Origin of the sequence: Streptococcus hillyeri, from assembly GCF_041081565.1 — a bacterium.
GTDB lineage: Bacteria > Bacillota > Bacilli > Lactobacillales > Streptococcaceae > Streptococcus > Streptococcus hillyeri.
The window spans coordinates 1434999-1492669 of record NZ_CP163513.1; the positions used below are offsets into that span (position 1 = coordinate 1434999).

Genomic DNA, 57671 nt, shown 5'->3' on the forward strand with positions numbered 1-57671 from the left:
GATTAGTATAACATAGTTCCTTGTCAAAATCAAGTCATATATTTAATTTTTTTAATGATTTAAATTGTAATTTTCAATAATTTTTTCAATGGCTTGGTCTAATGTCTTATAAAAACTATCAACTTTGCTATCTTTTACAAGGGCAAAGCGGTCATCAAGCTCTGCGATTTCACCAATCATTTTTTTTGAAATATTAAGTTGATAACCATCAACTTTGGTCCCATTCACATCAATTTTGGCATCTGCAATTTGAATTTCAATTTTTTTATCTTTTTTACTCATAATAACAATTATTTAGGCATCAAACAGTGTAGCAAGCTAATGTTACAATGTTTTGAACTCCTTTTTCTCCTTACTTATTTTTCATGCAACAGTACTATTTTACCGAAAACCAAAAAAGCTTGCAAGCGCAAGCCTTTACTTTTCTACAAATCTACTGGAACAATCCATCCTTCTGGTGCTTCTTTGTCACCAAATTGGATTCCTGTCAATTCATCATATAATTTTTTCGTGACTGGGCCGACTTCTGTTTCACTGTAAAAGACGTGAAAGTCGTCGCCATGTTGTACGCCCCCAATAGGTGAGATAACCGCTGCTGTTCCACAAGCTCCTGCTTCTGTAAATTTATCTAATTCGTCCACAAAAACATCTCCTTCAATGGCTTTCATACCAAAGCGGTGCTCAGCAAGGTATAACAACGAATACTTTGTAATAGACGGTAAGATAGATGGACTAATCGGTGTGATAAATTCATTTTCAGCTGTGATACCGAAGAAATTGGCTGAACCGACTTCTTCAATTTTAGTGTGAGTCGCTGGGTCAAGATAAATCACATCTGAGAAACCAGCAGCTTTAGCTTTTTTACCTGGTAAAAGACTAGCTGCATAGTTCCCTCCCACCTTAGCTGCACCCGTTCCATTTGGAGCTGCACGGTCGTAATCATCTTGAATGAGGAAGTTTGTCGGAGCAAGTCCACCTTTAAAGTAATTTCCTACAGGCATTGCAAAAACGGTGAAAAGATATTCTTCTGCTGGTTTTACGCCGATAATGTCACCAACGCCAATCAGCAAGGGACGAAGATATAGCGTTCCTCCTGTTCCATATGGCGGAACAAAGTCTGCATTCGCTTTGACAACTTGCTTACAGGCATCAATAAATTTCTCTGTCGGCACAGGTTCCATCAAAAGACGATCTGCTGTGCGTTGTAGACGCTTGGCATTTTCATCAGGACGGAATAACTGGATTGAACCCTCTTTCGTCCGATAAGCTTTTAATCCCTCAAACGCCTGTTGTCCATAGTGCAGGGCAGGTGAGCTTTCTGAGATATGAAGTTGAGCATCTTCAACTAAAGTACCCTCATCCCATTTCCCATCCTTAAAGTAAGAAATATAGCGCAGTGGCAATTTGCGGTATTCAAATCCTAAATTTTCCCAATCTAATTGAACTGTCATGGTATTATCCTCACTCTTTCAATAATAATTGCTATTAAGTATAGCGCTTTTGGGACAGAAAATCAATAAATTTTCAGATAATTCTGTATTTTTATGGATAAAATATTAAAACCCTCTAGTCATTCAACTAGAGAGCCGCAATTTCTTATTTCAGTCTCGCAGATAGAACTTCCTGATCAGAGATACTATCATTGATAAACGTTCCGTTGCTTGTGCGTTCAGAGAGTGTTAAATTCGCAAGATTTTTCTCAGTCACTTGACCTGTAGTTGAGGTGACTAACAGAATTTGCTCATCTGTCTGTTCAACTTCTGTCGCAAATAAATCCAGTTCAGCTCCGCTATTTTCCGAAAGAACCGGACCAGCCATAAAGACACGGTGAGGTTTAGACTTCAATTCACGAAGAACCTGTAAACCCCGTCCAGCGCGCTTGGTTTGCGGGATATCAGATATAGCAACACGCTTCAAGCTACCACGCTGAGTTAAGAGGTAAAAACTGTCGGTATTTGCAATAAAGGCAGAGCGGAGAACATCATCTCCTTTGAGGTTGATTGCCTTAACGCCAGCTGCTTTTGCCCCTACAATAGGAACTTCTTCGATATTGAAACGAAGGGCATAACCGTTGTAAGTGACTAGCATCACATCGTCCAATAAGATTGGATTCACAGTTATCACTCTGTCAGTGTCATCTTTCAATTTGGCAAATTTAAGTGATTTAGACTTGTAGGTACGCCATGGCGTAAATTCCTTGCGCTCCACCCGTTTAACTTGACCAAACTTAGTGACAGCGAAGTAGACACCCGTTTCAAAATCATCTACGATTTCAACATAGAGCACTTCTTCGTCATTTCCAAAGTTAGTAATCGTCTGTGACAGGTGCTCTCCGATATCCTTCCAACGGATATCTGTCAATTCATGTATCGGACGATAAATGACATTTCCAAGCGTGGTGAAAATGAGCAACTGTTGCGTTGTCTTAGCTTGACTGTAAAAGACCAGTTCATCTTCATCACGTTTTCCAATTTCATCGATATGTGACGCATTGAAAGAACGTGGACTTGTGCGTTTGATGTAACCGCCACGCGTCACGCTGACAAATGTTTCTTCTTCAACGATGAGACTAGCGGTATCAATTTCAATAGTCTCTGCCTCCACTTGCAACTCCGATCGGCGAGGATTTCCGAAGAGTTTTTTGATGTCACGCAATTCGCGTTTCATAACATTGTACATGGTGCGTTCATCGCCGATAATAGCTGCCAAGGTAGCAATACGTTCACGCAGCTCTGCCTCTTCGTTTTCCAAGGTAACAATATCGGTATTGGTCAAGCGATAAAGTTGCAAGGTCACGATGGCCTCTGCTTGTTCTTCTGAAAAATCATAACTAACTTTTAAGTTTTCTTTAGCGTCAGCTTTATTTTCTGAAGCACGGATAAGGGCAATCACTTCATCTAAAATCGAGATGACACGAATCAAGCCCTCAACGATGTGGAGACGACGCTCTGCTTTTTCTTTATCGAAAATCGAACGCGCCACAATCACTTCACGGCGGTGCGCAATGTAGCTAGAGAGGATTTTTTGAAGACCAACTTGACGAGGAGTGAAATTGTCAATCGCCACCATGTTGAAGTTGTAGTTCACTTGAAGGTCTGTGTATTTGAGAAGGTAGTTAAGGATAGTCTGACTATCCGCATCCTTTTTGAGCTCGATAGCAATGCGCAATCCTGTACGGTCAGACTCATCACGGACTTCTGCAATGCCTGGGACCTTATTATTGACGCGAACATCATCAATACGTTTGACGAGAACAGCCTTGTTGACCTCATAAGGAATTTCAGTCACAACAATCTGCTGTTTGCCACCCTTGAGGTTTTCAATTTCGGTGCGTGAACGAACAACGACACGTCCTTTACCTGTCTCATAGGCCTTCTTAATTTCATCCGCTCCTTGGATAATACCTCCTGTTGGGAAATCTGGTCCAGGTAGAAATTCCATCAACTTCTCTAATTTAGCAGATGGATGGTCAATCATATAGACGACAGCATCAATAACCTCTGCTAAATTATGAGGAGGAATATCGGTCGCATAACCTGCTGAAATACCTGTTGCACCATTGACCAATAGATTTGGAAAGGCTGCTGGTAAAACCGTCGGCTCTTTTTCCGTATCATCAAAGTTCCAAGCCCATGGGACAGTTTTCTTTTCGATGTCTTGAAGGAGATAGCCTGCAATTTCAGATAAGCGTGCCTCAGTATAACGCATAGCAGCTGGCGGATCGCCATCCATAGAACCATTGTTTCCGTGCATTTCCACTAAAATTTCACGGTTTTTCCAATCCTGAGACATACGAACCATGGCATCATAAATCGAACTGTCACCGTGTGGGTGGAAATTACCCATGATATTACCAACAGACTTGGCAGACTTACGGTAGCCCTTATCATGAGTATTGCCATCTTTATTCATCGAATAAAGAATACGACGCTGAACGGGTTTTAAACCGTCACGAATATCAGGAAGCGCACGCTCCTGAATGATGTATTTGGAGTAGCGACCAAAGCGCTCTCCCATAATGTCCTCAAGGGACATATTTTGAATGTTTGACATAAGATACAAAGGGACCTTTCACTTGCGAAAAATTTCCTAGAAATTTAGTCCCGTGTTCAGTTAGAAAAGTAACTGAACATTCCTTTCTTTGTTTCTATAATGTTAAAGGAACTAGTCCTTTTTATTATTTTTTAATACATTTCTGATGTAATAATATCGTCCCACTTAATTTGATAACTTTAATTTTAAAAAATGATTGCTACATAGCCACTAAGTTGAAAGAATTAGCGTGCCTTACTAGAAATCTTATATAAAACATGCTTCTGAAGTGGATGTCCGTCATCGACATGTTCGCTCAAAAATTCTCTAATAAACGTCATTCCTAATTTTTCCATCACTTTTCTTGAAGGAGTATTCAACTCAGCTGTGAAACTATAAATTTCGGAGAGTTCTAAATCGTTAAAAGCATATTCTAGACAAGCTTTTGCAGCTTCAGTTGCATAACCTCGACCCCAAAATTCCTTTTTCAATCGCCAGCCTATTTCAACTATCTCTTCTGTCATAAAAGAAAGTTGCGTGTGATGTAAACCAACATAGCCAATAAAGTTTCCACTCATTTTTTCATCAACAGCCATCAGACTATAGCCACGCTTTTGAAATTCCTCTTCAATGAGTCCAAACACTTCACAGGCACGACTTGGGGTATACGGGTTGGGAAGATAGTTTCTCACTTCTGGATCTTGATTCAACTCAACAAATTGTTCTAAATCTTCTGTCTTCCACCGCCTCAACTGTAACCGTTCCGTTCCTAAGATAATCTCCGACATCTCATATCTCCTCAGTCTTGTATAGGGTATATCCCTCATAATAATAGAAGGCATCCACACCTTTAAAAAAGGTTGCTTTGCTTAAATCATCTGTTAGAGCATTCAACAGCAAGTATTTCAGTTCACCTGTCGAAACATGGATACGTTTCATGGCATTGAGATAGTCATCTTTATCAATGCTATTCCAGTCAACAACTTTCCCCAGTTTATCCATTAGCATGTTATCAAGCCAAATGCGCATAGCTCTGCCATTACCTTCACGGAAAGGGTGGGCAATGTTCATATCACAATATTTGTCAACAATGCTATCAAAATCATCATGAGGTAACTTGTCAATGTACACCAATGACTGCTCTAAGAAAATACGTGGGGCAAACTGAAAATTATCCTTAGTAATATTCACGCCACGAATTTTTCCAGCAAAATCGTAAATATCAGAGAATAACCTTTGGCGAATGTCTGCTAAATCTTTAAATGTACCGATTTCAATCTCAAATAGTACCAGTATCAAATAAGGTTTTAGCTTGTCGCTTTGTCATTTCTTCTTCTACTCTTGCTAACTCAGTAGAGTTTGTAATGCCTAACTTATTCTCTAATACCATCTTTTCTCCTACTTACTAAAAGCAGTCGCTTCTTCCAATGTAAACTTGACATTGTCTTCGATCCATTGACGGCGTGGAGCTGGTTTGTCTCCCATGAGGACTGAGACGCGGCGCTCAGCACGCGCAAGGTCATCAATGGTCACACGGATGAGGGTACGGGTGTCGGGATTCATGGTTGTTTCCCAGAGTTGGTCCGCATTCATTTCACCAAGTCCTTTATAGCGTTGTAACATAGCGCCTTTTCCAAAATCACGACGCAACTCTTCCAACTCACCATCTGTCCAAGCATAGGCAATTTTCTCTGTTTTTCCTTTGCCTTTTGACATCTTATAAAGCGGTGGCAAAGCGATATAGACATGCCCTGCTTCAACCAAAGGTCTCATGTAACGGTAGAAGAAGGTCAACAAAAGGGTCTGAATGTGGGCACCATCGGTATCCGCATCGGTCATGATGATAATCTTGTCATAGTTAATATCATCTAGCGAAAAATCAGCTCCGACACCAGCACCAATCGTGTAAATCATGGTGTTGATTTCCTCATTTTTAAGAATATCGCTCATCTTCGCCTTCTCAGTATTAAGCACCTTACCACGCAACGGAAGAATTGCTTGGAATTTACGGTCACGGCCTTGCTTAGCTGAACCACCGGCAGAATCTCCTTCGACCAGATATAATTCATTTTTAGCGGCGTTTTTAGATTGAGCTGGCGTTAATTTACCAGACAGAAGTCCCTTGTCCTTCTTATTTTTCTTACCATTACGGCTTTCATCACGCGCTTTTCGAGCCGCCTCACGGGCATCTCTTGCTTTAATGGCTTTACGGACAAGATTGGTTGCCAGTTCACCATTTTCCAAAAGAAAGAAGGTCAATTTTTCAGAAACAATGCCATCGACAACTGGACGTGCTAGAGGCGATCCTAACTTGTCTTTTGTCTGCCCTTCAAATTGCAAATGTTCTTCTGGTACAAGAATAGACAAGACAGCTGACAAGCCCTCACGGTAATCAGACCCCTCAAGATTTTTATCCTTCTCCTTGAGTAAGCCTGTTTTGCGAGCATAGTCATTCATCGCCTTAGTGATAGCTGTCTTCAAACCTGTCTCATGGGTACCACCATCTTTAGTACGAACATTATTAACAAAAGATAGGATATTATCCGAGTAACCATCATTGTACTGCATGGCAATATCAACTTGGAATCCTTGGTCTTGCCCCTCAATCGAAATGACTGGCGTCAAGGTTTCCTTGTCTTCATTCAGATAAGCGACAAAATCCTGAACCCCATTTTCATAATGGAAAGCTTCTGAAACCGGCTCTTCTCCGCGCAAATCAGTAAGCGTCATGGTCACATTTTTCAAGAGAAAGGCTGATTCTTTCAAACGTTCTGAGATGGTATTAAATTTAAAATCAGTCGTTGAAAAAATGCGATCATCTGGCATAAAGGTAACCTTAGTACCCGTTTTAGACTTAGGAGCTGTGCCAATCTTTTTCAAAGTCGTTACAGGTTTACCACCATCTTCAAAGCGTTGCTTATAAACAGCACCCTCACGAGTAATTTCAACCTCAAGCCAACTTGAAAGGGCATTGACGACAGAAGAACCCACCCCGTGAAGACCTCCTGACGTTTTATAGCCGCCTTGCCCAAATTTACCACCAGCATGGAGAACCGTGAAAATAACCTCAACAGTTGGTTTCCCAGTGGCGTGTATCCCTACAGGCATCCCACGACCGCTATCAGAAACGCTGACTGAGCCATCAGCATTCAAAGTAACGTCAATCTTATCTCCAAATCCTGAAAGAGCTTCGTCAACGGCATTGTCGACAATCTCCCAAACCAAGTGATGGAGCCCAGTTCCGTCTGTCGAGCCAATGTACATCCCAGGACGCTTACGAACCGCATCCAGCCCTTCCAAGACCTGAATAGCATCATCATTATAATTAGTTACAGTAATTTCTTTTTTAGCCAAAATAGCCTCCGAAAATTTTCATCTGTACCATTTTACCGATTTTTATCCGATTTTGCAAAATAAAATTGCTTTTATTGACTTTTTTTCAACGAACTTGATTTTTTTTCAATTATGTGATAAACTTTACTAAACTAAGATAAGGAGAATGATGATGTCTTTGGAAATAGCAGAGCGCTTAAAACAATTACGATTAAAAGCTGGATTTGAACAGGCAGAATTAGCAAGCCAGTTAGGATATAAATCAGATAGTACCATTTCCAAATGGGAATCTGGCAAAACCCTTCCTACAGGACGACGTCTAAGCCGATTAGCAGAGCTTTTAAATACAAGCACCGATTACATTCTTTATGGGCAAGAAAATCAATCCCCTCAATTAAATACTATTTTTTCTCAATTAGAAAAGGACCGCAAAGAAAAGGTCATAGACTTTGCTCAGTCAGAACTAGACGAACAAATTCGCCTTTCTAAACCACGTTTTGAATACAAGGTTTATGAAAAATTGTCAGCTGGTGGGGGCTTTTCTTATTATAACGATGGGAACTATGATAGCGTGTTTTACGAAGAAGAACTGGACCACGACTTCGCCTCTTGGATTTTTGGTGATAGCATGAATCCTGTCTATCTCAATGGCGAAGTAGCTCTTATCAAACAAACTGGTTTTGATTACGATGGTGCTGTCTATGCTGTAGACTGGGATGGACAAACCTATATCAAAAAGGTGTACCGAGAAGAAGACGGCCTCCGCTTAGTATCCCTAAACCCTAAATACAAGGACAAATTTGCTCCCTATGATGAAGATCCTCGTATCATCGGAATCATCGTCGGCCATTTTATGCCAATGGAAGTCTAACAGGGGGTCTTGAACTATGTCATAACATCTCATTCCACTTGTCATAAACTCAAAAAGCTTAGAAATACATGCTGTACTTCTAAGCTTTTTCTTATAAACAATCTAGGATTGTATCCCAGGCTTCATCATAGCCCTGACGTGTTTCTGATGAGAAGATAATGAAGTTATCATTCTTATCAAAATTTAATTTTTTCTTGATGATTGATTCGTGTTTATTCCACTTTCCACGTGGAATTTTGTCTGCTTTAGTCGCAACCACAATAACAGGAATCTCATAGTATTTCAGAAATTCATACATTTGCACATCGTCAGCTGACGGTTCATGTCTCATGTCAACCAGACTGACAACCGCTCGCAAGTTATCTCGACTAGTCAGATATTCTTCAATCATCTTGCCCCATTTGGCACGTTCTGTTTTAGAAACTTTGGCATAGCCATAACCAGGAACGTCAACAAAGCGAAGCTTGTCATCAATGTTAAAGAAGTTGAGTAATTGCGTTTTACCCGGTTTACTTGATGTTCTCGCTAGATTTTTCCTGCCTAAAAGACAATTGATAAAACTCGATTTTCCAACATTTGAGCGACCTGCCAAGGCAACCTCAGGGAGATCATCTTGTGGGTAATGCGATTTGTTGGCAGCACTCAAGAGAATTGAAGCGTTGTGGGCATTTAAAACCTGTTCTTCCATGATTCCTCCTTATGCTGTTTCTAAAATCGGTTCTGCCTTGCCTTCGACAGCTTCCTTCGTAATACGCACACCTGTCACATCTTCATGGCTTGGAATTTCAAACATGATATCTAGCATGGTCTCTTCAATAATAGAACGGAGACCACGTGCTCCTGTCTTACGTTCAATAGCTTTCGCAGCAATTGTTTGTAAGGCTTCTTCATCAAATTCCAATTCAACACCATCATAAGAAAATAGCGTTTTATATTGTTTTACCAAGGCATTTTTAGGCTCAGTCAAAATTTTAACCAAATCATCGACAGTTAATTGTTCCAAAGCTGCTACTACTGGTAAACGTCCAATGAACTCTGGAATCAAACCAAATTTTTGGATGTCCTCTGAGATGATTTCCTGCATGTAAGAAGCATCATCGGCAATTTTTTTATTATTTTGTCCAAAACCGATGATTTTCTCGCCCATACGTTGCTTGACAATGTCTTCAATACCATCAAAAGCACCACCAACGATGAACAAGATGTTTTTCGTATCAATTTGAATCATCTCTTGGTTTGGATGTTTACGTCCGCCTTGAGGTGGTACGCTAGCTACGGTACCCTCGATAATTTTTAGAAGGGCTTGTTGCACGCCTTCACCAGAAACATCTCGAGTGATAGAGACATTTTCACCTTTTTTGGCAATTTTATCAATCTCATCTACGTAGATAATCCCACGCTCTGCACGTTCAATATTATAGTCAGCAGCTTGGATGAGTTTGAGTAGAATATTTTCAACATCCTCACCCACATAACCTGCTTCAGTCAAAGAAGTGGCATCGGCAATGGCAAATGGTACATTGAGACTTTTAGCCAATGTTTGAGCTAAAAAGGTCTTTCCAGAACCTGTTGGGCCAATCATAAGGATATTTGATTTTTGCAAATCAACATCGTCATCGTTACGGCTTTCTGTGAAACTGACACGCTTATAATGATTGTAAACCGCCACAGCAAGGGCACGCTTAGCCCTGTCTTGTCCGACCACGTATTGATTTAAAATTTCTAATAGTTCTTTTGGTTTTGGCACTTCTGACAAATCAGCCAAGACTTCTTCTGCTAATTCTTCTCGAATAATTTCTTGAGACAGTTCGACACATTCGTTACAGATAAAAACGCCATTCCCAGCGATAATTTTACGAACTTCTTCTTGATTTTTTCCACAGAAAGAACAATAAACTTTGTGATCCATTTTTCTGTTTGAGGCCATTTTCTCCACTTTCTAATGATTTAAAATAGATTGCCATAAAAGGCTTGAATCGTCGCTACAAGGTTGCTAATCGCATTAAGCAGGAAAAAGATTGCTAACCCATAGCGCTTTTTTTTTAATGCTGGTCCAACAGCAAGTACGCAAATCGCGCAGAGGCAAACCGTAAAAACACCAAAAAGACTGCGTTGCACTAGTTTTCCTCCTTTTTATCAAAAATCGAGATGGTAAAAGCATAAGGATTTTTATCATCTCTTTGAATCGTTTGTTCTGAGACCTGAGTCATGTGATCATCAGCCAAGGTTGGAAAATAAGTATCTCCCTCAAGTTCTGCATGAATTGTCGTCTTAATCAGACGATCGTAGTGACCTTCGAAGGCTTTATAAATCACAGAACCTCCAGCAATATAGAGATCTTTTTCTTGTTGGTCAAACCAAGCTAGTGCTTCTTCAACCGTATGAACGACTGTCACACCTTCAGCACTATAAGTCATATCACGTGTTAAAACAAGCGTCTCACGTCCCGGTAACGTACGGCGTTTCATACCGTCAAAAGTCACACGTCCCATCAAAAGCGCCTGTCCCATTGTCGTGTCTTTAAAATGTTTTAATTCTGCTGGCAAATGCCAAGGCATGGTTTGATTTTTTCCAATAATCCCATTTTCAGTCTGTGCCCAAATCGCAATAATTTTTTTATCTCTTGTCATAACTCTAGTTTACCAAAAATGTGTCAAAATTGCTTGATTTTAACCAATTCTTTCCGCAATTCTTAACAGCGGTTCAAGTGATTAAGCTTAAATCCTTATTAAGAATTAGCTATTGTCATTAGATGGCTAAGTCAAATTTTAGTTGGGGTTTGACAGGCTCATAGTCAACCAATTCAAAATCTTCTGCTCTGATATCAAAAAAATTGGTGCCATCTGGGACATTAAGCACTAAACGCGGTTTCTTATCAGATGGTGTGCGACGCAACAATTCTTCTGCCTGCTCAAACTGATTATCGTAGATGTGCAAGTTATTGATGAAGTAGAAGAATTTTCCGACTTCCCACCCAAAATGTTTTGCAATCATCATTTGCAGGGCCACATACTGCATAGCGTTAATATGATGAGCTACCAACATGTCGTTTGAACGTTGTGTTAGCGTTGCATCCAGATAAATCTTACCTTCAACACGGCGGACATCAAACATGGTTTGGAAGGCACATGGTAGAAGCCCTGCTGTTTCTTCAAACGCCTCGTAGTCCCAAAGTGAAATCACATTGCGACGATTCCAAGGATTTTCTTCTAACTGCTTCAAGATTTTAGCAATGATATCGTGTTTTTTGACCACAGCTCCGTAACGTTGACCGATTGAACGTTGGTCCCCATTGTTAGCAGAAACGCCAGCCACTTCCCAGTCATTCCAATAATGAACATTATATTTATCTTCTAGCACATCAAGGCTATTAGACTGGTCCTGATAAATCCAGAGCATTTCTTTGATAGCAGCCTTAATCGCAATTGGTCGAAGGGTCGTAATAGGAAATTCACCTTTGCTCAAGTCATATTCAGCAAATGCACCTGTGACGTATTTAGAATTGGCAACGGTCCCATCTTTATACTTCGGTCTTGCCTGCTCAGACCACACACCTTCTTCTAAAATTTTTCTGATATTTTCTTTGAAAATAGCATCCGCTTTTGTCATTTTACGATCCTTTCTTATACTGAAATCACTTCTCTATTTAAAACGAGGTGTTACCTTCACACCTCATCAGAATGAGTAGCCATAGATAATAACCACAAAAATCTTTTACATCACATCATCCCCATAGTCGCTCTGCTATTTTACCTAAAATCGTCCTAAAAATCCAACGAAAAAATTGGTCCTAAGTCCTAGGGCATTTTGAAAAATTTATGATAAAATGGTCAATGGAAATCATTACTAAAAAACGCTATCTAAGTGACTTCGTGTCTTTTAGATAGTCATAACATTACATTAGAATCAGAAACTATGCTGATGAGCACTGCGTTTCAAGACCTCACTTTTTCGAGGTATCTCACTTGCTCAACTCCACCGTCATAACTACTGACAACAAGAAAGTTGGACATTGCTCCCACTCTCTGTTATTGCTAACGCCAGTGACTTTGACATGACTATAGTTTCAATCCTTTGGAGAAATAGAAATGAGTATTGGAATTGATAAAATTGGGTTTGCCACCTCAAAATATGTCCTCAATATGAGCGACTTAGCAGAGGCACGTGGGGCTGAACCTGAAAAATTTTCGATAGGGCTTATGTTAGACGCCCTAAGCATTACACCGATTTCAGAAGATATCGTTACTTTGGCGACGTCAGCAGCTCAAGAAATCTTGACTGAACAAGATAAATTAGATATCGACATGGTTATCGTCGCTACCGAGTCAGGTATTGACCAATCAAAAGCCGCTAGTGTCTATGTGCATAGTCTCTTAGGTATTCAACCTTTCGCGCGTTCTTTTGAGATGAAAGAAGCCTGCTATGCGGCAACGGCTGCGCTTAATTACGCTAAACTTCATGTGGCTACAAAACCCGACAGCAAGGTTTTAGTCATTGCGTCAGATATTGCCAAATACGGAATTGGTTCTGCTGGAGAATCTACTCAAGGAGCAGGAGCTGTTGCCATGCTCGTCAGTTCAAATCCCCGTATTCTCAGTTTTAACGATGACAACGTGGCACAAACGCGTGATGTCATGGATTTTTGGCGACCAAACTATTCGACAACGCCTTTTGTCAATGGTATCTATTCAACGAAACAATATCTTGACAGTTTAAAAACAACCTGGACTGAATATCAAAAGCGCAACGATACCGATTTGAAAGAGTTCGCAGCTGTCTGCTTACATCTGCCGTTTCCAAAATTAGCTCTTAAAGGGCTGAATAAATTAATGACCAAAGAGTTACCAGAAGAAAACAAAGCGCAGCTATTAGCTAACTTTGAACGTTCCATCGTTTACAGCCGAAAGGTCGGAAATATCTACACAGGTTCCCTTTATCTAGGACTTCTGTCACTCCTTGAAAACAGCGAAACCCTCAAGGCAGGAGACAAAATTGGTCTGTTCTCTTATGGCTCAGGAGCTGTTTCAGAAATGTTTTCAGCCACTCTTGTTGACGGTTACCGAAAGATGCTTAACCCCTCTCGGCTTTCTGAATTAGATGAGCGCCAACCACTTTCTGTGGCAGACTACGAGAAACTCTTCTATGAAGAAGCTCTTTTAGATGAGAATGGCACAAATACTTTTGCAAACTACAAAACTGGAAACTTCCGCCTCACAGGCATCGAGCAACACCAACGGATTTATACAAAAAATGACAATTAACTGGACTGGATTTTCCAAAAAAACACCCTCAGAACGACAAACGCTCCTTTCAGAACTCTTATCAGATGATAAGCAGGAGCTATTAACTAGCAATCAACAGTTATCTATTGAAACTGCCAATCAAATGGCAGAGCACGTCTTAGGGACTTTCTCATTACCTTTTTCTGTTGCCCCTGATTTCTTGATTGATGGTAAAACTTACCATATCCCCATGGTAACTGAGGAACCCTCAGTTGTCGCTGCTGCTAGCTTCGCTGCTAAGCTCATCAAACGCTCAGGTGGTTTTACGACAACAATTCACAATCGGCTGATGATTGGTCAGGTCGCCCTCTATGATATTAAGGATAAAAAAATAGCAGAGCAGGCAATTTTGTCTCATAAAGCGCAGCTTTTATCCCAAGCTGACCAAGCCCACCCCTCTATCGTTAAACGTGGTGGCGGAGCCCGCGACATCTGGACAGAAGAAAAAGGAGACTTTCTCATTCTTTATTTGTCGGTTGATACGCAAGAAGCCATGGGAGCTAATATGCTCAATACCATGTTAGAAGCTCTCGTCCCTACTTTAGAAGAATTGACTGATGGACAAAGTCTAATGGCGATTTTGTCCAACTACGCCACAGAAAGTCTCGTCACTGCCGAATGTCGTGTTGATTTGCGATTTTTAAGCAGAGATAAGGCAGAAGCTCAGCAATTAGCCCAAAAAATGGAACTGGCAAGTCAGCTAGCTCAAGTGGATCCTTATCGTGCCGCTACCCATAATAAAGGGATTTTCAACGGTATTGATGCCATCGTTTTAGCAACTGGAAATGACTGGAGAGCCATAGAGGCAGCTGGACATTCCTTTGCTAATCAAAGCGGAAATTATCGTGGCTTATCAACCTGGCATTATGACAAGGAAGCTCAACAAGTGGCTGGTAAATTAACGATGCCAATGCCAATCGCTACCAAGGGAGGCTCCATCGGACTAAATCCGACCGTCCAAGTCGCTCACGACCTTCTCGGTAATCCTACCGCAAAAGAACTGGCAAGCATTATCGTCTCAGTTGGTTTGGCGCAAAACTTTGCTGCCTTAAAAGCATTGATAGGAACTGGTATTCAGGCAGGGCATATGAAACTTCAAGCCAAGTCTCTACTACTCCTAGCTGGCGCAACCGAATCAGAAGTCACTGCACTTCTTCCAAAATTACTCCAAGAAAAACACCGTAATCAGGAAACCGCACAAGAACTTTTAATGGCTTTAAGAAACAACAAAAATGAGTAGGCAAATCTTACTCATTTTTATTATTTCTTCTAAAATTTGTATCATTTATAATTGACATGTCACATATATTGTACTATACTTATGGTGTAATATATATGTGACACTATCTTATCCATGAAAGAGAGGACCTCATGAACCGTGTAAAACACTATCGGACGCTGGCTGGCTTATCCCAATTAGCACTCGCTAAAGAAGTTGGGGTCGCTAGACAGACTATAAACCTCATTGAAAACGACAAGTATAATCCCTCTCTAGACCTCTGCATTAAGCTAGCAGAAACACTAGAAACTGACCTCAATACACTATTTTGGAAAGTAACAACAAAAGGAGACAATCTATGAAACCCTTGCAAAAATTTAGCGGACTTACTATTTATATTATTTTAACCCTTATCTCACTTCTTTACACTGGCCTACTATTTCTATTAGATTCGCCATATGGTATCTTTGATCTTTCACTAGTCATTATCCTAGCATTTATTTCCTATATCTCTTTTCAAAAAATTGATTGGCGACAATCTCCTAGGATAGAAGTAATTCTTTGTATTTTGGGAATTCTCTCCTATAGCTTTCCACCTCTATTTTCTTTAATACTATTTGAAAACACTCCCTTATTCAGTGGTATTGGTCTCATTTTTCCCTATATCTTATCTGGATATATTTATATCAAAGCATTTCATTATTAGAAAGGTAAAATCATGAAAGAATCTTTATCTACCAAACTCATCAAACATTTTTTTGGCATCGCAGGAGAATTAGATGAACACCGAAAACAAGTGATTGGCAATATCAGCAGTAAAATCGCTGTTCTATCCTTCTATTTTATCATGATTCAGACGGTCATACTGCTTATCTCTCTCGTTCCTGATAAACCTAATACAACTCCTGTCGCTATAGGTATCCTGATCATTGATTTTCTCTATATCATGGGGATTTCTTTTTATCTCATGTATAAGGTAGAAGATGCTCAGATTACTGACCTCGATGTCGAAGAAGACCGTTATGAACTTACTTTAAAACAAGCAAAACGTTCTGCTCTCAGAAAAGGTATCCTAATGACCATTGGTTTTCCATTTTTAATGTCTCTATTTAATATTGCCAAACCAGATTTTAACTTTATTGCTGACTTTTTTAGTATTAAAAGCCTTATTTCGGGACTAGTATACGGTATTCCTATGTGGTTGTTTATCCGTGCTATGATGATTTCTCGCATTAAAAAATAATTTGACTACCAACAGTCTATTCAACCTATCGACTTCACTCTAGGCTAATATTACATATTTAAGCTTAACGATTAAAATTTTAAAAAAAGAGTAAAAGTTCAATATTGCTTCTACTCTTTTAATTTCCATTTTTTTAATAACTCATCAAAATCCCATCTGGGTTTAAAATTGGGCTTACTATTTTGAGCGAAGGCTGCTACTAGGTTCCAAAGTGATTTGTGAAGCAGGGCTTGTTGCTTTTTATCCAACTGGTTCATTGTTCCCAATGCAGATAAGAGTTTCGATGCCGCAGCTTTACTGGTCAGGTCATTAAGACTCGTAATTCCTGCTTCTATTAAGGTATCAAACAGTAAATCAACAATCAATTTAAGTTCTGATTTGGTTAATTCTGAAACCCATTGGTCAAACGTTTTATCCAGTTGCTTACTGAGATTTGTTGGTTCAATGCCGATAAAATGCCCCTGTTCTGAAATTTGCCAAGTCGTCACGGCATGTTGTGCTACTCCAAATTGATTAGCATCTATGATAAGCGGTAAAACATCCAATTGTAGCATAACACCCACAATAGATTCTTTTGGTCTAATGACGATAAGTTTATTTCTAATGGACTGGTATCCCTCTTTTTTGAAAAATGTTGGAGTAAAGCCTGGGGCATCCAGCATAAAAACAGCTTTGATTTTCTGTTGAAGCGCAGCGTTTTGATGACTGGCTGCATAGACTGCCAAATTGCCACCCTTGGAATGCCCTGTCACATAAACTGGCTGCTCTGCTTTTTCCAAAAACGCTTGAAGATATCTAACCGCAGAACGCTGTGCTGGAATCTCGCTCATATAGGTCAATTTGAAATCTTCTTTCCAACCAATCAATGTGTCATCTGTCCCTCGAAAAACCAGTTGCAAATGCCCAATAGAGGGGAGGTGAAACACCATTGCCGCAAACTGCTTTTCAAACTCTTCGCTAATATCATTGACATAATGAGATAAGGCCAAATCGGCAAAACGTTTACTGTTAAGGATAACCTCAAAAAGATCTACTCGCTCCTCGGTGAGCATAAAATCATTCTGTCTATTAGCTTTTGCCTTGATAAGAATCTGCTTCATGTCATCAGAGGTAAGAGGAGTGGTCATCTTAATATAGTTATCAAAGGGGAGATAAGCCAACTCATTAAGACACACAACGTCCACTTCATTTAATGCTAATTGTTCGAAATCTTTTTTCTGCGACAACTTTGACATAATCATAAATCGTTGACATTACAACCCCTCCTTTAATCTTTTTGATTGTACAAATTTTTCTATCGTCAGTCAAGGATAAAAGTGATATAATATAAACTAGTTTGATTTTCAAAGAAAGGATTTTTATGTCAAAAACACAACTTTATCGCCTTATGATTGCTATCTGCGGTCTTATCGGAGTAAGTATGCAAATTTATCAAGATGGTTGGGGAATGCTCTTATACTATACTGTAATCTCTAATATTTTGGTATTCAGCTTTCTTTTCTTTATCATTGGTTGGGAAGCTAAATGTGGTCCAATTAGTCACAATAGTACGTTACTTCGCCTGAAAGGGGCTGTTACCATGGCAATCGCAATCACTGCTGTGGTTTACCACTTCATGCTTGCGCCACTGGCAGAGCCAGATGCGTATTGGAATATTCGTAACTTCCTTGTTCATTACATTGCCCCAATTGGACTCATTCTTGATACTCTCATCCTTGATAAGAAAAACAGCTATCGCTGGTTTGACCCACTTACTTGGACATTTTTCCCTTTGGGATACTTTGCCTTTGCCATCTTTAATGGCATGATTTTGCAGCTCCCTATCCCTGGCGCCAAAGATAGCCCTTATGCTTATTTCTTTATCAATGTTAATAAATTTGGTTTCCAAAAAGTTCTCATTAATTCACTTATGATTGCTTCAGCCTATGTCGTTGGAGGCTATCTCCTTCTTTTAGTCAAAAAAGCTATCGGCACCAAGCATAGTTAAACACAATGAATCATCAACTGAAGAGACTTGGCAAAAAGTCTTAAAAATAGTAAATGGCTTAGATTAACGTCGTCAAAAAACGTTGATTCTAAGCCATATTATTTTGTTCAAATTTTAACAACGGGTCTAAACTTTGATACTCTATAAAAATCAAAATTAGATGGAGAGAAAAATATTTTCTTTTCTCTAAAGTCTTCTCATGCGGCTGGCACTCCAACAAAACTGTGGATTTATAGCTTTAGCTACTAGGAGAGTTGAGAATTATCGCTTTCTACTTATACAGCTACAGTGTCCAAGATGACAAAGTAGATATTATGAGAACTGTCCACTGTGGTGAAAGAAACGGTTTACCCCCTTACTTTCACTAACCCATCAAAATAGAGGCTATAAAAATCTAATTTTGATTTTGAATGAGTATGAGTTTCTGTCCAGTCTCTTCATTTCCCAAAACTTTTGAGCGTTCGCACTTTTTAATACTTAACAAAAATCAAAATATAAAAACGACCTCAATCGAGATCGTTCAAATGGTAAATTATTTACCTAATTTTGCTTTAGCTGCATCTGCAAGAGCTGTGAAAGCTGCTGCATCGTTAACAGCAAGGTCAGCAAGCATTTTACGGTTTACTTCGATTTCAGCAAGTTTCAAACCATGCATCAATTGTGAGTATGACAAACCATTCATACGAGCAGCCGCGTTGATACGAGTGATCCACAATTTGCGGAAATCACGTTTTTTCTGACGACGGTCACGGTATGCATAGTAGTAAGAGTTCATTACTTGCTCTTTTGCAGTACGGAACAAGATGTGTTTTGCTCCATAGTAACCTTTAGCTAATTTAAGAATACGTTTACGACGTTTGCGTGATACAACGCCACCTTTAACACGTGCCATTTATATTTTCCTCCAAATAATTCAGTAAGTAGTTGAATGCTTTTAGCGATTAACGCATTTGAGTAAGCATTGCTTTGATACGTTTGAAGTCACCAGCATGTACCATGCCTGCTTTACGCAAGTGACGACGTTGCTTTTTAGTTTTACCGTGGAAACGGTGTGACGTGAAAGCACGGAAACGTTTAAGTCCACCAGAACCTGTACGTTTGAAGCGTTTAGCTGATGCACGGTGTGTTTTTTGTTTTGGCATTTTAAAATTCTCCTTAAAATAATTTACAATGACAAGCTACTTCTTGTCAGGGATTGGTGCAAGCTGCATGAACATTTGGCGTCCATCCATTTTAGCGCGTTGCTCGATAATGGCAATATCTTGCGTTGCTTCAGCAAAGTCAGCCAATACTTTTGCCCCAATTTCTTTATGGGTAATCATACGTCCTTTGAATCGGATAGAAACTTTGACTTTGTTTCCTTTTTCAAGGAACTTACGTCCATTACGAAGTTTTGTCTCAAAGTCACCCTTATCAATAACTGGGCTAAGACGAACTTCTTTAACCGTTACAACGCTTTGTTTTTTACGTTGCTCTTTTTGTTTCTTCTGATACTCAAACTTGAACTTCCCATAGTCCATAATTTTGGCAACAGGTGGCGTCGCTTGCGGCTGGATAAGAACCAAGTCAACATTTGCCTGATCGGCAATAGCTTGCGCTTCTGACAATGGTTTGATACCTAATTGTTCACCTTCAAGACCAACCAAACGAACTTCGCGAACACGAATTTCGTCGTTGATGAATAGATCTTTTTTAGCTATGATCTTCACCTCTTCATTTTTTTAGAGAAAAACAAAGCGGACTTGATATTCCAAGCCCGCACGCATAGTTCTACTTTGTAGAATTTGACATGTTGGGCCAGACAACCTAAGTCGCAAGGCGAGAAGTTCTCACTTCTGCTTTTCTCATTGTTATTATTATAACAGAGAGCCTAACCCTTGTCAATAATTTTATTTGCTTTTTCTTCAATAAATGTTACAACACCCTCAATAGAGATACCTGTTGTATCGAAAGTAATCGCATCCTCTGCTGCTTTTAGAGGAGAGACTTTTCGGTGACTGTCTTTGTAATCACGCGCAGCGATTTCTTCTTTCAAGGTTTCAAGGTCTGTAGGAATTCCTTTTTCCTTATTTTCCTTAAAGCGACGCTCTGCTCTTTCATCAACAGAAGCAACTAAGAAAATCTTAAGTTCTGCGTCAGGCAAAACAACCGTTCCAATATCACGACCATCCATGATAATAGCTCCACCTTCAGCAATACGACGTTGTTGAGCAACCAGTTCTTCACGGATTTCAGGCAAGGCTGAGACCCAAGAAACATTATTGGTGATATCATTTTGACGAATCGCCAGAGTCACATCCGTATCGCCTAAGTAAACTAACTGATTACCAGAAGTGTCTCTGCTAAAAGAAATGGGATGCTTAGCGAGCTCTTCTAAAATCAAAGAGACATTTTCTTCTGTCAACTTATTTTTCAAAGCTAGATAGGTCGCACAGCGATACATAGCTCCCGTATCAAGATAGGTATAACCAAGGTCTTTTGCAATAATTTTAGCTACTGTTGATTTCCCGCTTGAAGCTGGTCCATCAATAGCAATTCTAATATCTTTCATAACTTACTTTCTAATCGATGTAAACCACATCGCCAGGATTTGCCCACCACGTTCCACCAGGTCCTGTCATTTTCTCAGGATTTAAAGCGTAGAGTTTATCTAAAGAAATTCCCGCACGTGCAGCAGTGGCACCTGCTCCTTCACCAGCTTCAACAACCGTTGTACCACCATTACGCACAACTGCTTCTGTCTGACTAACACTTGTTTCACTTGTTGTCTCAGTCATTTCTTCTGAGTTCAAAGACGTTTCTGCTTCATTTGTTTTAGTCTCTGATTTTTTAGCATCCGCTTGACTCGTAGAAGCTCCATAAAAACCTGTTGTAGCTTCTTCTCTGTCTGTATTTCCATTTGACGTATAGAACATAAATAACAAGATGCCAACAAAAATGACAAAAAAGATACTGAGCAAAATGGTTAAAATTGGTGTCTGAATCCCTACCTCTTTATGTTTTTGTCGCGAGTTTCCTGCTTCTTCCTCAGGAAATACTTGCTCTTCCCATGGTTCTTTACTCATGATTTCTCCCTTGTTAAATCTAAAAATTCGTATTACAATGATACCATGAAAGTATCTATAATTCCAGAAAAATGTATTGCTTGCGGCCTATGCCAAACCTATTCAGCAGCTTTTGATTATCACGATGACGGAATTGTCAAATTCACTGATAGCGATTTGCTCACTCAACAATTTGATGACTCAGATAATGACACTCTTCTTGCCGTCAAATCCTGTCCAACCAAGGCTCTTATAAACGAGTAGAAGCCTTCTTATCATCTTGATAGTGTTCAAAATAGTCTAACTTAATAAAATTATCCAAAAGCTCAACTTCTCCCACAAAATCCGGATGAATTGCAAGAGCATCTAAGAAGTATTTCTTAGGCCATTTTCTCATATAATATAACTGACTTTGACCATTTTTTAAAACTAAACTTAAAGTGGTTTTGGTCACTTCTATTTTCTCAATATCAGAAATGAGCACATAAGTTTGTTTCCAAAATTTGCTATCAACAATCTCTAAGCGACCATCATCTCCGATAATAAAGTAGCGATGAAATCCAAGGCTAAAGAGCGTTCCAAACACACCTATCATAACAAAAAATGCCATTGGAACGTCTGTTTTTTCATAGAGCATGGATATACCAATAAAAATAGGTAAAAAGGTCAGCGACCAATAGATCAACGACCATGACAATTCTGGCTGCCAATGATATCTGATTTTACCAAAAAGTTTAATCATGCCACTTCCCCTTTCCATAAACAATCGACATAATAATCTTTCTTAAATCGTGGTTTTATTGTATCACAAATGTCGACTGGATTCTATTTTTTCTCTTTAAACGTCGAAATACCAATGATAACATCAACTGCTTTTTCCATGGTTTGTAGACTGACATATTCAAAACGACCATGCATGTTTTCACCACCTGCAAAGATGTTTGGTGTTGGAATTCCCATAAAGGAGATTTTAGACCCATCTGTACCGCCACGAATAGGCTCAATGATTGGCTTAATATCAAGATTTTCCATCACAGACTTGGCAATGTTAATTGGTGTCATGTCTTTTTCAATGACTTTTTTCATGTTATAGTATTGGTCGTGAAGGGTCAAAATGACACGTTCTTCTCCGAGCTCTGCATTCATCTTAGCAGCAATTTTCTCCATTTCAGCTTTGCGATTTTCAAAAGCCTCATCTTCAAAGTCTCGGATAATATAAGAGCTTGTCGCCTCGTCAACAGTCCCTCCTAAGCCATGCAAGTGATAGAAGCCTTCATAACCTTCTGTATGCTCAGGGCGTTCCCCAGCAGGTAGTTGATTATGGAAATCTATTGCCAATTGCAGAGCATTAATCATGCTATCTTTAGCTGTTCCTGGGTGAACATTTCGTCCGATAAAGCGGAGTTCCGCTGCGGCTGCGCTAAAGGTTTCATATTGAAGCTCACCAAGTGGACCGCCATCAATGGTATAAGCAAAATCAACGTTAAAGTCTTCAACGTCAAACTTGTTAGCACCAACACCAATTTCTTCATCTGGACCAAACCCAACACGGATTTCACCGTGTTCAATTTCAGGGTGGCTTGCAAGGTATTCAACAGCAGTCATAATTTCAGCAATACCTGATTTATCATCAGCACCAAGCAGTGTTGTCCCATCTGTTGTAATCAGGGTTTGCCCTTTGTAATTATTAAGGCTTGGAAAATCCTTTGGAGATAGGCTATAACCTGATGAACCAAGTGCAATATCACCACCGTCATAGTTTTCAATGACTTGTGGCGCAATATTTTCAGCGTTAAAATCAGCGGTATCAATATGAGAAATATAACCAATGGTGTGCTTGAACCCCTCACCATTAGTTGGTAAAGTACCAACGATATAGCCATTGTGCTCCAAATAATGCACATCAACAAGGCCAATGCGCTCCATTTCTGGTTTCAAGATATTGAGTGCAAATTCTGTTTGGCTTGGTGTCGATGGCGTTGTGGTGCTGTTTTCATCTGAACGTGTGTTAATTTTAACGTAAGTCAAAAAGCGGTCTAGTAAATTTTCGTACATGGTATTTCCCTTCTAAATCTTATGATAAGCATTATAAACCTCTTGACGGTTGAGGTTGTAAGTTTTAGCGACTTCTTTTATGGCTTGATTTGGCTTTTTCCCTTGAGAAATAAGCTGCGCAACCAAATCAGCTATATCTAAATTTTCTATCTTATCCTCTGTCATAACTTCTTCTGAAGCTCCTCCAACTAAAATCAAGCACTCACCTTTCAGAGGATGTTCTGATAGATAAGTTAAGACTTCCGAAATCTTTCCACGTTGGTATTCTTCATAAAGTTTGGTCAGTTCACGGACCACAACGATCTCACGGTCGCCATAGATTTCCAACATATTTTCCAGCGTATCAGATACGCGATATGGACTTTCATAAAAAATTTGGGTCTCTGGGTAGGCTTTTTTTTCTTGGAAAAAAGCTTTTTGCTGCCCTGCTTTTCTCGGTAAAAAACCATAAAAAATATGTGGCTGTGGCGCTAAACCTGAAGCAATTAAAGCTGTAATTCCAGCAGAAGCCCCTGGCAAAGCAACGACAGAAATGTCTTCTAAAATGGCTGCTTTAACCAAATCATGTCCTGGGTCAGAGATGGATGGCATTCCCGCATCAGATACCTGAGCCAGGCTTTTACCGTCTTTTAATAGAGCAATCAAGTCTGGTATTTTTTCAAAAGCATTGTGTTCGTGAAAGGAGATTTGTCTTGTCTCAATTTCAAAATGCTTGAGTAACAGTCCCGTATTTCTCGTGTCCTCTGCGCAAATAACATCCACACTCTTTAAGACTTCTACCGCACGAAAGGTCATGTCTTGTAGATTTCCAATAGGGGTTGGAACCAAATAAAGGGTTCCATAAGGTGATTTCCCCTTAAAGGATTTTTGAACTTGCATGATATTCTCCTTTTCTTAAGATACAGACAGCCATCAGTTCTAAAATCGTCAATATGAGACAAATCAAGACGATAATCTTGTTAGCTCTGATTTTCGCTTTCGCATTATTTTCGACTGTAGAGAAGCTCCATGCAAAAGGCACAGTCTTCCTTATTTTCACGGTGTTGCCCGTAAAAGTCATTGCAGACATGAAATCCTTCTTCGTAAATGGATTCCACATACTCCTTACCTCTAGTAGAGCTTTTCAAGGAATGTTGTTCTTCAACGACCAATTGGCTGAGATGTTCACGTAAAGCTGTGTTTTCCATACGTAAACGGGCATTTTCTTCAAAAACTTCTTGGACTTTTTTTCTCATGGCGTCCAACTCAGCTAGCGTCACCATAAACTGTTGAGAGAAGGATTCCATCTGTTCCAATAGTTCTTTTTTATTCATTCACTTTCCTTCTTTCTAAGCAATCACAAAATAATCAAGGGCATTTTGAAAGCTGACATTTGCTTGCCACATTTGTCTTGCATGATGGCAACGCGTTAGCAGTTTAGGATTTTTCTGCCGTGACAAGATGACCGTTAACAGCCTAAAAGCAAAGTCTTGGAGATCTTTTTCTGTTGCTATTTGAGCTAGTCTTGCTACTTCTAAGTAGGCCTTATTAGTCTCTTGCTCCAACAACTTAGCAAATTTATCTAGCACTTGTTCTAGCTCCAGTATTTTACTATTTTGGGACAAAGCTAGCGCTTCTTCTTCACTGGTAGCCACTTGCGCTAAGAGGCGTGACTGACTTTTTAAAAGACCTTTTTGCAGCAATAACTCTTCCAAATACTCTTGATTCTTTGGAAAATGAAAGAGTTGACACCGGCTTTTGATGGTTGGCAGTACTTTGCTATCATCACTGGTCAATAAAATCATATAAGACTGACTTTGAGGTTCTTCGATAAATTTTAAAAGACTGTTAGCGGCATTGCTGTGCATTTTGTCCGCATCCTTGATAATAAAAACTTGGCTTTCACCTTCAAATCCAGAGCGTGAAAAATCACGTGTCAACTCTCTAACCGTATCCGTCTTAATGACTTGCCCCTGCGGTTCAATGATTTTGACATCCGAAAATTCTTGTTCCTCAATTAGGCGACAAGACCTGCAATTTTCACAGGGGATACCATCTGATAATTGCTCACAAAAACGACTTTTGGCCAGCCAAAGAGCCATTTCAAATGAACCAAAACCACCAGAAAATAGATAAGCATGGCTCATACGGTTAGCCTGTAATATCTGAGAAAAAGTTTGATAATGTTTTGGCTGATACTGAGCTATGTTCATTTTTCTGCCTTTTCTAAAGCTTCCAAGATGATTTGGTAGGCATCTTCGATGACTTTTTCAAGCGGTTGACTGGCATCAATTGTCACGATGCGTTCACTTTCCTGCTCCGCCATTTTCAAATATCCCGAGCGAACTTTTTGGTGCATGCTAAGAGCTTCCAAATCAAGACGATTAACCTCCCGCTCAGCATTTTGTGAAATTCGCTCAAGACCAATCTCTGATGGCACGTCAAAATAAAGGGTCAAATCTGGCTGGTGACCATCAGTGGCATAGTGATTTAGCCAAGTAATGGCTGGAATATCAAGCCCACGACCGTATCCTTGATAAGCTACTGAACTGTCAATAAAGCGATCTACTAAAACCAGTTTGCCCGCGGTTAAAGCAGGCAAAACTTTTTCGGCTAAATGTTGGCGGCGAGCTGCAATATATAGCAGAAGTTCCGTTTTATCATCCATATTGGTGTGGCTAACATCAAGGATAATGTCTCGGATTTTTTCCGAAATGACAATGCCACCTGGCTCTCTAGTCGTGACGATGGTATCGCCTATTTTTTCTTGCAAACGTGGGACCAAGGCTTCTAAAACGCTAGTTTTTCCAGCACCATCTGGACCTTCAAAAGATATAAAAAGACCTGTTTTCATACGATCACTTTCTGTTTCTCATTTCTCTTATTTTACCAAAAAATCATGTAAAAAGCACTAGTAAATCCAACTAGTGCTAACAAACTAAAATCCTGCTTTAGCCTGTGTTTTCACAAGACTATCAATCGTCATTCCTTGAGCCTCTAATTTTTCTCTGAGGAGATCAAGGTCAAAAGTGCCATCAATTTGGACTTCCACAATCACTTTACCATGACGCTCGTCTGCAATGACGGTACGGCGGATATTGAGATTTTCATCTGAAATAGTCTTGATAATTTTTCCAAGAACACCGACGCTATCCTCAGTTAACACACGGACGCGAATCCCTTCTTCTCCATAGCCTGAAACACGGAGGAAGGTACGGAAGATATCCTTATCAGTAATAATACCAGAAACATAACCATTTTCTGCTACTGGAAGAACCCCAACATTATGCGTCATCATGAGAAAGATAGCATCTTCAAGACTGGCATAAGGATCCACTGTCACAACATCTTTAATCATAACATCGCGGATTTTCGTCTTATTGAGCAAATAATTCATCTCATAAATAGATAGACTTGTTGCCTTAGAAGGCTGCGCTTCTGCCATAGTTCCTTCGGTTACTAGACCAACCAAACGATCCTTTTCAATAACTGGAAGTCTGCGTAATCCTTGCTCTCGCATTAAATCTGCGGCATGGGCTACTGTCGTTTCTGGAGAAACATAGACGACTTTTCTAGTCATAAAATCTTTTACTGCCATAGGGATTCCTCCAACTTTTTTGAGTTTATTATACCATTTTTTTGGAAAGGTTTACATAAAAAATATGAAATTAGATTGAAAAAATGAGTTAAATCATCAGAAAATCTTATTTCTGCTCGCGTTTTTCTCGTCTGTCTTGAATAATTTGTAATACATCTCCACGTCTCGTTTCAATGTCTCCTTCACGTCTGCGTTGGAAAGATGAATTCAACACAGCACCGATAATGAGAATTTTAGCAAAGAAAATAAACCAGAACATGACCACAAAAATAGCCACCGAACCAAAGAAGCGTAAATCTTCTAGCCTAGCTGCCGCCAAATTAAAATAGGCACCAAAAAGACTGGTCGTCAGCAAAAGGACAATACTTGTAAATAGGGTTCCTGGCAATACATTTCGCAACCGTTTAACTTTCACATTCGGCAGGATAAAGTACAGCAAGCCAACGGCAACTAAAAAGACGATAAAGGTTAAAGGCTGGGTCAGATGAGACAGATTATGATAGAGTGATTGGTCCATGTTCAAATGCTGATAAATAATGTCCAGCACCGCTTTTCCAAAAGTAGAAATCACAATCGCCAAAATCAGAAAAAGGACTAAGATCACGCCAGACAAAACACCGATTGCATGAGATAAGACAAAATCGCGATGCTCTTGAACGTCGTAAGCCTTATTGATAGCCTTCTGTAAAAAGGTCATACTTTTGGAAGTCGTCCACAATCCAGTCACAATGGAAACCCACAAAAGACCGCTTGACGAGGTATTGAAAATATTGCGAACAATACTAGCCGTACTCAGATAAAGTTGATGAGGTAAGGTATCTTCTAAAAAAAGCAAGAGTTCGCTGGTATCTATCTGGAGATAAGGGAAAATATTTGCCAACAAAATCAAGAAAGGAAACATCGTTAGCAAGAGGTAATAAGCCACTGCAATACTCGATAAATCCATCTCTGAGGCCTTATAATGTTCAAGAAAAAAAGCCAAGAACTGACTATTTTGCAAACGACGCCATAGTTTTTTCATCTTGACTTTACTCCTTTATTTTTTTCAATGAATGCACTAATATGTTCTCTCTTCACCTTGGCTGGTCAAGATGACAGGTCCATCTTTAGTGATAACAAATTGATGTTCATATTGGCAAGATAGGCCACCATCAAGCGTTTTATGTGCCCACCCTGTCTTCATATCAGTGTCAATTTCCCAAGTTCCGGTGTTAATCATTGGTTCAACGGTTAAGACCATCCCCTCTTTCAAGCGAAGCCCTCGACCTGCGGTTCCATAATTAGGTACCATTGGTTCTTCATGCATAGTTGGTCCAACACCATGCCCAACCAAATCTCTCACGACGCCATAGCCACGGCTTTCAGCATATTCTTGGATAGCTGCTCCGATATCCCCAATGCGGTTACCTACGACAGCTTTTTCGATACCAAGATACATGGCTTCTTTAGTAACTGCCATAAGATTTTTTACTTCATCAGACACATTTCCAATAGCATACGCCCAACAAGAGTCTGCCAAACCACCTTTATAATCCTCAGTGTACTTTTTCATCTCAGCCACATCGTCAAAATTAAGTTTTGACACATCTAGCACCGCTTTGTCCAAAGGCTCTGACAAGACCATATCTACCTTAAGAAGATCGCCATCTTTTAAAATGTAATGACGGGGAAAAGCATGCGCAACCTCATCATTAAGCCCGCAGCATGTCGCATATGGGTAATCCATCACATGACCGTCTACACCGATTTGAAGAGGTAAGACATTTTCCTCCTTACAACGGCGACGAACATACTCTTCAACTTCCCACATGTCTACGCCTGGTTTTAAAAGGTCACGAAGACCGATGTGGATAGAAGCAAGAAAGTCTCCTGCCCTATCCATAGCTTCAATTTCACGTTGTGATTTTAAAGTAATCAAATTTTTCTCCTTTAGTTTTAGTTTCGTTTGATATCGTTCAATTGATAATTCTAGGTTGTTTTAGTCGTTACCATAGCCTTGGCAACCATTTGATTTTCCAAGTAGATATCAATATCCAAAATACTGCTACGGCGACTTTCCATCACCACTTTTGGAACAATGGTCAGGTGATCATCAATTTGAACTGCCTCTAAAAAGTATATCATCATTTGATCAATAATGACATTCTTTTTACTTTTTTTGGTTAAAATGCGATGCGCTACTTCTTTAAAGTATTCAGCTAAGACTCCCTGAGCTAACTGCCCTAAGTGGTCTAACATCACTGGCTCAACAACGAATGAAAAATCATCTTTTTCATGATGCAGATGAGCCAACATTTGTTCGCTGTAGGTGTGAAGATTCGGGTGACGAAGATTTTGCATGCCTTCCAAAATTTGACGACGAGTAATCACACCTAAAAGTGTCAAATCATCAGCCACAACAGGCACCATATTATAATCTTCAAAAATCATTTTTTGGCTAATATTAGCAAGACTGACACTCGGCTTTGTGGTAAAGGGAATACTGGTCATCACTGTCTCTATTTTTTCATCTGGATCGACTTGGGCAACGTCACGCATGCTAACCACACCAACGACTTTTTCATCCGCATTGGTTACTGGAAAACGAACATGGTTGGTTTTCTTGGTCAAATGATGAAAATCTTTCACGGTGTCTGTTGCTTGTAAGTAACCATATTCTGACTTGAATTGGTATATTTCATCAACCGTTTTGACGTCCGTTTTGATACGGGCATTAGACAGCGCTTGGTTAATCATAGTCGCCACGCTGAACGTATCATAACCTGTTACCATGACAGGAATTCCTGTCTGCTCTGCCATTTCCTTAACCTTAGCAGAAACCGAAAAACCACCTGTAACAAGGACAGCATTTTGGTGTTCCAAGGCCAAAAGCTGGATGTCCTCACGGTCACCGACAATGAGAAGTCCCGAATTAACAAGATAGCGCAGGATGTTCTCACGGGTCATGGCACCAATAGAGAATTTGCTAAATTCACGCCCGAGCCCCCCAGCACCTGCAACAACATCAGAATCTGAGATGCGAGCAATTTCAGCATAGGTCAAGCGATCTAAACGCACGCGCATTTTTTTATCCACACGAACCGTTCCCGACCGTGGTCTTGTCTCTACAATTCCACGATTTTCTGCCTCTTTAATCGCACGGTAAGCCGTCCCGTCGCTCACCTTGAGGTGGTTGGAAATCGAACGAACGCTGACCCTTTTGCCAACCGCCAAATTTTCGAGATAATCTAAAATTTCTTGGTGTTTACTCATAAAAAAGATACCTATCCTGCTTTACGAACTAGCCAATCTCTCATCGGATATCCGCTCAAAAAAGCAGGGCATTTCCTTTCATCAATCTCTGATTCATTAGTTATCTTGTCATTTTAATATTCTCTTTGGTCAGCTCATAATCTCGATATCTGCGCATTTTATGTGTGTAACGGTCACTTCCTTTATAATGACGGTTCACTTTAAAACCAGATTTTTCTGCAACACGCTGACTTGCCTTATTTTCCTCATGTGTAACAAGGCGGAGCTTCTTTAACCCAAATTCTTGAAAACTCAAAAAAGCAATGGTTTTTAACGCTTCCGTGGCAAAGCCCTGACCTTGAAACTCTTTTTTAACAAAGTAACCTAGCTCTGCCCATTTTTCAGAAAGGTCCAACTGATCAAACTTGATGGCTCCGATAAGCTCTCCTGACTGTTTTTCCTCAAGCGCCCAAATGCCTAAAGGACTTTTCAAAAAGCCATGCACCAACAAATAATCACTTTCTTGCTTGGTCGCTTTCAAGGGAAAGATAAAATCCAAGTTATCTGGACAACTTGCAATCGCATAGAAACTCTCCGCATCCGCAAACGAAAATGGTCTCAGGTACAGATGCTCTGTCTCTATAACAGAATACGTCGCCAAAGCAGTTAAAATATCCAAAACAGCGCCTTTCTTGAGAATAATCACCTATATTATAACATAACTATGGCCTTTCTTTTATATAACAGATGAAAAAGACAAGGAAAAAACGTTAAAACTTGAGGATATGCTCTCATTTTTTAACGTTTTTAAAGAATTAAGACAAGCTAGCTATTTACTAAAAGCAATAACAAAGGCAACACCATCTACGGTATTACGAGCCGATATTTTCCAACCATGTTGCTGAATGATGGTTTTGGTGAGTGCCATTCCAATTCCTGTTTTTCCGTGTTTGCCAGTATAAAAACGGTCAAAGAGGTGTGCTAAATCTTCCTCGCTTAATTGCAGTCCGTCATTGGCAATGGTCAGGCTTTTTGTTGTGACTGTCACTCTGATATAGGTCTGGGCATAGCGCAGGCTATTACTCAAAATATTTGTCAGAGCACGTTCTAGCTGTGCGGGATCTGCTAATACTTCCACATTTGCCAGTTCCTCTTGCACTTCTAGATTTTGCTGACGAGCTTGGAAGGTGATGGGATAAAGACAATTTTCCAGAACGTCACTCAGCGAAACAGGAACTTTTTCGATTGCCAGCGCACCACTCTCCAAGCGCGACAGGTGCAAAATTTCATCCACTAGGTGACGCATTTTTTCTGTCTCTTGTAGGATATTCTGACTAGCTTCTTGCGACGACAACAAGTCGTTGCTTAAACCGTCTGCATAACCTTGAATGACCATCAATGGCGTTTTCAGTTCATGAGAAGCATTTTCAAAAAATTCCTTTTGCTGATGACGCTCGCGTTCAATCTTAGCCCCTAGACGCATTCCTAAATTTCCAGAACCCAGCAACCCCAGAACAAGAATAAACAGCAACAACACAGTAATATAGTGCACCAGACGAATTTCTGGTGTAACTTCCACCACAATCATCACCTTTTCCTGTCCCACATCTGCCACACTAATATAGTAATCATTTCCAGATAAGTGCACAAACTGAATTTCGTGATTTTTCACATGTTGCTTCGCCCATATCGCCAAAGACTCTAACGTCTCTTGGGAATCCTCATCCATATTGTCTTTAAGCTGATAATCTTTGGTTAAGGGAACGTCTAATCCATACAAACGTTCAGAAATAATGACATTATATTCTTCTGAATATTCTAAAATACTATCTTGAATGGCAACCTGCGCTTCCTGATGAATATAGGTCATCATGCCGACATAAAAACCAATCAGAATCAACCCACTGGTCACAAGACTGGCTAAGATAAACCAGATTCCGACACGTTTTTTCGTCATGCCAACACCTCCAATTTATAGCCATATCCCCAAACGGTTGAAATAGCGACATTTGATTGTGCTTGACTGAGTTTTTTACGAACTCGGCGAACCGTTTCATCTGTCGTCCGTGTTTCAATCGTCGCATCAATGCCCCAGACCTCATCTAATAATTGCTCCCGTGAAATGGCTCGTCCAGCCCCTTCCATCATAAATTTTAGCAGTTGTAATTCAGTCTGACTGAGTGACAGAGCTTGATGAGAACACACTATCGCATGTTCATGATCAGAATAGGTTAAATCCCCAAATGTCAGCACCTCTTTTTCTGCCTTCGGCGACAGCATTTCAATCCGCCTAAAGATCGCCTTAATGCGACTCATCAAAATCGAAGGTCTAAACGGCTTCATCATGTAATCATCGCTACCTGAGTTAATGCCCAAAACATAATCCATGTCCGTATCTTTCGCTGTCAGCAAGATAATCGGCACTGTAGACTGCTCACGAATGAGTTTGGTCAATTCAAGCCCCGACCTTCCCGGCATCATAATGTCTAAAATGACCAAGTCGCAAGGATTGTGCTGAAAGGCGTCGTAAAGCGCATCTCCAGTCTCAAAAACCGTCACCTCATAGCCTGCGTCCACTAAAAATGTCGCCAAAATCTCCCGTATGCTCGCGTCATCATCTGCCGCAAAAATGCGTTTCGCCATCTGCCTCACCTTCTCTAACGTTTTTCCTATTGTGGGCTACACTTTTTAACCTGCCCCACTCAATCATTTATCTTTACTCTACCGAATTTTTACCGTTTAAGCAAGACCTCTCACGTGAAAGAAGCCTGAGAAAACAATCTCTCAGACTTCTTTTAAAAACCATCAGTTCATTTGGTCGTAATATTTATCCTCAATGCCTCGAATCCCCTCAGACACTTTTTCCAATTCCTTTTCAAGTTGAGCAGCTTTTTCCTCGCTTGGACAGGTGTCTAACTGCGCTTCAAGGTCATAAATCATTTGATAAGCCTTTGTTAAACTAGCTTTTTCTTCTTTAGACAAAGCAGAGCTTTCATCAATAGCAGCTACTTGGATTTTCAAATCCAGTTTTCCTAGTTTTTCGTAAGCTGCTGTCAATTGCTCTTCTAATCCATTTGCCTTAGCTTCATCATATGCTTCCTCCTTATCACCATAGAGAGCGTCCAGCTGTTCCTCTAGTTGCTCAATCGTTGCTAAGATAGACTGATATTCTTTTTTCTCAGTATCTGATAGAGTTTTCATCGCCACTGCATTTTCAGAAGCAAGGCCTTCCTTATCTTCTGCTGCCATTTTTTCTTCTAATTTCTCGATAGGTTTAAAGAGAGCTTCCAATTCTTTTTCAAGCACTTCAGCTTTTTTCTCGTCAGTAACATTACCCTTATCATCGTACAATTTAGCCAACTGAGCTGAAATCTCATCTGCCTTGTCGTAAGCTGCCTTGACTGTTTCTTTCTCCGCCTCTGTCAAGCTCTTGTATTCTGATAAAACTGATACCGTTTCAAGTGAGAGGCAATCGCCACCTTGACAAGTCGTTTGTGTCTCATTTGCCAATACCTGCGGTGCTTGTAAAAGCGGTGTTACCACCAATGCACCTGCCATAGCAAGACCTGTTACGATAGAAGTTAGTGTACGTTTTGTTTGTTTCATAAGAATGTCCTCATTTCTATTTAATCATCACCTCAGCTGAGAGGAAGTTGACCAGTCATCCTTGACTGTGACTTTATTATAGCTAGAAAATCAGCACAAATCCCCACAAACACCACACAGAAATGTCACAACTTTGTCACAAGTGAGAAAGTGAAAATACATGGCAATCTTTTTTAGGGTTATGATAAGGCGCACAATAGCCACGCACCAATAAACTGTAAACATTCACACCGTAAGACATACAGGTTAGTAAGGTCGCATAATCTTTATCAGAAGTCACTAATACTCAACCAAAATCAAAATTAGCATATTGAGCAAACTAAAGGACCAATAAAGGTATCAATTTTCCAGCGCTTCTTTCGCCATGGTGGTATTATAATCAAGAGTAAACACTTGATTATAACGGACTTTTTGAGACCTAAGCTCAAAAAGTAGCAATGAAACTCCAAAGGAGGTTTTGACGCTGACTTTGTCAGCTTCATTTCCCGCCTCAAAAGGTTCCCCAAACCTTTTGAGCGTCCGCACCGTTTTAGAAAGAAGCAAAAAAGTAATTTTTGATTTTTGACAAATATAAAATAGGTAAAAAATTATTAGGTTCAACCACCAAAATCTGATCCACCTGATAGACCAGTGTCTCTTTAATATTATGAATATAGAATACCTCACCTTTCTCATTCACTATATGTATTGGTATCAATGCAGGTTATTACCCAACATTCCCACGACTATTTTAGCAACCCCTCTTATTATATTCTCATATTAAAACTCTTTATTCCAAAAACACCGAGAAATCCTTAATTGATTTTAATTTTTAAACAATTAGTTTATTTTTGTTTATTTCAGAAAATTCTAATCGAAATGTATATTTTGTTGTATTTGTTGTATTTGTTGTAAAAATTATTTATCTTTTTTATTTTTATAATATCTACGAAAGGATAAAAAACAACGAACCTTATTATCTAATAGCAATATTAACCATGTTTTTTATCACAAAAACCATTTGTTTTAACTTTCAAATGATAACAACTACCTCTCCTTAAATGAACCCTCCGAAGCGGTCAAATACTTGATATCACTTGGTTTTATTGATTTCAGAACACAACTACTTGATTTGACAAACTGTTTTATTTATGTCAGAATACTTTAAAATAAATTTAAAAAGGAATTAAAGGTAATGTTAGAAAGGTACATAGAAAAAGCAATTCAAGATAAGGTAACCATCCTTAATATTTTATTTGATATCAATGATATCAAATTAGAACAGATTGCCACTCTATCCGCTTTACCCACTAAAACAATCTATCGTATCGTTCAAGAATTTGAAGTTGAATTTGAGTCTGAACTTGATTTGAAAATTGAGCAAGATGTTATCTACATCAAGAAAATTGCAACCCATCATTCAAGTTATTACTTTCATCGTATTTACCAGCAGTCTGCTATTTTGCAAACTATCCGATTCTTTCTATTGAATACCGATGGTAACTTCAACGATTTCATTGACCAAAAATTTATTTCCACAGCAACAGCTTATCGCATCCGCAAAAAATGTGAAGTGTTACTGCGAGCTATCGGTCTTAAGCTCTCAAAAAATAAGATTGTAGGTCAGGAACACCGTATTCGTTTTTTAATCACCCTGCTACAATATCATTTTGGTATCATTATCTATGACCTATCAGATGGGAGTATTGATTAGATCAAACAAATGATTGTCCAGTCAAATCTTCATTCTAAAGACGATTCTTTAGAACTACTTCCCGAAAGGTATCTTTTTTTCGCTATTTTGGTGTCTCTGACTTGGAAACGTCGTGAATTTCCATTAAATGATTTTCCACATAAGGAAATCAAACGTCTCAAAAAAATGTTTATTTATCCTATTTTGGTTGAAAATTGCCAGTTATCGTTAAAACCACATCTGGCTACTCCTTTGACCTCTAAGGAAATGGATTATATTTTCTTGGCATATTGCACAACCCATGTAGTATTTGCCAAAGACAAATGGACAGATGAACGAAAACTCGTTGCAGTTCAAGCTGTTTTACAAGATTCTCGTTCAAAACATCTTATCTCAAAATTCAAAAAAGTCTTTGGTACTGAGATCGTTGAATCAGATATCTTCCTCACCTCGATGACCTTCTTGTCACGAACATTCTTATTCGGCTTGCAAAACTTAATCCCTTTTATCAATCACTATGAACACCACCTCATTGATACTTCAGATTCGCTGTACATCATTATCAAAAACATCATCCAAGAATGGATGAGTGAGGAAGGTATTCAAGGATTTTTAGATCAGCACCGCCTTTATTTCTTGTATCTGTACCTGAGAAATTGTATTCAATCGTCGTTACCATCACTTCCTATCCACATCATTCTCGGAAGTCAGCTAGATCTTGACATGATCGAAGGTGTTTTAAAGCGTAATTTTACAGAAGATGTGGCTATTATCAGTAGATACAACCTTTTGGCAGATACATTAAAAGATGCCGAAGAAATCACCAATCAAACAATCATCATTACGACTAAAAAATTTCTCCCTTATCTTGAGCAGTGCTATCACGGTACAGGCTGTCACTTCATCACGATAGCTATTGATTTGCATATCAATCAACAGCGACTCATTCAAAATACCGTCTCTACCATTCGCTTGCAAACCTATTTTGACAAACTTGCGAGCATTGAAAAAAAGGCTAAACATTATCTGACTTAATAGTTTTGATTTTAAATGACCTTCGTTTCGTAAGGCGTTATATCTGTTCAAAAGGTATTATGAATAACTACCAGCCGTTTGTGAACATAAAAAGAAGCTGGGAATCCCCAAACTCCTACAAAGAACCTTTTCAGACAGTGAACTATTTTCGCTATTTTAAGAAGAGGGTGAAGAAGTTACGATTTCTTTGGAAACAGGCTAAATTGATATAGTAAAAATGCTGGGCACAGTGCCCAGCATTTTTGTTTTTTAGATGCCCTTTTGTGACAAGTTGTCTCTCCTCTATCTTATCGATTCATTTTCGCCATGGCAACATTTACTGAAACTTCTGTAACTGTTCCTAAATAATGTCAAACAACTGATTCCTGTCATGACTTTTAGCAACAGCTTTCTCTCCTACGCCAAAAAGGTTAATTAAGTGGATGAATGCCCTCAATTAACCTTTTTCATTGAAAATTAGTTGTCTTTCCGTTTTTTGACCACGATAGCCGATAAGTACGCGAGAATCGCTATTCCTAGTCCATACCAATAAGAATCACTTGTAGTACCTGTTTTCGGTAGAACTTTTGATACAGAAGTTCCCTGAGTTGAAGATAAAGCTTGTTGTGCCTTTTTTTCTTTCATAGGGAGTTCTGATGCGGTGTTTGGCTCGTGACTTGGTTTGTCATTTTCAGACGACGCCTGAGGTTGCGACATTCCTTTCCAATCTTTCACCGCGTCTTTTACCGCTTCAAAGATGGCTTGACGATGGTAACTTGCTTTTGGAACATCGCGAATTTGAGTCATATCTGCCAATTCTTTGGTGCGAATCTCTTCGACAGATAGGCCTTCGTAATCCTGCAAGGTCGCCACAGCCAAGGCATGGTAACCTTCATTATCTTCATCAATATTCAGAACTGGATTACCATATGTGTCTTTCTGGCCTTCGCCAATGCTCTCGCTACGATCCAAGATATACAGAATCACACCATTTGCATCCACATACACATTCAACCCAATATAATATTCTGGCAATGGAAGGGGGCTCTTGAACTGATGCACTCCTTGTACCATTGTTGCTTGAGCCAAGATACCTTTTCCTGTCACCAATCCTGTCAAGAGGGACAATTCTTTTTCCAAACGTGACACTTGTTCTGCTGACAAAGCACTGTTGTTGTAAGAACGTACAGCGTAGACATATTTTCCTTGTAATAGAGCTAAATTAGGAGATGTTGTAAAATCCTTCATGGCCGTTTCAGCTAATTTCATTTGACAATCAAGTCCCAAACGTCCCATGAAAAAGCGGCTGGTATGGATAAATTGCCACTGTTCCCCTTGACGCAGCTCTTTTTTCGCCACCAATTGTTCTCCTTGATGCAACAAGTCCTTAAACTGCTGCTGAGTGGAGGTACGCAATGTCGAGAAATCAATGGCTTTCATTTCAGTCATTAACTGGGTCAACACCTCACGATTTGTTGCCAATTTCGCAGTATTGATGATATGCCCCTCCCCATCAGGTAGCTGACTTTCTGCTTCGCCTGCTGTCATCACTTCGACTGTTGAACCTGGTTTCCCATTTTGAGTGAAGGCATTAAAGGCGATTATTTCAACCTTTTCTGGTAATTGTACACGGTGCAACTGATTGGTACGGAAGGCTTCTTCTTTGATTTCCCGTAATTGTGGTGGTAACTCAACCTTTTCCAAACGATTATCTGCAAAAACTTGAACCGATAGAATTTCTAATTTGTCTAAACCAGTCATATCAACTGTCGTCAAGGCATTGGATAGGAAAGCCATTTCGCCAATCTCCTCCACATCTTTGCCCAAGAAAAGGATGGCCTGTGCTCCATTTTGACGAAAGGCAGAGCGACCAATCTGCTTAACAGCTGGAGGAACCACAATTGCAGAGACATGGTTGATATGAAAAGCTGCATCCCCGATTGTCTGGAGAGAGTCAGGTAATTCTAATGTACCAATGCGATTATTCATAAAGGCACCTGCACCAATTTCAACCACACCTTCACCCAAATTCAAGGACTCAATCCGATTAGACTGAAAGGCAAAATCTCCAATTTTTTGAATACTGTTTGGCAAGAAAACTTCTTCTAAGTCATATTTTCGTAGGCTTTGCTGGTCAAAATCAACATTTCGAAAGGCATTGGCTGCAATTTCTGTGATGACATGCTCACCATTTCGCTCTGGAATGTCAAGTTTCTTCAAGCGACGAACTTTTTGAATGCCCTTCTCTGAAAAACCAAGGATCACTGAGTCTTGGTAACGGAAATCTTCTGCCACCCAACGGCTGTAATCTATCTTGGCAACCGCTGTTTGTAGCTCTTTCCCTGGATTTACATAGGCACCTTCCGTTTTTAAATGATGCGGATTTTTGCCATCTGTCGTTGTCAGTACTACCTGATTGCCATAATGGTCATCACCTGGATTGCCAGTAAAGGCTTCTTTTCCAATACGCTCCAAGTTAGCTGGCAGATGAACTTGACTCAAATCATTGTCTTGAAAAGCTGCTTCACCAATCTCTTTCAAAGAAGTCCCCTTGAAAACAACCGATTGCAAACGATTTGATTTGAAGGAACGCTCACCAAGATAGGTCAGAGTCTTCGGTAAAACCAGTTCACCTGTTAAACGATTGTCAAAAAAAGCCATATCGCCAATATGCGTCACTTCCGATGGCAGACTAAGACTCTTCAGAGCCATGTGTGCAAAAGCATAATCTGAAATCCGTGTCAAAGTCTTTGGTAAGACAACTTCTGTCACATTTTTATGATCCGCAAATGCATCCGCTCCAATATGGGTATAACCTTCTGGAATCGTGATTTTCGTCAACACATAAGCATTGATGGATTCGCCCTCTGTAGAAATAACGTTCCCATCCGCATCTAAACGGTCTACTTTACCATTTTCGCCGACACGGCTCGTATATTCTGCAATTACCGTATTTTTATCAGGCGCAAATGCAAAACTCGCCACGCGCCGTAAAACAGTGCCATCTGTTCCTTTCTGAGGTAATACCAAATGACCCGTTTGCCCTAGCTTCTCTACTCCCTTGCGTGATAACCCAACAAGACAATCTCCACGCGTGATAAAATCTTCGCTCTGCCAAATGGAGTCAGACAGCTCTTGTACCTTTTTGTCTACAGATGGGTTCGTTTTAGGGAACTCTTTGGATGGTTTCTTTGCATCTTTGGAATCATCGTCCTCTGCAAATAAGTCCTCTACTTCTTCTGAAAGAGCTTTATCAGATTGTCGAGGAACATCTTCTGCTTCTTCATAAAACCAGTCCTCATCTTTTTTATCTTCTGAGTAGGTAGGCTTTGACGGCTTGGAAGCCTTCGGTTTATCTTTTCCTGCGTCTGACGTTCTGTCTCCAAATAAATCCGTCACTTCATCTGAAACCTTTTCTGTATCCGTTGACGGTTTTTTAGGGAAATCCGTTTCCTCATCCTCAAACCAATCATCTATATCAGATGCCGTATTTGCAACACCCCTATCATGTTCCAAACCAGCAACCTCTTCAACAGACAGACCCATAGATAGCATTACTGCCAGTCCTAATACAACTGAACTTTTTTTCATTCATTTTCCTTTCATGATATTGTGATTAATCACATTGATAGATTTTATGACAGCGATCACCTGTCACCTACTGAAGCTTCATTGTATCCCCTATCTTACCACAGGAATTCATCACACGCAACCATTTTTGTAGTTTTACCTAATTTTAAAATTAGGTAAATTTAACCAAGATCATAATATTCATTTAGTCCAATCAAAGAGACTGGGCAAAAAAAAAAAAACGAGAACACTTATTAAAATGTTCTCGCTGGATTAATTTATTACTGACGTATCTATTTTTTGTCTACGCAGTCGACATCCAAACAGACGTTCACATCAATGTACTTTTTTTGCACCTTTTTTATGTCAAAATCACTTTTTTCAATAAAGACAAAATGTTTGAAAAAGTGCTTAAAATAAAGGATTTTTACCCTTTGCTTCGTTGTAGCAACGCTACGCACTCCACGTGATGTGTCATTTGGAGTAACAAGGTCCAGTGGACCTTGTTAGCAGCTCGCCTTGAAACAAGGACTATTAATCTGTGGTTTTAACTAAGAGGCTCACAACCTCCACGTGTGCTGATAGAGAGTAACTATACTATAGAACGAAAGAGTTTAGTCAGACTTTGTGATTATATTATTGAACGATACTATGAAGTGTAATTAGTCATTTACTTATCATTATCCCATCCCTAAGCCTAGTGCTTCTCCCAAGAGGCGATTGCCACCGGCCACCATTGGTTATAAAAGCAAAGTCAATGGACTCATTTCTAAAATATTAATTCTTATTCACTTGCAACTGAGCCTTAAACATTTGCGACATAGTATCACGACCCTTTTTAGTACCAAGGTCATCTATGCTCATTTCTCCCTTGAATACCAACTCCATAATTCTGATATATGCCTCACCAAGAGCGGCTGTAATCACCCCTGCAGTTCCTGCAGAAATTGCACCACCCATGACAATTCCTGCACCAGGAATAAATTTAATTATATTAGTAAAAACTGTTTTTCCAAGAAGAGTTGCTCCGCCTGCACCAATTGAGGAAGAAAGTAGAGCAGTTATGATGCTCTTATTAACATCAAATCCAAAAATTACCGTGATAGAAGCTATCATACCAACTTGGGTAGGAACCAATAATGCGGCGTCAGAAAACGGGATAGGTACAGCTCCTGCAGCCGCCGCTGCTAATGTGGCAGTCGCTACCGCTGCCTGTGCTCTACGCTTTTTTTCTTCCAAAGAGGCTATTTGAACATGCTGAAGTGTATCCATCAGCTCATCTGGTAGTGCTTCTCCCATAACTTTAATCAAAACATCAAGACCGTAAGACTTCGCAATACCTAAATCTTCAATTTCATAATCTTCTGCAAGTACAGGAATAATCTGAATGATATCCAAGTTTTCATTAAGTAAAGCTTGTCTCATGTCTTGAGCTTTTTTCTTTGAGAACGACTGTGTAAGGACAATTACAATCGGTACTTGAGTAATTTGATTATCCTTCGAAAGTTCTCTAAGCCATTCAATCTCTTCTGGTTCAATTCTATTTGAGGCAGTATTTATACAGTACCAAATGCAATGAATAGCTCTATTAATATCTTGTGTAGCAAGTCCTTTACTGATGGTATCCACCACTTCTTGTTTAACTTCTGCTTGAACTTCTTTTCCTAACTCAAATCCTCTCGTATCATAAATCGCAAGTGGCACATTCTTCTTTGTAATTTTACGCATATGAGTTGTCACCGGTTTTCCCATTCCAGTATCAGCCAAGTTGTCTTTAAATACTGCATTTATAAGCGTACTTTTACCCACACCTGTCTTTCCAGCAACAATAATATTCAATGTATTCAAATTTTTAATTTTATCTGCAATCGCATTAATTGCCTCCTGCGCAATCTTATCTGCACTAATTTCTGCCATTATTCTTCCTCCATGAATTTGTTTTCAAATGGTACAATTTCTGGCCCCATTTCATCAAAATCAATCTCATCATTCTTCAATGAGTCTTTGTATACTTTGTTTCCATATTTTTGGATAAGTGTTGGTATTGCAATAAATCCAGCCAAAGTTAATGCACTTCCGGCGACAAACCATTTCAATTTTCTATGCTTATCTCTTTTGGTGTTATCCCTCATAACCGATTTTTCCGTTTCTTTATTAATACTCTAATCATTCTGTTTATTTATTTACGCTATTATAACACGAAACAACACAAAAAACCACAACCTTTCGATCGCAGTCTCTTACAAGTCAACTTCTGTTCCTTCGAGAAAGATTACAGTAATCTGCCCACTCTCTGAGATAGTGATGTTATCAAAGACTTGGCACATAATGTTACTATCGAAATAGTCTAGGTCAAGAACTTGTTTCATAAACTTGCCATAATACTTATGCGGAAGATTGTCACCCTTGTTTAGCTTTTCTAACTTATCAAGAACATCAGTTTTATGGTCTTTGAGTATGCTGACGTTTTTCATAAAAGCCTTCTCTAACATTTCCTCATCAATATGGTTATTCTGACAGCCAATCTGTCCTTTGACTCTATAACGATTGTTACACTGCCATACTTTACGTTTACCTCGACTGGTGGTCTAGTTCTTTCTACCAAAGGCCGAACCACATTCTGCACAGAACACTTTTGTGGTGAATGGAGTATTGTCATTTTGCACGATGTAAAATTTCAGTAGATGTTCTTCACGAAAGGCTTTCCTCCTGTCCAATTCCAACTGTACTAATTCCCATGTGTCTTTGTCAATAATAGCTTCATGGCTATTTTCTACATAGTATTGGTTGACTTGACCATCATTTTGAACTCGTTTCTTAGTCAAAAAATCAACTGTAAAGGTCTTCTGCAATAAAGCATCGCCTTTGTACTTTTTTTGAGAATCCTACTTGGATACCAGTTGGCCTTTCCTGACCAGCCCTTGATACCTTTGGTGTTGAGTTCCTTGGCAATGTTTTCTGCACTGTAACCTTTTAAGAAAGAAACAAAAAAGTAATTTTTGATGTTTGTTAAGTATTAATACATCACTATTTATCCAGATAAAAAATTTTTAGTAAACAGATTGTTAGGGGGACATATATTCCCACTAACCTCATGTATCTGAAAACAAATCATCCCATCATCATGCTATTAAACCAACTCACTCAACTTAAACACTCACTCTGATACTTACTCTATACGATAAAAAAAGCCTTACTATCAAGGCTTTTTACTATTCCTTTCGTTAAAAGGTTTCTAGGCTTTTACGAACAGTGCGACACACTCGACGTGATGCGTATTCGGAAATAAATCCACTGGCTGGACCTTCTTCAATTTATAGCCCAGTTCTTGATACCATTTAATATCACGCGCCATGGTGGCTGGATTACAGGAGACATAGGTGATTTTATCTGGTTGCATGGCAACGCTAGCTTTGATAAAACTTTCGGTGAGTCCCTTGCGTGGTGGGTCAACGAGGATGACACTTGGTTTGATGCCCTGCTTGCTCCAGTTGGCCATAGCGTTTTCGGCACTATCAGCTACATAGTGGGCATTTGTGATGCCGTTTAGCGCAGCATTTTTTTCCGCATCGCGTACGGCAGCTTCAATTACTTCCACACCATAAACTGCCTTAACCGATTTGGCAAAGGATAGGCCGATGGTACCGATTCCTGAGTAGGCATCAATCACCACATCGTCAGCGGTCAGTTCAGAAAAATCAATAGCTGTCTGGTAGAGCGTTTCAGCCATTGCCGTATTAACCTGATAGAAAGACTGGGCTGAAATCTCGTACTGGTTACCTAACATGCTATCGGTAATGGTATCTTTGCCGTAGAGAGTACGGAATTCAGCGCCAAAGATCGCGTTGGTGTTTTTATCGTTGATGTTTTGAATCACAGACACAAGGGCTGGGAATTCTTCCACTAACTGTTCAATGAGTTGGTCAATACGGAACACCTTTGGACGTGTGGTCACAAGAACCAACATCATTTCTCCTGAGTAATGCCCTCGGCGCACCACAAGGTTGCGAATCAGACCTGTCTGTTCCTTTTCATCATAAGGTTTAAGGTCAAAGCGGCGCAGCAAATCACGAGTGGCATTGATCAGACGGTCAATCTCCTTATCTTGAATGAGATAATCTTCAATTGGCATCAAATCATGGGAAGTTTTACGGAAAAAGCCTGTCTCCAACTGCCCATTGACACGACGGACAGGGATGGCTGCCTTGTTCCGATAAGCAGTTGGATTGTCCATTCCAAGCGTTTCTAGCACTTCGACATCTGAAATACCTGCTGTTTTGTAGAGGTTATCCACCACTTGCTTGCGTTTGAATTTGAGTTGTTCAGCATAAGCCAAGTGTCCAAAGTCAGCAATACCTGTGCGCAAGTAGGCTGCATCCATATCTTCCACACGGTGAGGAGAAGTTTTCAGGTACTCTTCCACCTTACCGTAGCCAATTTTCTTGGTAACCTTGAGCACGCGCATGCGAATCGTTTCTTCTGGTAGGGCATTTTCCACAAAAAAGACCAAACCATCTACTTTGGCCACCCCTTGCCCTTCGTGGGTCAAATCGACAATTTCTACTTCTACAATATCATTTTTTTGTAACATGTTTTTCCTCATTCTAAATGTCAGCTCTGCTTTTTCCAAAAGAAAAAGAGAGACCTTCGTCTCTCCATTATATCATATTATCTAAATCCCATCTGGGCTAATAGTTCTTTATAGTTCTCTCGGTCAATATCAAGTCCTAGACCACCATACATGTCATAGGTGTCCACCCAGTCCCCTTGTTTTGGAACGGTTAAGCGCTCAATGCCAGACTGTCCACTGGTTAAAACGCCTAATCCTTCTGCCAAAAGCACAGGATAAGAAACATTGGTAGAGGTCAGGGCATAAATTTTTCCAAGCGCTGCTGAACCTGTAAAGAGTTTTGCAGGATTTTTGACTTGAGAGAAAATAGCTGATAAGACTTGTTGCTGACGTTTGACACGACCAAAGTCAGCTGTATCGTCTCCACGGAAACGGGCATAGTTCAACAGGGTTTTACCGTCCATCTTTTGTTTACCGACTGAGATGGTCTGGTACATCGCTCCGCCTTGTGCATAACCTAAATCATCAGGAACTTCTACCTCTGTTACCATTTCACCACCAACAGTTTCAAATGTGGCATCGATGTCAACTCCCTCAGGGAAAAGGGTATCAATGGCAATGGCAAAGGTTTCAAAGTCAATCATGACATAATATTTGATATCAATGTCAAAATTATGTTTGAGAGCCTGACGGACAAACTCTGCCCCTTGGTCACCATCTTGTTCACCAAGGTTAAATGAGGAGTTTAATTTTAGGTCGGTCGAATAGTCATCAGAACTGTATCCTGGAATATTGACCAGTGTATCACGCATAAAGCTTGCTAGTTTGATTTTACCATCACTGCCACCAATATTCATGACCATAATCGTATCTGTTCGAGCATCTGTTGCATTTTGCGTCACGCGCTTATCACTACCTAAAATCAGGATATTGGTCCCATCTAAGGCATCCTCACCATTAAACACTTCTGTTTGTGCTGGTTGGTAATGATTTTTACCAGAGGTTACATCAGACACTCCCTTGAAGAACATGATAACCATGCCAATCAAAATCAGTAAGATAATAATGCCTAGCCATTGGAAAAAGCGTTTAATGCTAAAACGGCGTTTTTTCTTAACAGGCTTCTCAGGTTTTACCCTGACTGGCTTTTCTTTCAGAGGACGCTGCACTTTATCTTGTGGGCGTGGACGGCTAGAGGTTCTAACCTTTTCTTGTCTTGGATAAGCAGGCAAGCCTTTCGCGCGTTCTATTTGTTCTTCTGTGCCAAAAGCTGACGCTTCACGACTTGGATAAGGCGGTAACTCCCTTGACTGACGTCGTGATTGGCGTGAATAGCTTTTTCGTTCGTCCGCTCTAGGATAGACAGGCAAACCATTGATAGGATTTTGAGCTGACCTAACTGGCTGAGAAGAGACAGGTACTTCTCCAGCTAACTTAGCATTAAGGTGGTCTAGCTCTGCTTTTTCCTTAGGATTTAAAAAATGAATGTTTTTTGATAAATAATCGTAACGTAGGGCTTCGTGGTGCGTCAAAACCTCTAAACGGCGATCTGCCATAGTTTCTCCTTAATGATCTGTCATAATGTAAACAGTGTAATCTCCTAAAATTTTAAACGTAATTCCCAAGCTTGTCAACTCAGAAAGGGCATACTGAACCAATTCTTTTTCGTGATGAGCAATATCAATGATGAAAAAGTACTCGCCTAACATGGTTTTTAAGGGGCGACTCTCAATTTTCGTCAAATCAATGCCTCTCCAAGCAAAGACAGATAGAGCTTTATATAGTGCTCCTGGAAGGTTATCAGGTAAGGTGAGGGCTAGGGAAAGTTTTTCCGATATTTGTGGCAAAGCAAGCTGATTCCTTTTTTCTCCCAAAATCCAAAACCGTGTGAAATTTTCTTCAATTTCCTGAATATCTTTTGCAATAACCGTCAGGCCATATTGCTCAGCTGCTGCTTGAGGGGCAATAGCCGCATAGGGCTTATCTGGATTTTCTGCTACAAATCGTGCGGCATAGGCAGTAGAAGCCGTTGCTTCTAAAGAGGCGTTAGGATAATGCTGGGTAATATAAGATTTCCCTTGTGCAATCGCCTGTGGGTGTGAGTAAATTTTTTCTGGATTTGTTGTCGCAACAGACATGAGTTGTTGCTTGATGGGCTGAATGATTTCAGACACAGCAAGTAAATTCCCTTGATGGAAAAGATAGTCCGTCGTTTCATGGACTGATCCCTCGATTGAATTTTCCACGGGGACAATAGCAAAGCTGACCTTCTTGTCTTGGTAGGCTTTTAGCACTTCTGTGATGGTTTCAAACGGCACTAGGTCAGCCTGAGGAAAGGCGCTGAGAGCTACATTGTGGGTAAAGGATCCTGACGGTCCTAAGTAAGCAATCTTCATCGGATTTCCTCTACAATCTCCTGAGGTGTTTTATTGGTCACATCAATGATTTGTGCGGCTGCCTCTTCATACCAGATTTGACGACTGTCAAAAATAGCCTTAAAGTCTTCTTTACTATTCGTAACAAAAAGTGGTCGCACATTTTTCGTATCGTTGGCAATGCGCTGATAGAGGGTTTCAAAATCAGCTTTCAGATAAATCGTTTGAGGATTTTCTGCCAAAAGCTGACGATTTTTCTCTGTCACAACGACTCCACCTCCTGTGGAAATAACCTTATCAGTAGCTATCAAATCTAATAAAACATCACTTTCAATCTCACGAAAAGCTGCTTCACCCTTTGTCGCAAAAAAGTCTGCAATGGGCATCCCGATGCTGTTTTCAATCACAACATCCATATCAATATAATTCGGATCCAAGAGGCGTGCAATCGTTGATTTTCCGGAGCCCATAAAACCAATTAAAACCTTAGCCATTTAACAATACCTCCATGTGTTTGAAGAAATCAGGATAGCTGGTATTGATAGCCTCTGCACGTTCCAACACTACCTCTTCATCTTGGACAAGCAGAGCAGCAATGGCAGCCATCATACCGATACGATGATCACCAAAGGTATTGATTGTAGCACCATGAAGCGGTGTTTTACCAACGATAATCATGCCATCTGCGGTCGGCGTAATATCAGCTCCCATGGCATTTAAAGCATCCGCAACAACCTGAATACGATCTGTTTCTTTGACTTTTAATTCCTCCGCATCGCGGATAACTGTTTCACCGCTGGCTTGAGTGGCTAATAGGGTGATGATTGGTAACTCATCAATCAAGCGTGGGATAATATCACCTGAAATCTCTGTTCCATGCAAGTCAGAGGTTTCTACCGTAAGAGTCGCTGATTTGGCAACTGGGTCAATATCGGTCATCTCAATACGCCCACCCATGGCCTTAATCACGTCAATGATACCTGTGCGGGTCTCATTAATCCCTACATTCTCAAGAACAACTTTACTATTTGGAACAATAAGCCCTGCTACCAGCCAGAAAGCCGCCGAAGAGATATCCCCAGGAACGACAACCTCTTGAGCAGTAAATTCTTGACCTCCTGAAATACGAATCTCTTTGCCATCAACCTGAATCTCACCGCCAAATTGAACAATCATATCCTCGGTGTGATTACGTGTCTTCTCTTTCTCGATAATGACAGACTCTCCGTCTGCCTGCAAGGCTGCAAAAATCAGAGCAGATTTTACTTGAGCGGAGGCCACAGGTAATTGGTAAGTGATTGATTTAAGTGAGCTTGTCCCCTTCATCTTAAGAGGTGGCAAGTCACGGTCAGTCTGACCAGATACCTCAACACCCATTTGTCTCAAAGGAATGGTCACACGGTCCATCGGACGTTTTGAAAGACTGTCGTCTCCAAACATTTCCACTTCAAACCCCTGTCCTGCAAGGACACCTGAAATAAGACGAATAGACGTGCCAGAATTCCCCATGTCCAGTTTATTCTGCGGAGCTTTTAAGCCCTCAAAACCAACGCCATGTATTTCAACCACATCACCCTTATCCTCTATCTTCACTCCCAAATCACGAAAAACCTGCATAGTTGAAAGAACATCCTCACCACGCAAGATATCATAAACTTTAGTCACTCCCTTAGCAAGAGAACCAAACATAATGGAACGGTGGCTGATAGACTTATCACCAGGCACACGAATAGTACCCGATAATGATTTAGCTGCTGTTTGTAATTTCATAAAAAACCTCATACCTGTATTTCTATTATTATAGCAAAAAAAGACAGAAATTTCTAAAAATTTCTGTACTTGTCCCTATGTAAAAATCTTGAATCGACTGCAGCAGTTTACCCAACCTTACTCTGACAATTCCTGTAACGGTTTAAAAATGATACGCTCCAAGTCACCAACATAAACGCCTAACGCTTGTTGGCTAGTGAAATAAGCTTTAAGAATGCTATTGTTTTCAATCTTATCACCAAGCGCTGACATTTCTGCTTGATCCTCTGAAGTTGGCATTTGTCCAGATTGGACTAGGATCTGAATTTTATTTTGTGCAACCAAAAATTCTTCCCAGATAGCTTTAGCTGACACATCAGCTTCAACCGCTTCTCTAGCTGCTTTCACTGCTTGATATTCGGGAAGCGCACGAATGGCACGCTCCAAATTATTTGCTAAATCATAAATGTTTTCCATTGTTGTATCCTCCTACTTGATTGTAATGTTATATGCTGTATGTTCTCTAATCACCTGTTCAGCATGAGCTAAGTCCTTAGCATTTTTAAAAGAAATCTGCAAAATACCATGAATATCTTCACGATTTTCTTCGTTAATTCTGATATTAACCAAAGATGTTCCTCGAAGTAATTCCAAAATTCGTAGAATCACATCTTCTTCATCGGGAACATCAACAAAAAGGTCATAAAAGCTATCTACGCCACCTTTTTTATGAATCTCCATTTCTTTTCGAGTCACTCGACCATGTTCAAAAAATTCCCAGATGCCATTTTCATCTTTTTGAGAAATTAGCTGCGCCACCTTATCTAATCGACCTTTGAAGTCTTCAATTCGATCTAAAACAGCTCTGCTATTTGTCAATAAAATAGAGGTCCACATGCCAGGCTCTGACTCTGCGATACGGGTCATGTCACGAAAACCACCTGCTGCAAAGTGATTGGTATGCTGATGATTCTCCGCATAGGCTCCAGCCTGTTCCATAAGGCTAGAGGCTAAAATATGAGGAAAATGTGATACCTGACTGGTCACTAAGTCATGTTCTGCCGCGTCAATCTCAACATAGCGTGCCTTCGTCCCAACCAGTAAATCTTTTAACTCTGAAATGGTTGTCTCTTTAGTCAAAGTAGAAGGCGTAAAAATGTAATAGGCATTTTCAAATAAGGTGACATCTGCAGCAATAGCTCCAGATTTATGACTACCAGCCATAGGATGAGAACCGACGAACTGAACCTTGTCACCAGACAAATAGGCTTCCGCTGCTGACATGATTTCAACCTTAGTAGAGCCAGCATCAGTGATAATCACATTAGGTTTCAAATCCATACTAGCCAATTCTTTAATAAAATCAATGGTCTGTTTAATAGGAACTGCCAGTATGATAACATCCGCTAAGGGGGCAAAAGAAGCAAAATCTCCTGTGACCCTATCTGCAATCCCACGCTCCAAGGCAATTTCTCGAGACTTTTCAGAGCGATTATAGCCCAAAATCTCATAATCGGGGTGGGCACGTTTTATCGCCAAGGCAATCGAGCCACCAATTAAGCCAAGCCCTGCAATATAAATGGTTTTCTTCATCCTTACACCTAAAACCTTCTCTTTTTACTTTATAGAAAACTGTCATCTTTTTCGTATCTAAACCGTTTTAGAAATGCTTCACATACTCTCTATGTCTAGTAACAGCTTCTTTTAATTCTTCTAGATTGTCTGATGAAAATTTCTCTAAGATTTCCTGAGCAATGACTGTAGCAACGACACTTTCCATAACCACACCCGCTGCTGGAAGAGCTGTTGGGTCAGAGCGTTCCACCGTTGCTTTGTAAGGCTCATGCGTTTCAATATCAACTGACATGAGTGGCTTATAGAGCGTTGGGATAGGCTTCATCACACCACGGATAATCAGCGGTTGTCCATTGGTCATGCCACCCTCAAAACCACCGAGGTTGTTGGTTCTTCGGGTATAGCCTTCTGCTTCACTCCACATGATTTCATCCATGACTTCAGAACCTTTACGGTAACCTGCTTGGAAACCAACTCCAAATTCAACACCTTTAAAGGCATTAATCGAAACAACCGCCTGTGCTAACTTAGCATCCAGCTTGGTATCCCACTGCACATAGGAACCTAGACCAACTGGTACACCACCAACGATGGTTTCCACAACGCCACCAATCGTGTCACCTTCTTTTTTAATCTGATCAATGTAATCCTTGATTTCTTGCTCACGCGCTTGATTGACAACAGAAATTTCCGATTGCGCCGCCAAGGTCTTAATTTCTTGAACTGTCAGACCTTCTGGGACATCAATTTCTTTACCACCAAACACGACAACATGATTGGCAATCTCGATGTCAAGCTCTGCCAAAATGCGCTTAGCAACGGCACCAATTGCCACTCGCATGGTGGTTTCACGGGCAGATGAACGCTCTAGAGAATTTCTCAAATCATCAAAGCGATACTTCATCCCCCCAACAAGGTCTGCATGACCCGGACGTGGGTGGGTAATTTTTCGCTTCGTTTTCAGACGGTCTTCAATGTCTTCTACTGCCATAATATCCAGCCATTTTTGATGGTCTTTATTGATGACATGAAGCGTTATTGGGGCTCCAGTGGTCTTACCATGACGGACACCTGAAGTAATGTCAACCACATCACTTTCAATTTTCATGCGACCGCCACGACCATAGCCGCCCTGACGACGTTTCAGATCACCGTTAATATCCTCTGCGGTAAGGGATAATCCTGCCGGTACCCCCTCGATAATGGCTGTCAATCGTGGTCCATGGGACTCACCTGCTGTTAAATATCTCATCTTATTTCTCCAAGTAAGCTTTCATTTCTTCTAGACTGATTTGGTTAATGGCTGCGCTTCCTAATTTTGGAACAATAACAGTCTTAATCGAGCCACCACTAGCCTTTTTATCATGCGTCAAAGCTGCGTACAATTCATCTGTCTTCCAAGGCTCGTAATCCGTTGGTAACCCAAATTTAGCACACATCGCACTAATGGCATCCGTGATACCAGCGGGCATGAGTCCTTTTTTCTCAGCCACATGAGATATTTGAACCATACCAATCGCAACAGCCTCACCGTGCATAACCTTACCATAGCCCGCAGTTTGTTCAATAGCATGCCCAATCGTATGACCAAAGTTCAAATACATGCGGACACCGCCCTCAAACTCATCCTCAACCACTATCTTACGTTTAACCTGGCAAGAATGGTAAATAATCGCCTCGGCATTTTCCAAAATAGCAGCAACGCTCCCATCTAAAGAATCAAGCAAGTCCCACAAAGCAACATCATCAATGAGACCGTACTTAATCACCTCACCCATTCCCTCAATCAATTCACGCTGACCAAGTGTCTGAAGAACATCAGGATCAATTAAAACCCCCTTAGGTTGATTAAAGGTACCAACGCTATTTTTAGCCTTAGGCGTGTTAACACCCGTTTTGCCACCAATAGAAGAATCCACTTGAGCAGTCAGACTTGTTGGTATCTGTAAAAACGGAATCCCACGCATGTAGGTTGAAGCAACAAAACCAGCTAAATCACCGACAACACCACCACCAAGAGCAACAATCCCGTCACCCCTAGTCAAACCATTTTCAAGCAAGAAATCGTAGGCATTATTAACTGTTGTAAGATTTTTGGAAGCCTCTCCTTCTAAAAACTCAAAAACAAAGACCTCAAAACCGGCAGTTTCAAGACTTTGTTGAACCGTCTCTGCATAGAGAGAGGCAACATGATTATCTGTTATAATCGCAATCTTCTGACAATTCCAAATGGAACGAGCCCAGTCTCCTACACTTGTAAGAGACCCTCGTTCAATCATGATATCATAGGGATTTGTCGCTAAATCAACATGTAATTTCATTGCTATCACTTCCTCACTTGATGTAAATAAGTTAGGGCTTCTTGTAAAATTATCCTATCACGCTGGCGTAAGAGGCTCTGTTGTTCTGTATGAGGTTGTTGAACAGAAAAACGTTTGACAAGTTCTTCTAACGTTAAGGTTTCTAAATATACCTTGTCTGATGTTTCATTTTCATCGAAATGCTGCGCCAGCTTTTTCTCCGAAACCATCGCAACGAACCCATGATGAATTTGGAGGAGCTGTTCATCTTTTCGGTAATCGTCAATCTGGCACAGTTGACTTAGCCACGTACACTGATAACCTGTTTCTTCCAAAATCTCACGCCGACAAGCCTGTTCAAAGGTTTCTCCGTCTTCTAGTCCACCCCCTGGTAAAACTGAGAAATCATATTTGCCATAAGTCATGACAAGAACTTTCTCATCAGGAGTTAAAACAAGGACACGTACTGCCTGACGTTGACGTGCAACCTGAAAATCACTGTCGCCAATCTGATAGGTTTTTATCATTGATATTTTTCTTTTAACGCCTGCCAAATCTCATCAGTCGGCATCGGCTCACCTGTCCATTCTTCAAAGGCTGCAGCAGCTTGAAACAGAAGCATTCCTAACCCATTAATAGCCTTAAGCCCACGGCTACGTGCCAGTTTTAAAAATGGGGTTTCAAAGGGTTGGTAAATCACATCTGCTACTGTAAGACCTTCTGGAAATTGAAAATCATCACGAATAATCATTGATTGACCATCCATGCCCACGCTAGTCGCATTAACAAACAACTGACTTTCAGCCACTTTTTCCTCAATCAAGTCAAGATTTTCAATCGGATAAACGTCAATTGCCACACCTGTTTTTTGGGACAAAGCTTGCGCTTTTACCTGTGTTTCCTCTAAGAAGGCTGTTTGGTTAAATATCGTAATATGACTAGCACCATTGAGCGCAGCTTGAGCAATAATAGCCGTTGCCGCACCACCACCACCCAAAATGGTTAGGTGTTTATTAGCAATGTTAAAGTCTAAAAGTGTCTCTAGAGATTGAAAAAAACCGATACCATCCGTATTGTGACCAATCAATTTGCCATCACGATGAATGACCGTATTCACCGCACCGATAAGCTGGGCTGAATCCGTTAAGTCATCCATATAGGGCAAGACAGCCTGTTTATAAGGCATAGAAATATTCACGCCCCACATGTCATAGCGCTTCACATTTTTGAGGGTTTCTTCAAGATCTGTTTCTGGAATATCCCATGCCACATAAACACCATTGATATTCGCCTTTTGAAAGGCATAGTTGTGAATAAAAGGAGAAATCGAATGTTTAATTGGTCTTGCGACCACCGCAGCTAGTCGTGTGTGTCCATCAATCTGCATCTAACACCTCCAAAAACTTGGTTAATTGATGAAGAGGGATTTGCCCTGGAGCACTTTCCTCATCAAGACTAGCGTAGGACCAGCATGATCCCATCAATTCACCAGCAACACGGGTAATACGCCCTAGTTTTCCCATTGCCATGACCGCATACTCCTGCTCAGGATTAAGGGTCTTAAAGCCTCTGGTAAAATTCATCAAATCAAGTGCGTCTTGATTGGTTTTAGGCATGACCGCAATTTTCACCACACGTGGCGAAAGGGCTGTCATTTCAGAGAAGGCTTCCATAATATTACCAGGGGTCTCTTCAAAATTATGATAAGACAGGACTAAATTTGAAAACTCAAGCATCTCATGAAACACATCCATATGTGAAAAATACTCATAATCAATATAGTCCGGCTGATAAATCGCGTTAACTTCCTTAATAAGACTGACATATTCGCTGTCTTCTAACGCAATGTTGCCCCCTTCACGGTTCGTCCTTAGCGTAAAAAGTACCTCTCGCCCTACAAATTTTTCAAAAATAGCAGGTGCAACAGTCAAAATCTCCTCTTTTGGTAAATAATCAGCACGCCATTCGATGATATCTGCTAAGTCATACTTAGCCACATCAAGCATCTGTGCCTCTTCCAAACTCCTAGGCATTACTGGAACGACAATTTTCATTGGTTTACCCTTATCGTAAATACTTTCAAGTAATTACTGCTTTCATCATTTTTGTTGACGGTAAAATCACTCGGCAACTGTTTTAAATCTATAAAGTGGTGCTTGGTTTTTCCAAGTCCTTTTTGAATTTGTTTTTTAAATTGCTGCGCTGTCATATTTGAAGCATTGGTGGAAGCGATGATGGTTCCTTTGGGACTTAAAATGTCCAACGCCTGCGCAATCAATTTGTGATAATCCTTCAAAACTGAGAACGTTTGTTTTTTATTTCGAGCAAAACTTGGTGGATCGATGACAATCACATCAAATGTCAAATCATGACGTTTGGCATATTTAAAATACTCAAAAACATCCATGACCACAAACTGATGGTTGTTAACATCAAAGCCATTGGCGTCAAAATGCGCTTTAGAAAGGTCGCGAGAACGTTTCGCCAAGTCAACCGATGTCGTTGCTAACGCTCCGCCCATAGCTGCTGCCACGGAAAAAGCTGCGGTGTAGGAAAACATATTAAGAACTGTTTTGCCTAGCGCCAACCCATCAACTAAACTTCCTCTGACCTCATGTTGGTCTAAGAAAATTCCTGTCATTAGACCATCGTTTAAAAAGACTGAGTAGCGCACGCCATTTTCCAAAACCTCAAAAACCTCAGGTGCTTCATCACCGTAAAGATGAGAACTTTCAGGCAAGTCGCCTTTAAACCGTACCTTTTCGTAGGCACCAACAAGCTCTGGAAAAACCTTCTGAAAGGCTGATATAATGAGCTCTTTCTGGCTATAAATATAGGTATTATACCAAGAAAACAGCGCATAATCTCCGTAACGATCAATGGTTACACCACCAAGATTATCCCCATCTTGATTAAAGAGACGGTAGGCAGTGGTCAAGTCGCTATGTTCAAAACGATGACGCTTTTTCTTAGCCTTTTCAAATAATCCTATCAAATAGTCTTCCGTCAAGTCCATCGCACTACGAGACAAGACCCAACCAATCCCTTTATTTTGCGGCGACAGGTAAGCTGTCCCTAGAAAGGCACCTTTTTGATTGACCAAAGAAACCAATCCGTCAGTAAATTCTTGATTGGGAAAATCTCTCCCATCAATGAGCTGAACACCTGACTTCACACGTTTCTCAGCCAAATCTCCCATAACAAGTTTAATCATAGGAGTATTATAGCAAATTTTCAGACAGTTAGCCACAGTAGGTTTAGATTACTCCTGATTTTTGTTTTATGCTATAATAAACTCATATGATTTCTAAGAATGAGGAAAATACTTTGAAAAGACTAAAAAACACTTTCTTTGATGTGGTCTCGACGAGGTTAGGCTTTGTATTGCTACTACTACTTGGCTATACCCTCAAGACGATTTGGGCCTACTTCATGGCCTTTAACCTCGACTTGGCCTCAGTTGAACACCCTGTGCAGTACTATCTCCGATTAGTTTTGGTGGTCATTAACCCTATTCCTGTCGGACTACTCTTGATTGGACTGGCACTTTATATTAAACGCAAAAAGCCTTTCTACATCCTTGCTTGGACCATCTCGATTTTGCTGACTACACTGCTCTTTGCTAATATTATTTATTACCGTGAATTTGCAGACTTTATCACGTTCAGCTCTGCCATGGCCAGCCGAAAGACCTCAGAAGGCCTTGGTAAAACAGTCCTTGATTCCTTGCAGGTTTGGGATCTTATCTATGTGATAGACTACCTCATCATAGCCTTTTTCTTTTGGAAAAAGAAGATCGCCACAGACAGTCGTCCTTTCCACAAGAGAGCCAGCTTTGCTGTCACATCCCTTTCAGCGCTCGCCTTTTCCATTAACCTGTTTATGGCTGAGTTGGATCGTCCTGAACTGTTGACCCGCGGATTTTCAAATACCTATGTGGTTCGCGCCCTAGGTTTACCAACCTTTAGCATCTACTCAACCAATCAAGCCATTCAGGCTCAAAAGGAGCGTGATAGCGCTAGCGCTGAAGACCTCGTTCCTGTTAAGGAATACCTCAGTAGCCACTATGCCGCCCCAAATCAAGATTATTTTGGAATCGGTAAAGGACGTAATGTGATTGTCCTTCACCTTGAAAGTTTCCAACAATTTTTGATTGACTATAAGTTAAAAGTCGATGATAAGGAATATGAAGTGACGCCATTTATCAATTCTCTTTATCATTCAAAAGAGACCTTTGCTTTTTCAAATTTCTTTAACCAAGTTAAGGCCGGAAAAACATCTGACGCCGAAACCATGATGGAAACTGGATTGTTTGGATTGTCAAATGGTTCTTTCATGGTTAACTATGGTGGGGAAAACACTCAATTTGCAGCACCAACTATCTTAGCTCAAAACGGTAACTACACCAGTGCTGTTTTCCACGGAAATGTCGGTTCATTCTGGAACCGAAACAACGCTTACAAACAGTGGGGCTATAATTACTTCTTTGATGCTTCTTATTTTTCTGAGCAAACAGAAAGCAATTCCTTCCAATATGGTCTCAATGACAAAACAATGTTAGCTGATTCAATCCAGTATTTGGAACGCATGCAACAACCCTTCTACACAAAATTTATCACCGTAACCAATCACTACCCTTACAACAGTTTATTGGGTAACAGCGATGAACAAGGTTTCCCTCTGGCTCAAACAAACGACGAAACCATCAACGGTTATTTCGCCACAGCAAATTATCTTGACTCGTCTATCAAAGCGCTCTTCCAATACTTGAAAGACACCGGAATTTATGATAATTCTGTCATTGTTCTCTACGGTGACCATTACGGAATTTCAAATTCACGAAATCCAGACTTAGCACCGCTTTTAGGAAAAGATACGGAAACTTGGAGCCAGTATGACAATGCCATGCTACAGCGTGTACCTTATATGGTCCATGTACCAGGCATGACCAAAGGCTTTATCAGCGATACCTTTGGTGGGGAAATTGATGGCCTCCCTACTCTCCTTCACATTTTAGGAATTGACACTGCAAACTACAGTCAAGTGGGACAAGATTTACTATCAGCAGACAATAAACAAATTGTCGCTCTCCGTACAGCTGGTAGTTACATCACACCACAATACACTTCCTATAATGGTCGTATCTATGACACTGTCAGCGGACTCGAAATCACCAATCCTGATGAGAACACAACGGTGGCATTAGAGGACATTAGAAACACTGCTGCTTTACAACTCAAAATGAGTGATGAAATCCAAACTGGAGACCTGCTCCGCTTTGATAAGACAAATGGATTAAAAGTTGTCAATGTCGAAAATTTCTCATATACAAACAGTCTCAAATCCTTGATTGCTATCGAACAAAA

The 57671-nt window shown here is 40.2% G+C and carries 57 protein-coding genes, 3 pseudogenes and 1 other annotated feature (1 of these 61 only partly in view); of the genes and pseudogenes, 10 read left to right on the forward strand and 50 right to left on the reverse strand.

What is annotated here, in order from left to right; translation table 11 throughout:
• Nucleotides 1-51: 51 nt before the first annotated feature.
• The 6 genes and pseudogenes from AB6M99_RS06925 to parE form a co-directional block, all read right to left on the reverse strand.
• Complete coding sequence (locus AB6M99_RS06925; RefSeq protein WP_121834765.1) at nucleotides 52-282, reverse strand: DUF2969 domain-containing protein; 231 nt, start codon at nucleotides 280-282, stop codon at nucleotides 52-54.
• Between the two features lie 143 nt (nucleotides 283-425).
• Nucleotides 426-1451, reverse strand: coding sequence for a branched-chain amino acid aminotransferase (locus AB6M99_RS06930; protein WP_121834766.1), 1026 nt, complete (start codon nucleotides 1449-1451; stop codon nucleotides 426-428).
• A 145-nt stretch (nucleotides 1452-1596) separates the two neighbouring features.
• The gene (gene parC / locus AB6M99_RS06935; RefSeq protein WP_121834767.1) at nucleotides 1597-4053 is read right to left on the reverse strand and encodes a DNA topoisomerase IV subunit A; all 2457 of its coding nucleotides are present in this window, start codon (nucleotides 4051-4053) and stop codon (nucleotides 1597-1599) included.
• A gap of 224 nt (nucleotides 4054-4277) precedes the next feature.
• The gene (locus tag AB6M99_RS06940; protein WP_121834768.1) at nucleotides 4278-4820 is read right to left on the reverse strand and encodes a GNAT family N-acetyltransferase; all 543 of its coding nucleotides are present in this window, start codon (nucleotides 4818-4820) and stop codon (nucleotides 4278-4280) included.
• A gap of 1 nt (nucleotide 4821) precedes the next feature.
• Nucleotides 4822-5422, reverse strand: a pseudogene (gene fic, locus AB6M99_RS06945) (protein adenylyltransferase Fic).
• 8 nt (nucleotides 5423-5430) lie between these two features.
• A complete protein-coding gene (gene parE, locus AB6M99_RS06950; protein ID WP_121834769.1) occupies nucleotides 5431-7386 on the reverse strand; it encodes a DNA topoisomerase IV subunit B in 1956 nt (651 codons plus the stop codon).
• 157 nt (nucleotides 7387-7543) lie between these two features.
• Here parE and AB6M99_RS06955 point away from each other — a divergent pair, with 157 nt between their 5' ends.
• Nucleotides 7544-8236: a S24 family peptidase gene (locus AB6M99_RS06955; protein ID WP_121834865.1), complete on the forward strand. Its 693-nt coding sequence runs from the start codon at nucleotides 7544-7546 to the stop codon at nucleotides 8234-8236.
• A 91-nt stretch (nucleotides 8237-8327) separates the two neighbouring features.
• Here AB6M99_RS06955 and yihA read toward each other — a convergent pair whose 3' ends face one another.
• The 5 genes from yihA to AB6M99_RS06980 all read right to left on the reverse strand — a co-directional run bounded on the left by yihA (nucleotide 8328) and on the right by AB6M99_RS06980 (nucleotide 11845).
• Nucleotides 8328-8927 carry a ribosome biogenesis GTP-binding protein YihA/YsxC gene (yihA, locus tag AB6M99_RS06960; protein ID WP_121834770.1) on the reverse strand — a complete coding sequence of 200 codons (600 nt, stop codon included), beginning with the start codon at nucleotides 8925-8927 and terminating at the stop codon, nucleotides 8328-8330.
• A 6-nt stretch (nucleotides 8928-8933) separates the two neighbouring features.
• Complete coding sequence (gene clpX, locus AB6M99_RS06965; RefSeq protein WP_369350469.1) at nucleotides 8934-10163, reverse strand: ATP-dependent Clp protease ATP-binding subunit ClpX; 1230 nt, start codon at nucleotides 10161-10163, stop codon at nucleotides 8934-8936.
• A gap of 20 nt (nucleotides 10164-10183) precedes the next feature.
• A complete protein-coding gene (locus AB6M99_RS06970; RefSeq protein ID WP_183121646.1) occupies nucleotides 10184-10354 on the reverse strand; it encodes a hypothetical protein in 171 nt (56 codons plus the stop codon).
• Nucleotides 10354-10866, reverse strand: coding sequence for a dihydrofolate reductase (locus AB6M99_RS06975; protein ID WP_121834771.1), 513 nt, complete (start codon nucleotides 10864-10866; stop codon nucleotides 10354-10356). Before AB6M99_RS06975 ends, AB6M99_RS06970 begins: the two co-directional genes overlap by 1 nt.
• Before the next feature lie 118 nt (nucleotides 10867-10984).
• Entirely contained in the window at nucleotides 10985-11845 is an 861-nt protein-coding gene (locus AB6M99_RS06980; protein ID WP_121834772.1) for a thymidylate synthase, read from the reverse strand.
• Nucleotides 11846-12324: 479 nt separating this feature from the next.
• Here AB6M99_RS06980 and AB6M99_RS06985 point away from each other — a divergent pair, with 479 nt between their 5' ends.
• The 4 genes from AB6M99_RS06985 (at nucleotide 12325) to AB6M99_RS07000 (ending at nucleotide 15980) form a co-directional block, all read left to right on the forward strand.
• The gene (locus AB6M99_RS06985) at nucleotides 12325-13497 is read left to right on the forward strand and encodes a hydroxymethylglutaryl-CoA synthase (protein WP_121834773.1); all 1173 of its coding nucleotides are present in this window, start codon (nucleotides 12325-12327) and stop codon (nucleotides 13495-13497) included.
• Nucleotides 13487-14758: a hydroxymethylglutaryl-CoA reductase, degradative gene (locus AB6M99_RS06990; RefSeq protein WP_121834774.1), complete on the forward strand. Its 1272-nt coding sequence runs from the start codon at nucleotides 13487-13489 to the stop codon at nucleotides 14756-14758. The genes AB6M99_RS06985 and AB6M99_RS06990 overlap by 11 nt, the downstream gene beginning before the upstream one ends.
• 131 nt (nucleotides 14759-14889) lie before the next feature.
• Nucleotides 14890-15099 carry a helix-turn-helix transcriptional regulator gene (locus AB6M99_RS06995; RefSeq protein ID WP_121834775.1) on the forward strand — a complete coding sequence of 70 codons (210 nt, stop codon included), beginning with the start codon at nucleotides 14890-14892 and terminating at the stop codon, nucleotides 15097-15099.
• A 356-nt stretch (nucleotides 15100-15455) separates the two neighbouring features.
• The gene (locus AB6M99_RS07000) at nucleotides 15456-15980 is read left to right on the forward strand and encodes a DUF3278 domain-containing protein (RefSeq protein ID WP_121834777.1); all 525 of its coding nucleotides are present in this window, start codon (nucleotides 15456-15458) and stop codon (nucleotides 15978-15980) included.
• 110 nt (nucleotides 15981-16090) lie between these two features.
• Here the strand turns inward: AB6M99_RS07000 and AB6M99_RS07005 are convergent, their stop codons facing one another.
• Entirely contained in the window at nucleotides 16091-17221 is a 1131-nt protein-coding gene (locus AB6M99_RS07005; RefSeq protein WP_369350472.1) for an Mbeg1-like protein, read from the reverse strand.
• 119 nt (nucleotides 17222-17340) lie between these two features.
• Here AB6M99_RS07005 and AB6M99_RS07010 point away from each other — a divergent pair, with 119 nt between their 5' ends.
• Nucleotides 17341-17967 (forward strand): Pr6Pr family membrane protein, encoded by a 627-nt coding sequence (locus AB6M99_RS07010; RefSeq protein WP_121834779.1) that lies wholly within the window; start codon nucleotides 17341-17343, stop codon nucleotides 17965-17967.
• A 532-nt stretch (nucleotides 17968-18499) separates the two neighbouring features.
• Here the strand turns inward: AB6M99_RS07010 and rplT are convergent.
• From rplT to AB6M99_RS07035, 5 genes are all read right to left on the reverse strand, one after another.
• Complete coding sequence (gene rplT, locus AB6M99_RS07015; protein ID WP_000124834.1) at nucleotides 18500-18859, reverse strand: 50S ribosomal protein L20; 360 nt, start codon at nucleotides 18857-18859, stop codon at nucleotides 18500-18502.
• Nucleotides 18860-18908: 49 nt separating this feature from the next.
• A complete protein-coding gene (gene rpmI, locus AB6M99_RS07020; RefSeq protein WP_027974444.1) occupies nucleotides 18909-19109 on the reverse strand; it encodes a 50S ribosomal protein L35 in 201 nt (66 codons plus the stop codon).
• Between the two features lie 36 nt (nucleotides 19110-19145).
• The gene (gene infC, locus AB6M99_RS07025) at nucleotides 19146-19676 is read right to left on the reverse strand and encodes a translation initiation factor IF-3 (protein WP_027974443.1); all 531 of its coding nucleotides are present in this window, start codon (nucleotides 19674-19676) and stop codon (nucleotides 19146-19148) included.
• Nucleotides 19677-19689: 13 nt separating this feature from the next.
• Nucleotides 19690-19814, reverse strand: a sequence feature (ribosomal protein L20 leader region).
• Between the two features lie 23 nt (nucleotides 19815-19837).
• Nucleotides 19838-20518, reverse strand: coding sequence for a (d)CMP kinase (cmk, locus tag AB6M99_RS07030; RefSeq protein WP_121834780.1), 681 nt, complete (start codon nucleotides 20516-20518; stop codon nucleotides 19838-19840).
• A 10-nt stretch (nucleotides 20519-20528) separates the two neighbouring features.
• Nucleotides 20529-21032, reverse strand: coding sequence for an SAG1386/EF1546 family surface-associated protein (locus AB6M99_RS07035; RefSeq protein WP_369350478.1), 504 nt, complete (start codon nucleotides 21030-21032; stop codon nucleotides 20529-20531).
• A 45-nt stretch (nucleotides 21033-21077) separates the two neighbouring features.
• Between AB6M99_RS07035 and AB6M99_RS07040 the strand changes: the two genes are divergently transcribed.
• Nucleotides 21078-21275 carry a ferredoxin gene (locus AB6M99_RS07040; RefSeq protein ID WP_121834782.1) on the forward strand — a complete coding sequence of 66 codons (198 nt, stop codon included), beginning with the start codon at nucleotides 21078-21080 and terminating at the stop codon, nucleotides 21273-21275.
• Here AB6M99_RS07040 and AB6M99_RS07045 read toward each other — a convergent pair.
• The 16 genes and pseudogenes from AB6M99_RS07045 to AB6M99_RS07120 form a co-directional block, all read right to left on the reverse strand.
• Entirely contained in the window at nucleotides 21262-21753 is a 492-nt protein-coding gene (locus AB6M99_RS07045; protein WP_369350479.1) for an EbsA family protein, read from the reverse strand. The genes AB6M99_RS07040 and AB6M99_RS07045 overlap by 14 nt on opposite strands.
• Before the next feature lie 83 nt (nucleotides 21754-21836).
• Complete coding sequence (gene pepT, locus AB6M99_RS07050) at nucleotides 21837-23066, reverse strand: peptidase T (protein WP_121834784.1); 1230 nt, start codon at nucleotides 23064-23066, stop codon at nucleotides 21837-21839.
• A 12-nt stretch (nucleotides 23067-23078) separates the two neighbouring features.
• On the reverse strand, nucleotides 23079-23945 hold the full coding sequence (gene rsmI / locus AB6M99_RS07055) for a 16S rRNA (cytidine(1402)-2'-O)-methyltransferase (RefSeq protein ID WP_121834785.1): 867 nt from the start codon (nucleotides 23943-23945) through the stop codon (nucleotides 23079-23081).
• A gap of 104 nt (nucleotides 23946-24049) precedes the next feature.
• On the reverse strand, nucleotides 24050-24379 hold the full coding sequence (yabA, locus tag AB6M99_RS07060; RefSeq protein WP_121834786.1) for a DNA replication initiation control protein YabA: 330 nt from the start codon (nucleotides 24377-24379) through the stop codon (nucleotides 24050-24052).
• Between the two features lie 15 nt (nucleotides 24380-24394).
• Nucleotides 24395-25258 (reverse strand): DNA polymerase III subunit delta', encoded by an 864-nt coding sequence (locus tag AB6M99_RS07065; RefSeq protein WP_121834787.1) that lies wholly within the window; start codon nucleotides 25256-25258, stop codon nucleotides 24395-24397.
• Entirely contained in the window at nucleotides 25255-25899 is a 645-nt protein-coding gene (tmk, locus tag AB6M99_RS07070) for a dTMP kinase (RefSeq protein ID WP_121834788.1), read from the reverse strand. Before tmk ends, AB6M99_RS07065 begins: the two co-directional genes overlap by 4 nt.
• Before the next feature lie 84 nt (nucleotides 25900-25983).
• Nucleotides 25984-26643 carry a CBS domain-containing protein gene (locus tag AB6M99_RS07075; protein WP_121834789.1) on the reverse strand — a complete coding sequence of 220 codons (660 nt, stop codon included), beginning with the start codon at nucleotides 26641-26643 and terminating at the stop codon, nucleotides 25984-25986.
• A 106-nt stretch (nucleotides 26644-26749) separates the two neighbouring features.
• The gene (locus AB6M99_RS07080) at nucleotides 26750-27664 is read right to left on the reverse strand and encodes a YihY/virulence factor BrkB family protein (RefSeq protein ID WP_121834790.1); all 915 of its coding nucleotides are present in this window, start codon (nucleotides 27662-27664) and stop codon (nucleotides 26750-26752) included.
• A 36-nt stretch (nucleotides 27665-27700) separates the two neighbouring features.
• Nucleotides 27701-28561 (reverse strand): methionyl aminopeptidase, encoded by an 861-nt coding sequence (locus tag AB6M99_RS07085; RefSeq protein ID WP_121834791.1) that lies wholly within the window; start codon nucleotides 28559-28561, stop codon nucleotides 27701-27703.
• Between the two features lie 50 nt (nucleotides 28562-28611).
• Nucleotides 28612-29895, reverse strand: a complete 1284-nt coding sequence (spxR, locus tag AB6M99_RS07090) for a CBS-HotDog domain-containing transcription factor SpxR (protein ID WP_121834792.1) — start codon at nucleotides 29893-29895, stop codon at nucleotides 28612-28614.
• A gap of 100 nt (nucleotides 29896-29995) precedes the next feature.
• Nucleotides 29996-30553 (reverse strand): GNAT family N-acetyltransferase, encoded by a 558-nt coding sequence (locus tag AB6M99_RS07095; RefSeq protein WP_121834866.1) that lies wholly within the window; start codon nucleotides 30551-30553, stop codon nucleotides 29996-29998.
• Nucleotides 30554-30703: 150 nt separating this feature from the next.
• A complete protein-coding gene (locus AB6M99_RS07100; protein ID WP_369350480.1) occupies nucleotides 30704-31831 on the reverse strand; it encodes a sensor histidine kinase in 1128 nt (375 codons plus the stop codon).
• Nucleotides 31828-32517 (reverse strand): response regulator, encoded by a 690-nt coding sequence (locus AB6M99_RS07105; RefSeq protein ID WP_369350482.1) that lies wholly within the window; start codon nucleotides 32515-32517, stop codon nucleotides 31828-31830. Before AB6M99_RS07105 ends, AB6M99_RS07100 begins: the two co-directional genes overlap by 4 nt.
• 162 nt (nucleotides 32518-32679) lie before the next feature.
• Entirely contained in the window at nucleotides 32680-33480 is an 801-nt protein-coding gene (locus tag AB6M99_RS07110) for a hypothetical protein (protein ID WP_121834795.1), read from the reverse strand.
• A 136-nt stretch (nucleotides 33481-33616) separates the two neighbouring features.
• On the reverse strand, nucleotides 33617-33760 hold the full coding sequence (locus tag AB6M99_RS07115; RefSeq protein WP_183121647.1) for a hypothetical protein: 144 nt from the start codon (nucleotides 33758-33760) through the stop codon (nucleotides 33617-33619).
• A gap of 267 nt (nucleotides 33761-34027) precedes the next feature.
• Nucleotides 34028-34153, reverse strand: a pseudogene (locus AB6M99_RS07120) (class C sortase); the annotation flags it as partial.
• A 501-nt stretch (nucleotides 34154-34654) separates the two neighbouring features.
• Here AB6M99_RS07120 and AB6M99_RS07125 point away from each other — a divergent pair.
• The gene (locus AB6M99_RS07125; protein ID WP_245962684.1) at nucleotides 34655-35173 is read left to right on the forward strand and encodes a helix-turn-helix domain-containing protein; all 519 of its coding nucleotides are present in this window, start codon (nucleotides 34655-34657) and stop codon (nucleotides 35171-35173) included.
• A gap of 9 nt (nucleotides 35174-35182) precedes the next feature.
• Entirely contained in the window at nucleotides 35183-36187 is a 1005-nt protein-coding gene (locus tag AB6M99_RS07130; RefSeq protein WP_245962685.1) for a M protein trans-acting positive regulator PRD domain-containing protein, read from the forward strand.
• Between the two features lie 456 nt (nucleotides 36188-36643).
• Here the strand turns inward: AB6M99_RS07130 and AB6M99_RS07135 are convergent, their stop codons facing one another.
• From AB6M99_RS07135 to AB6M99_RS07215, 17 genes and pseudogenes are all read right to left on the reverse strand, one after another.
• Nucleotides 36644-39757 carry a leucine-rich repeat protein gene (locus tag AB6M99_RS07135; protein WP_121834797.1) on the reverse strand — a complete coding sequence of 1038 codons (3114 nt, stop codon included), beginning with the start codon at nucleotides 39755-39757 and terminating at the stop codon, nucleotides 36644-36646.
• Nucleotides 39758-40513: 756 nt separating this feature from the next.
• On the reverse strand, nucleotides 40514-41653 hold the full coding sequence (locus AB6M99_RS07140) for a YcjF family protein (RefSeq protein WP_369350483.1): 1140 nt from the start codon (nucleotides 41651-41653) through the stop codon (nucleotides 40514-40516).
• On the reverse strand, nucleotides 41653-41868 hold the full coding sequence (locus AB6M99_RS07145; protein WP_121834799.1) for a hypothetical protein: 216 nt from the start codon (nucleotides 41866-41868) through the stop codon (nucleotides 41653-41655). Before AB6M99_RS07145 ends, AB6M99_RS07140 begins: the two co-directional genes overlap by 1 nt.
• 108 nt (nucleotides 41869-41976) lie before the next feature.
• A pseudogene (locus AB6M99_RS07150) lies at nucleotides 41977-42716 on the reverse strand (recombinase family protein); the annotation flags it as partial.
• Nucleotides 42717-42971: 255 nt separating this feature from the next.
• Nucleotides 42972-44327, reverse strand: coding sequence for a 23S rRNA (uracil(1939)-C(5))-methyltransferase RlmD (gene rlmD / locus AB6M99_RS07155; protein WP_121834800.1), 1356 nt, complete (start codon nucleotides 44325-44327; stop codon nucleotides 42972-42974).
• 77 nt (nucleotides 44328-44404) lie between these two features.
• Nucleotides 44405-45862 carry an LCP family protein gene (locus AB6M99_RS07160; protein ID WP_121834801.1) on the reverse strand — a complete coding sequence of 486 codons (1458 nt, stop codon included), beginning with the start codon at nucleotides 45860-45862 and terminating at the stop codon, nucleotides 44405-44407.
• Nucleotides 45863-45871: 9 nt separating this feature from the next.
• Nucleotides 45872-46702 carry a prephenate dehydratase gene (pheA, locus tag AB6M99_RS07165; protein ID WP_121834802.1) on the reverse strand — a complete coding sequence of 277 codons (831 nt, stop codon included), beginning with the start codon at nucleotides 46700-46702 and terminating at the stop codon, nucleotides 45872-45874.
• Nucleotides 46699-47175: a shikimate kinase gene (locus AB6M99_RS07170; protein ID WP_121834803.1), complete on the reverse strand. Its 477-nt coding sequence runs from the start codon at nucleotides 47173-47175 to the stop codon at nucleotides 46699-46701. Before AB6M99_RS07170 ends, pheA begins: the two co-directional genes overlap by 4 nt.
• Entirely contained in the window at nucleotides 47168-48451 is a 1284-nt protein-coding gene (aroA, locus tag AB6M99_RS07175; protein ID WP_369350484.1) for a 3-phosphoshikimate 1-carboxyvinyltransferase, read from the reverse strand. Before aroA ends, AB6M99_RS07170 begins: the two co-directional genes overlap by 8 nt.
• A 117-nt stretch (nucleotides 48452-48568) precedes the next feature.
• A complete protein-coding gene (locus AB6M99_RS07180) occupies nucleotides 48569-48907 on the reverse strand; it encodes a YlbF/YmcA family competence regulator (protein WP_121834805.1) in 339 nt (112 codons plus the stop codon).
• A gap of 12 nt (nucleotides 48908-48919) precedes the next feature.
• Nucleotides 48920-50023, reverse strand: a complete 1104-nt coding sequence (locus AB6M99_RS07185; RefSeq protein WP_369350485.1) for a prephenate dehydrogenase — start codon at nucleotides 50021-50023, stop codon at nucleotides 48920-48922.
• Nucleotides 50024-50090: 67 nt separating this feature from the next.
• Entirely contained in the window at nucleotides 50091-51257 is a 1167-nt protein-coding gene (aroC, locus tag AB6M99_RS07190) for a chorismate synthase (protein WP_369350486.1), read from the reverse strand.
• Between the two features lies 1 nt (nucleotide 51258).
• Nucleotides 51259-52326, reverse strand: a complete 1068-nt coding sequence (aroB, locus tag AB6M99_RS07195; protein ID WP_121834808.1) for a 3-dehydroquinate synthase — start codon at nucleotides 52324-52326, stop codon at nucleotides 51259-51261.
• A 5-nt stretch (nucleotides 52327-52331) separates the two neighbouring features.
• A complete protein-coding gene (locus tag AB6M99_RS07200; RefSeq protein WP_121834809.1) occupies nucleotides 52332-52832 on the reverse strand; it encodes an NUDIX hydrolase in 501 nt (166 codons plus the stop codon).
• The gene (locus AB6M99_RS07205; protein WP_369350487.1) at nucleotides 52829-53692 is read right to left on the reverse strand and encodes a shikimate dehydrogenase; all 864 of its coding nucleotides are present in this window, start codon (nucleotides 53690-53692) and stop codon (nucleotides 52829-52831) included. Before AB6M99_RS07205 ends, AB6M99_RS07200 begins: the two co-directional genes overlap by 4 nt.
• Complete coding sequence (aroD, locus tag AB6M99_RS07210) at nucleotides 53682-54359, reverse strand: type I 3-dehydroquinate dehydratase (RefSeq protein ID WP_369350488.1); 678 nt, start codon at nucleotides 54357-54359, stop codon at nucleotides 53682-53684. The genes AB6M99_RS07205 and aroD overlap by 11 nt, the downstream gene beginning before the upstream one ends.
• Nucleotides 54356-55519 carry a class I SAM-dependent rRNA methyltransferase gene (locus AB6M99_RS07215; protein ID WP_369350489.1) on the reverse strand — a complete coding sequence of 388 codons (1164 nt, stop codon included), beginning with the start codon at nucleotides 55517-55519 and terminating at the stop codon, nucleotides 54356-54358. The genes aroD and AB6M99_RS07215 overlap by 4 nt, the downstream gene beginning before the upstream one ends.
• Nucleotides 55520-55632: 113 nt before the next feature.
• Here AB6M99_RS07215 and AB6M99_RS07220 point away from each other — a divergent pair, with 113 nt between their 5' ends.
• Nucleotides 55633-57671, forward strand: the 5' portion of a protein-coding gene (locus AB6M99_RS07220; protein WP_121834812.1) for an LTA synthase family protein. The gene runs 154 nt beyond the window's last position; the window shows 2039 of its 2193 coding nt (coding positions 1-2039); the start codon lies at nucleotides 55633-55635; its stop codon lies beyond the right edge, outside the window.

Bases quoted from the DNA above. Each gene is read 5' to 3' on its own strand.
- tmk (WP_121834788.1), bottom strand. From the start codon at position 25,899: ATGAAAACAGGTCTTTTTATATCTTTTGAAGGTCCAGATGGTGCTGGA.
- aroC (WP_369350486.1), bottom strand. From the start codon at position 51,257: ATGAGATATTTAACAGCAGGTGAGTCCCATGGACCACGATTGACAGCC.
- AB6M99_RS07045 (WP_369350479.1), bottom strand. From the start codon at position 21,753: ATGATTAAACTTTTTGGTAAAATCAGATATCATTGGCAGCCAGAATTG.
- AB6M99_RS07200 (WP_121834809.1), bottom strand. From the start codon at position 52,832: ATGATAAAAACCTATCAGATTGGCGACAGTGATTTTCAGGTTGCACGT.
- AB6M99_RS07160 (WP_121834801.1), bottom strand. From the start codon at position 45,862: ATGGCAGATCGCCGTTTAGAGGTTTTGACGCACCACGAAGCCCTACGT.
- AB6M99_RS07170 (WP_121834803.1), bottom strand. From the start codon at position 47,175: ATGGCTAAGGTTTTAATTGGTTTTATGGGCTCCGGAAAATCAACGATT.
- AB6M99_RS07010 (WP_121834779.1), top strand. From the start codon at position 17,341: ATGTCAAAAACACAACTTTATCGCCTTATGATTGCTATCTGCGGTCTT.
- AB6M99_RS07065 (WP_121834787.1), bottom strand. From the start codon at position 25,258: ATGAACATAGCTCAGTATCAGCCAAAACATTATCAAACTTTTTCTCAG.
- rlmD (WP_121834800.1), bottom strand. From the start codon at position 44,327: ATGTTACAAAAAAATGATATTGTAGAAGTAGAAATTGTCGATTTGACC.
- pheA (WP_121834802.1), bottom strand. From the start codon at position 46,702: ATGAAGATTGCTTACTTAGGACCGTCAGGATCCTTTACCCACAATGTA.
- AB6M99_RS07185 (WP_369350485.1), bottom strand. From the start codon at position 50,023: ATGAAGAAAACCATTTATATTGCAGGGCTTGGCTTAATTGGTGGCTCG.
- AB6M99_RS06930 (WP_121834766.1), bottom strand. From the start codon at position 1,451: ATGACAGTTCAATTAGATTGGGAAAATTTAGGATTTGAATACCGCAAA.
- yabA (WP_121834786.1), bottom strand. From the start codon at position 24,379: ATGAATAAAAAAGAACTATTGGAACAGATGGAATCCTTCTCTCAACAG.
- AB6M99_RS06990 (WP_121834774.1), top strand. From the start codon at position 13,487: ATGACAATTAACTGGACTGGATTTTCCAAAAAAACACCCTCAGAACGA.
- AB6M99_RS07005 (WP_369350472.1), bottom strand. From the start codon at position 17,221: ATGATTATGTCAAAGTTGTCGCAGAAAAAAGATTTCGAACAATTAGCA.
- AB6M99_RS07035 (WP_369350478.1), bottom strand. From the start codon at position 21,032: ATGAGTAAAGAACCATGGGAAGAGCAAGTATTTCCTGAGGAAGAAGCA.
- rsmI (WP_121834785.1), bottom strand. From the start codon at position 23,945: ATGCAAGTTCAAAAATCCTTTAAGGGGAAATCACCTTATGGAACCCTT.
- clpX (WP_369350469.1), bottom strand. From the start codon at position 10,163: ATGGCCTCAAACAGAAAAATGGATCACAAAGTTTATTGTTCTTTCTGT.
- aroA (WP_369350484.1), bottom strand. From the start codon at position 48,451: ATGAAATTACAAACAGCAGCTAAATCATTATCGGGTACTATTCGTGTG.
- spxR (WP_121834792.1), bottom strand. From the start codon at position 29,895: ATGAGTAAACACCAAGAAATTTTAGATTATCTCGAAAATTTGGCGGTT.
- aroD (WP_369350488.1), bottom strand. From the start codon at position 54,359: ATGAAAATTGTCGTTCCAGTAATGCCTAGGAGTTTGGAAGAGGCACAG.
- aroB (WP_121834808.1), bottom strand. From the start codon at position 52,326: ATGAAATTACATGTTGATTTAGCGACAAATCCCTATGATATCATGATT.
- AB6M99_RS07130 (WP_245962685.1), top strand. From the start codon at position 35,183: ATGATTGTCCAGTCAAATCTTCATTCTAAAGACGATTCTTTAGAACTA.
- AB6M99_RS07080 (WP_121834790.1), bottom strand. From the start codon at position 27,664: ATGAAAAAACTATGGCGTCGTTTGCAAAATAGTCAGTTCTTGGCTTTT.
- AB6M99_RS07125 (WP_245962684.1), top strand. From the start codon at position 34,655: ATGTTAGAAAGGTACATAGAAAAAGCAATTCAAGATAAGGTAACCATC.
- AB6M99_RS06995 (WP_121834775.1), top strand. From the start codon at position 14,890: ATGAACCGTGTAAAACACTATCGGACGCTGGCTGGCTTATCCCAATTA.
- AB6M99_RS06975 (WP_121834771.1), bottom strand. From the start codon at position 10,866: ATGACAAGAGATAAAAAAATTATTGCGATTTGGGCACAGACTGAAAAT.
- AB6M99_RS06925 (WP_121834765.1), bottom strand. From the start codon at position 282: ATGAGTAAAAAAGATAAAAAAATTGAAATTCAAATTGCAGATGCCAAA.
- AB6M99_RS07000 (WP_121834777.1), top strand. From the start codon at position 15,456: ATGAAAGAATCTTTATCTACCAAACTCATCAAACATTTTTTTGGCATC.
- AB6M99_RS07040 (WP_121834782.1), top strand. From the start codon at position 21,078: ATGAAAGTATCTATAATTCCAGAAAAATGTATTGCTTGCGGCCTATGC.
- AB6M99_RS07140 (WP_369350483.1), bottom strand. From the start codon at position 41,653: ATGGCAGAAATTAGTGCAGATAAGATTGCGCAGGAGGCAATTAATGCG.
- AB6M99_RS07145 (WP_121834799.1), bottom strand. From the start codon at position 41,868: ATGAGGGATAACACCAAAAGAGATAAGCATAGAAAATTGAAATGGTTT.
- pepT (WP_121834784.1), bottom strand. From the start codon at position 23,066: ATGTACGAAAATTTACTAGACCGCTTTTTGACTTACGTTAAAATTAAC.
- AB6M99_RS07075 (WP_121834789.1), bottom strand. From the start codon at position 26,643: ATGGCAGTAAAAGATTTTATGACTAGAAAAGTCGTCTATGTTTCTCCA.
- AB6M99_RS07110 (WP_121834795.1), bottom strand. From the start codon at position 33,480: ATGAAACAAACAAAACGTACACTAACTTCTATCGTAACAGGTCTTGCT.
- AB6M99_RS06940 (WP_121834768.1), bottom strand. From the start codon at position 4,820: ATGTCGGAGATTATCTTAGGAACGGAACGGTTACAGTTGAGGCGGTGG.
- AB6M99_RS06980 (WP_121834772.1), bottom strand. From the start codon at position 11,845: ATGACAAAAGCGGATGCTATTTTCAAAGAAAATATCAGAAAAATTTTA.
- AB6M99_RS07215 (WP_369350489.1), bottom strand. From the start codon at position 55,519: ATGATTAAACTTGTTATGGGAGATTTGGCTGAGAAACGTGTGAAGTCA.
- AB6M99_RS07135 (WP_121834797.1), bottom strand. From the start codon at position 39,757: ATGAAAAAAAGTTCAGTTGTATTAGGACTGGCAGTAATGCTATCTATG.
- AB6M99_RS06985 (WP_121834773.1), top strand. From the start codon at position 12,325: ATGAGTATTGGAATTGATAAAATTGGGTTTGCCACCTCAAAATATGTC.
- rplT (WP_000124834.1), bottom strand. From the start codon at position 18,859: ATGGCACGTGTTAAAGGTGGCGTTGTATCACGCAAACGTCGTAAACGT.
- AB6M99_RS07180 (WP_121834805.1), bottom strand. From the start codon at position 48,907: ATGGAAAACATTTATGATTTAGCAAATAATTTGGAGCGTGCCATTCGT.
- cmk (WP_121834780.1), bottom strand. From the start codon at position 20,518: ATGAAAGATATTAGAATTGCTATTGATGGACCAGCTTCAAGCGGGAAA.
- rpmI (WP_027974444.1), bottom strand. From the start codon at position 19,109: ATGCCAAAACAAAAAACACACCGTGCATCAGCTAAACGCTTCAAACGT.
- AB6M99_RS07105 (WP_369350482.1), bottom strand. From the start codon at position 32,517: ATGGCGAAACGCATTTTTGCGGCAGATGATGACGCGAGCATACGGGAG.
- AB6M99_RS07205 (WP_369350487.1), bottom strand. From the start codon at position 53,692: ATGCAGATTGATGGACACACACGACTAGCTGCGGTGGTCGCAAGACCA.
- AB6M99_RS07100 (WP_369350480.1), bottom strand. From the start codon at position 31,831: ATGACGAAAAAACGTGTCGGAATCTGGTTTATCTTAGCCAGTCTTGTG.
- parC (WP_121834767.1), bottom strand. From the start codon at position 4,053: ATGTCAAACATTCAAAATATGTCCCTTGAGGACATTATGGGAGAGCGC.